Origin of the sequence: Dactylosporangium cerinum (genome assembly GCF_042653625.1) — a bacterium.
In the GTDB taxonomy this organism is placed as follows: domain Bacteria; phylum Actinomycetota; class Actinomycetes; order Mycobacteriales; family Micromonosporaceae; genus Dactylosporangium; species Dactylosporangium cerinum.
In genome coordinates this window covers 1-56,854 of sequence record NZ_JBHSIU010000029.1, presented here as the reverse complement: position 1 = coordinate 56,854, position 56,854 = coordinate 1, and the positions used below count along the sequence as shown (strand labels likewise).

Genomic DNA, 56,854 nt, shown 5'->3' with positions numbered 1-56,854 from the left:
ATCCGGACGTCCATCAGGACCAGGTCCGGGCGCAGTTCGCGGCAGATCCGCACCGCCTCGGCGCCGTCCTGCGCGCTCCCGACGACAGTCAGGTCGGGTTGGGTGGACAGCAGTGCGACGAACCCGGCCCGCACCACGTCTTGGTCGTCGGCGACCAGGATGCGCACGGTCATCGGCCTCCTCCAGCCACGGGTAGCACCGCCTGGACCGCGAAACCGCCGAGTTCGCTTCGAGCCGTGCGCAACGTTCCGCCCGCCATCGCTACCCGCTCCCGCATCCCGAGCAGTCCGAAGCCGTGGGCCTCCGTTCGGCCGGCCGAACGGCCCGCCCCCGGACCGGCATCCCAGATGCTGAGCCGTAGTGCATCGTCGGCGTAGCCGACCTCAACGTCCACCGCAGCGCCCGGTGCGTGTTTGCGGCTGTTGGTCAGCGCCTCCTGCACGATCCGGTACGCGGCGAGTTCGAGGCCCGGATCCAGCGTCCGGATTCGGCCGCGGAAGATCAGCCGGACACGAGACCCGCCCGCGGCGCGGGCGTCGTCCACGAGGGTGATGAGCTGGCCGAGACCCGGCTGCGGAGCGTCGACCGGCTGCGACCGGGCATCGTCGCGGAGCACGCCGAGCAGCCGGCGCATCTCGGTCAGCGCGAGCCGCGCGGTCCCGGCGATGCGGAGCAGCCGGTCCGCGCTCTCCGCCGGCAAGCCTTGTGTGGTGAGGCGGGTGGTGTCGGCCTGCACGGAGATCGACGAGATGTGATGGGCCACGAGGTCGTGCAGTTCCCGGGCGATCCGGGCCCGTTCCGCGCGGGCCGCGTAGGCGTCGGCCATGTCGGCGTGCGCGCCGGCGGCCGCGATGCGCTCGGCCGTCTCCGCTCGGAACCGGCGTGAACTGCCGACGGCCAGTGCACCGGTGGCGGTCACGACGACCAGCCCGGTGCGCCAGCCGGCGGTTCCGACGGCGTACGCGATGGAAGGCACCGCGAAGAGCAGCGCAACGCGGTAGGAACTCCGCACGGCGACGAGGTAGAGCACGGTGGCCTGGGCGAGGAGCGCACCGACAGTGGGTTGCCCGCTGAGCACCAGGGTGAGCACCACAGCGGCCGTGACGACCGCACCGGCCTGCCACAGCAGGCCACGGACGAAGGCCAGCGGAAGCGTCGCGCACCAGGCGAGGACAAGATCGCGCACCAGGTCGGCAGGGTGCAGCACCACCTGCGCCGATCCGAGTGCGCCCAGCAGACCCGCCACCACGGGCGGCGGCGGCAGCGGGAACGTCGGCACGCGCACGCCCTCCATTGTCGCCGTCCCCGCATCCCCCGTGCGGGGGACGCCACGCTACCGAAGATGGCTCGCTGTCGTGACGGCCGACGTCGTGGCGGTGACCTACGGTCGCTGCTGTGCCGCAGATGACGATCGAGGCCCAAGGGCTGCGCAAGTGCTACGGGACGACCGTGGCGGTCGAGGACCTGACGTTCACCGTCCAGCCCGGGAAGGTCACCGGGTTCGTCGGCCCCAACGGCGCGGGCAAGTCGACGACGATGCGCATGATGCTCGCTCTCGACCGACCCGACGCCGGGGTGGTGCTGATCGGTGGCCGGCCCTACCGGGCGCTGCGGGAGCCGGCGCTGACGGTCGGCGCACTGCTGGACGCCGAGGCCACCCATCCCGGCCGGCGCGCCGAGGATCACCTCCGGTGGATGGCGCAGTACAACGGGCTGTCCCGTCGACGCGTCCACGAGGTACTCGACCTCGTCGGGCTGAGGTCGGTCGCGCGGCAGCGGGTCGGCGGGTTCTCATTGGGCATGCGCCAGCGGCTCGGGATCGCCGGCGCGCTGCTGGGAGATCCGCCGGTGCTGATCCTCGACGAGCCGGTGAACGGGCTCGACCCGGACGGCATCCGCTGGATTCGGGGGTTCCTGCGCTCGCTGGCCGCGGACGGCAGGACGGTCCTCGTCTCCAGTCACCTCATGGGCGAGTTGCAGGACACCGCCGACCACCTCATTGTCATCGGCCGCGGCCGCCTGCTCGCCGACACCAGCGTCAAGGCCTTGCTGGACGAGACGTCCGATGGACGGGTCACCGTGCGCACCGGCGAGCGCGCCGCAGCCGTGCAGGTCCTGACCGACGCCGGTGCGACCGTGGCCATCGTCGACCTCGACACCTTGACCGTCGACGGCATGGACGCGGGTGAGGTCGGTGCGCGCCTCACCGCCGCCGGCGTGCCGTGCTCCGAGCTGAGCCGCCACCGCGCCTCGCTGGAAGAGGTCTACATGGAGATGACGCGGACGCACACCATCTTCGGCGACGGGACACGGCCGTGAACCTACGCCGGGCGTTGCGCGCCGAATGGACGAAGTTCTGGTCGGTGCGTAGCACGACGCTCGCGCTGCTGGCCATGGTGCTGCTCACCCTTGGGCTCAGCACGCTCGCGGCGTCGCTGTCGCACAGCGACGCCTACGAGGGTCCGATCACCTACGACCAGCTCCATTTCGTGCACGAGCCGATGACCGGGGACGGGACGCTCACCGCCCGGGTGGCGTCGCAGAAAGCGACCGGCGCCTGGGCCAAAGCGGGGATCATGGTGAAGGCGAGCCCGACAGCCGGCGCGCCGTACGTCGCGCTCATGGTCACCCCGGCGCACGGCGTCCGGCTCATCGCCGACGCCACGACCGAGCTGGCCGGGACCGCGACCACCGCACCGCGCTGGCTCCAGCTGACTCGCTCCGGGCAGACGTTCACCGGCGCGGAGTCCGCCGACGGCAGTTCGTGGCGCACGGTCGGGACGGTCACCGTCGCGGACCTGCCGACCCGAGCGTGGGCCGGCCTCTTCGTCGCCTCGCCGCCGACCGACGTGCCGTTCGCGCTCCAAGGCAGGACGGGCACCGTCAGCCGGTACCTCCAACTGGGCGAGGCGAACTTCGATCACGTGACCGTGGCTGTGGCGAGTGCCGGCGCAGCGCCGCCGGCCGATGCCTGGCGTGACTCCGACGTGACCCCGCCGCCGCACCAGCGCGGAGCGCCGAAACCCGGACCGGAGGCCATCATCAACATAGACCTCCTTCCGGGCGGCAGCACCCGCGACGGCAACGGGACGTTCACCGTCACCGGCAGCGGTGATCTCGGCCGCGCCGGGATCGGCGGGGTCAGCCTGGCCGGCCCCACCGACCTGGTCCGGCAGTCCCTGGTCGGCGCCCAACTCGGCATCATCGGCGCCGTGGTGCTCGGCGTGCTGTTCATCACCTCGGAGTACCGGACGGGAACGATCGGCGCCACGCTCGCGGCGAGCCCGCGGCGAGGCCACGTGCTGGCGGCCAAGACCGCGGTGCTGACAGGTGTCGTCTTCGTTGTGGGGCTGCTCCCCGGCTTCGCCGTGGCCTTGTTCTCCCCGGCGCTGGAGCGCCGCAACGGCTACCGGCCGCCGGTCTTCCCGGACCCGCCGACCGTCACCGATCCGGTCGTGCTGCGCGCAATCATCGGCACCGCGGCGTTCCTCGCCCTGATCGCCGCGTTCAGCCTCGCGGTCGGTGTGATCCTGCGCGGGACGGCCTCGGCCGTCATGCTGCTGCTCGCGCTTCTCGTGGTGGTGCCGATCGTCGCCTCAGGCACCTCCGACGCGGCCAACACCTGGATCCGCAGGGCCACGCCCTTCGCCGGCCTCTCGATCCAACAAACGATGGACGTACCCTCCGAGACCGTGATCGGGCCGTGGGCAGGCTTGGCGGTGCTCTGCGCGTACACAGGGGTCGCTCTCACCGCCGGCTTCTGGCTCCTGCTCCGGCGCGACGCGTGAACCGCGCACTGCTCGCCGAGTGGACCAAGCTGCGCACCGTGCGCTCGACCGTGGCCGTCGCCGCCGGTGTGGCCGTGGCGATGGTCGCGGGGACCGCCCTGATCATCGCGAACACCAACGTACCGCTGTGCACCGGCCGGTCCCCCGACTGCGGAACCGTGGACACCACCGCGCTCACCCTCTCCGGCGTCCACTTCGCGCAACTTGCCGCGATCGCGCTGGCCGCGCTGGTGGTCGGGGCGGAGTTCCAGCCACGGACGATCCGCACAACGCTGGCGATGGACCCCCGCCGCGTCCGGGTGTTCACCGCGAAAAGCAGCGTCATCGCCGGCACCGTACTGGTCGGCGGTGCACTCGGCGTCGCCGGCGCGATGGGCGCCGCCACGGTGCTGTTCGACGACAAGAGCGTCACCGGGCACCCGGCCACCCTGCCGCGTGCCGCCGGTGCAGTGCTGTATCTGGTCCTTGTCGCATTGCTGAGTGCCGGCGTCGCCACTGCGGTCCGCCACGCGGGCGGCAGCATGGGGGCCGTCGTGGCCCTGCTGTACGGCCCGTATCTGCTCACGACCGTGGTCCCGCTACCAGCACACACCCTGCACCTGGTGCAGGACCTCGCACCGATGACCGCAGGGCTGGGGACCGCACCGCTCGGCCCGTGGGCAGGTCTGAGCATCCTCACCGCGTACACCCTCACCGCTCTGGCAATCGGTGGCGCCCTGTTTGTCGTTCGCGACGCATAAGCCCTACGCCGACACTCGGCGGGCTGTCATGATGTAGGTCGCCGTCAATTGGTGCAGACTGTCCCGGTGGATGAGGGACAGTTGCTCGACGACCGGTACCGCCTCTCCGGACGGCTCGGCGAAGGCGGCGTCTCCGAGACGTGGCAGGCGCACGACGAGCTCCTCGACCGCGAGGTCGCGGTGCAGGTGTTCGCCGCCGGCACCGCCATCCGCGACCGGGTCCTGCGTGAGGCCGCGGACGCGGCAGGTCTCTCGCACCCGAGCGTCATGGGCGTCTACGACTACGGCGAGACGCCGGAGCACGGCACGTACGTCGTCACGGAACTGCTCCGCGGACCGGCGCTCGCCGACGGCCCGCTGCCGGCAGGTGCCGCGATCCGGGTCTGCGCCGAGGTAGCGGCCGGCCTGGCCGCGCTGCACGCCGCAGGTCTCGTGCACGGCGACCTCACGCCCGGCAACGTCGTCCTCACGGCGGACGTGGCGAAGGTGGCCGGCTTCGGCGTGCTCGGCTCCCCAGGCGGCGACCCAGGCGACCCAGGCGAGGCGGACGAGGCGGGCGATGTCCACGCCCTCGGCGGACTGCTCCAGAACTGCGTCACCGGCGAGCTCCCGGCGGACGGCACGGCGCCGGACGTCGAGCGGGTCCGGGAGCTGTGCGCGTCCTGCCTCGCCGACGACCCCGCGGACCGCCCGGCCGCAGCCGAGGTCGCGTCCGTCCTCGCGGCGGCCGCCGGCCACCCCCGCCCGATCCGGGCGATCGGCATCTTCGCCGGCCCGCCGGCCGATGACGTGGCCGAGGAGTTCCAGACCCGGCGCCAGCTGCGGCTCGCCCTCGTCATGTCGGTCGCGGCGGCGGTGCTCGTGGCGTCGTTCCTGCTGACCGGCGACGCCCACGCGCCGCAGGGGCTGGCCGGAGGCGTACCCGGCGTGACCGGGCAGCCGGACTGGACGAGCGGGCCCGCGACCGACCCCGGCACCGACACCGCTCCGTCCACGGCCACCGGCGGCGATCCGTCCACGGGCGGCGGCACGGGGCAACGGGTCGAGCTGCTCGGCAACGCCGGACGCCCGGCCAATGCCACCGGCGGTGAACAGGCCGTCTCGGCGCCCGCCGGCACGACCGCCCCGCCCCGCACCACGGCGCCGGCCGCTCCGGCCACGACGCAGGCGGCGGTCGCCGTCCGCCTGTCCACCCTCGGCGGTGTCGTTGTCGCCGGCTGCGCCGACGGCAAGGTGACCGTCCTCGACGTCCTGCCCGCCCCCGGCGCGAAGGTCGTCAGCGTCCAGGGCGGCACCCGCGACACGGCACGCGTGGAGATCGACCTGCTCGCCGTCCGCCTCCGCCTCAACGTCCGCTGCGTCGGCGGCCTCCCCGTCGCCACCCCCATCTGAGCCACGCCCAGCAGCGCCGTCCGCGCCGCCGGTGCGGCGACCGGCGTCGTGGTGGTGGTGGTGGTGTGCGTGAACGCGGTCCAGCAATGGAGCCCGATCATCGCGACCTGGTTTCGGCATCGCGGTCGGACTGCTCGCCGGTGTCTACCCGGCACTGCGCGCGGCGCGCATCTTCCCGGCCGAAGCATTACGGCGATGACACCACCGGAACAGCAAGTAAGGCTGGAACCGTTGACCAGCAACGGTTCCAGCCTCACCGGACCACTATCGCAGCGGTTTGGCCTCTGCCGGTGACTGGGCCGCCGGGACCACCAGGGCGGGGTTCGCCGTGGAGGTGCTCCAGCCGGACGGCGCCGACGGCGGGTACCGGTAGAAGGTGCCCACCACGTCGACGACCACGTCGCAGTAGCCGCCCGCGTTGAAGACGTTGAACTTGCCGCCCGTGCCGATCATGGTCTGGACCGCGTTCGGCACGACCGAGCCGGCCGTGGGGTTGAGGTTGGAGGTGTTCGGCCGCGCGGCGCCGCTCGGCCAGACCGTCAGGTAGGTGGCCGACGTCGGGAGCACGGCGGTCACGTTGGTCGCCAGCGCCCGCGTGTCGGCGTTCACGACCGTGGCCGGCGCCGGGATCGAAGCCGTGACCCCCGGCCCGAGCCGCGACGGCCAGCCCTGCCCGCTGCGGGTGTCCGCGATGCGGGTCGGCACCGTCGACTCGAACCGCAGCCCCTCGGGCAGCGAACCGTCGTCGTAGTACCCGACGATGTCGACGATGATGTGCGCGTTGGTGCTGGTGTACACCCCGATCGACGGCAGCCCGGTGGCGGTGCCACAGCCGTTGCAGGGGGTCGTCGGCACCACGGCGAAGTTCGGCACCGTGGCCCTGGGCGTGAAGTTCAGGGTCGACGTGTCGGGCAGGCTCTCCCGGTACCCGTTCCAGGCGGTCAGGAAGCCGCCGCCGGTCGTGTCGGTGGCCGTGACGTTGACCGCGAACGCGCGGACGTGCGGGTCGATGGCGGTGTTCCAGGAGGCGACGCTGTTGATGAAGTAGCCCGCCGGGACCCGGCCCTTGCCCCAGTCCCGGGTGTCGGTCAGGCGGACCGGCTGGGTGAGGGGGTGGTACTGCCCGCAGCCCGAGCAGCCGCCCGAGTACGCCTCGTGGCCCTTCGAGTAGTAGCCGTACACGTCGGCGATGAGCTGTGTCGGACCGCCGGCGTTGTAGAAGTCCACCTTGCCGCCGGCACCGACCTGCACGGTGACCGAGTTGGCGCCGGTCCAGCCCTTGACGTAGTTGAGCGAGGACGTGGTCGGGCGGGCCACGCCCGTCGGGTAGACCGTGACGAACCCGCCGCCGGCGGCCTCGGTGACGGTCACGTTGAGCACGACCGCCGCGGCGTCCGAGGGCATGGAGAGTTGCAGGCTCACCACGCCGCCGGGGCCGACCGCGCCCCGCGGCGCGCCCACGCCCGAGCGGGTGTCCATGACGCGGTAGGGCGACACCGCGGTGTAGGTGCCGCGGTCGTTGTTGAACCCGTTGACGCCCAGGCTGAGCTGGGTCGCGCCGGCGAAGCTGTCGTCGGGCAGGGAGAGCATCGCCCCGGCGGACCCGTTCGTGGTCGGCCGGGTGACCGCGGTGATCGAACAGGTCTGGTCCTTGGCCAGCGTCTTGAACGAGCAGCCGTCGTCCGTGACCTTGAAGATGCCCGCGTTCGGGCCGGTGATCGACGCCTTGCCGAAGGTGATCGGCAGCGTGCCCGATCCGGTCAGCGTCACCGTCTTCGGCGCCGACGTGTCGTACATCGGGACCGAGCCGAAGTCGAAGTACGGCCAGGAGGCCGTGGTGTCGCGCGGGTCGAAGCCGGTCAGCGACGCCAACCACTTGAGACCGCCCGCGGTCGAGTTCTCGGCCAGGGACACCTGCGCGGTCTGCTCGCCGAGCGCCGTCGCCTTCGGCGTGATGCTCAGCTTGCAGGTCTCACCGTAGGAGAGGGTCTTGCCGGAGCAGGTGTTGTCCGAGATCTGGAACGCGCCCGGGTTCGCCCCGGACAGCGCGGCCGCGCCGAAGGTGGTCGGCTGCGTGCCGTTCACCTCGACGGTGATGTCCTTCGGCGTGCCCACCTGGCCCGCCGGCTGCTGGCCCAGTTGCACCTGGTACTCCCAGCTGTCGGTGGCCTTGTAGCCGATGCCGGACTGGAAGCGGATTTCGCCCTTGGCGACCGCGCCCCCGCAGGGCATCGAGTAGCTCGCCGCGAAGGCGGTGAACTTGCCCGTCGCGTCGTCGTAGTCCGCCTGGGCGACGTTCAGCGTGCCGGGCACTCCGTAGTCCTCGCAGCCCTGCCCGTCGCCGCCGATGTTGAGCACCGTCGTCGACGGCACGGGGCTGAAGAGGGGTCGGGTCGGGTACGACTGCCCGGCGACGAACCGGGTCCCGGTCGGCGGCGAAACGTTCAGGTTGTGCCAGTGGCGGTAACCGCTGGTGGAGCCGCTCATCACCAGCGCGTAGCCGTTCGGGTTCTGCTGGTACACCTCGAGCGTGTTGCGGGACGCCTCGTAGGAGAAGCTTCCGTCGATGTAGCCCCGGCCCTCGAAGTGCACCGTGAAGGCCGTGTAGGGGGCCGTGGGTGCCGTGGCCGCCGCGTGCGCGGCGCCGGGCGACACGGCGGGCGAAAGCAGCAGTGCGATAGCGCAGATCAGTAAGGCACGAATTGAGCGCATCTGTTCCCCGTTGGATGTTGAGCGCGCTGAAATGCCGGGCAACGGCCCGGCCCGCCAGTGAAGATAATGATTCACTCCATCGAGGGCAAGGCACTTGGACGGCCCCTGACGGGCGCAGCGTCACGCCCGTCACCCGGCGCGTGCCGAAGCGTGCGGTGCCCTTCCTCTGCTGAGCGGGAAGGGCACCGCACGGATCACGGAACGATGCGGGGGGTGCCGGCCGCCGGCGTGGTCACGGCCGGGAACACCGTCCCCGGCAGCGGATCGAAGGTCCCCGCCAGGTCCACCACCACGTGCGTCGAGCCGCCGGCGTTGTACACGCTGCACCGGTTGCCGGCGCCGAGCCCGGTGATCGCCGCGTTGGAGCGGATCTCGCCGGGGTTGAGGTTGAGCGTGCTGGACGTCGGGCGGGCCACGCCGGCCGGCCACACGGTCAGGTACGTGCCCGTCGTCGGCTGCACGCCGGTGACGTTGAGCGCCAGGGCGTGCGCGGCGGGGCCGGTGACCGTGACGGAGCTGTTCGGGCCGACCGCCCCGCTCTGGCGGGTGTCGATGAGCCTGGTCGGCAGCGCCGGCCGGAAGTGCAGCCCGCCCGCCGCGAGACCGTCGTCGTAGTAGCCGACCACGTCGACCACGATGTCGACGGCGGCCGACGACCGGTTCGCGATGCTGATCGTCGGCAGACCGGCGGACATGATGGTCGGGACGACCGCCATGTTCGGCACCACGGCGCCGGCGGTGAAGTTGAGCAGCGACGTCCCCTGGTGCAACGCGTCATCGGACGCGCCGTTGACGGTGAGGAAGCCGCCCGCCCGCGCGTTGACCGCGGTCACGTTGACGGCGAGCGCGCGGACGTGCGGGTTCGCCTGCACCCCGTAGCCCACCGGGAGCACCACCTCGCTGTTGCCCGGCACCTGGCCGAGGCCGTTGCGGGTGTCGAGCACGCGGGTGGGCGTGTGCGGGAAGAACTGGCCGCCGGTGGTGTTCGAGTTGTCGGATCCGCTGGCATCGGCGTAGTAGCCGACCAGGTCGACGATCACGTCGACGCGGCCGGCCCGGTTGTAGACGGCGACGCCCCCGCCGGTGCCCGTGGCGACGGTGACCGAGTTGGCCAGCACGGCAGCCTTCGGGAAGTTGATGCTCGACGCCGTGGGCGGGGCCGCGTTGCCCGCGGGGTAGAGCGTCAGGAAGCTGTCGGCCGTGGCGTTCACGACCGTGACGTTGAGGACCAGGGCCGACGCGTGCACGTTCGGCGCCAGGTACAGGTGGCTGTCGGGGCCGAGCGTGGAGTACCCGCCGAGCGCCGAGCGGGTGTCGACGATGCGGACCGGGCCGACCGGGTAGAAGTTGCCCGCCGATGTCACGGTGCCCGTGACGCTGACCGGGATCTCCCGGGAGCGACCGGTCGTGTCGCCGACGTGCAGGCCGAAGGTGTACGTGGTGACGGTCGGCACCGCCTTCGCGGCCAGCTGCACGGTGCAGGTCTGCCCGTATGCGAGCGTGACGCCGACCGCGCAGGTGCCGCCGGTGACGCTGAGGACGCTGGACGCGTCGTCGCCCAACCCGATCGACCCGATCGTGGTCGGCTCGGTGCCGCTGGCGGTCACCGTGACGCTCCCGGTCACGGGCGTCGTGGCGTGCACGTCGATCTTGCCGAGGTCGACCTTGCGCGTGACGTCCCAGGCGGTGTACCCGGTGGGCGAGCGGTACCGCAGCTCGGCGCGCAGGCCGCAGCTCGGGTAGTGCACGCTCACCGCGATCGAGGTGATGGCATCCTGCGCGTCACGGGTCAGGTCATGCACGGTGAAGGTGCCGGTGTCCACTCGGCAGCCCTGTGCCTCGTTGGTGACGATCGCGGTCCAGGCGTTGAGGCCGGCCCCGCTCGCATACGTCGTGCCCGCCGACAGCCGCTGACCGGCCGCCGAGTAGATCTTCGCGGCGTAGAAGGTGGAACCGCCGTACTCGTTGCTCACGCTGGCGGCCCAGACGACTGCCTCACGGTTGCCGACGCCTTCGTCGGGCTGCCTGTAGGTGAACTGGAACGTGCTGTTGGCAGCGTCGGCGACCACGGTGGGCCGGGTCGGCACCTGGACCGCCATGACGCTGTACGGAGTGGTCGGGGCGGCGGCCTGCGCCGCGCCCGGAAGGAGGGCGGCCAGCACAGCGGCCACGCCGCCGATGACACCCCATATGCGCGCGATGCGCATGTCATCCCCATCGGGCAGGAGGAGCGGAAAAGGAACGTCACTGTAGCGGATCTGCGTCGGCGCCGGTGCCCGTCGAGGCCCGCCCGCGGGTCCGCGCTCAGCCGCTTCTGAGCGCATGACGTCGAACGATAACCGGTGGCTAATGCGGCGGCTCGATCTTTCGCGTTGCTTCCGCCGCGGTGGTGGGGCGATGGTTGGCTGGCCGGTGTCCGGCTGCCGACCATCACCAACGAAGGAACACTGACTGTGCTGACGATCCGCCCCGCCCGGCCCGAAGAACTGCCCGCCCTGACGGCGCACCCGAACGACGACGAACGCAACAGCGCGACCGCGGCCTACCTGTCCGGGCTGCTCGACAACGGCTGCACCCAACCGGCCTGGTGCCTGGTGGCCGAGCGGGACAACGAGCTCGTCGGCAACGTCGTGCTGTGGACGATCTCCGGCCGCTCGGTGCCCATGGACATCGTGCTGCTGGAGCCGGGCGACGACCAGACCGCCGCCGCCCTGCTGGCGCACGCCGCCGAGCTGGCCCGCTCGCTCGGTGCGCAGACGCAGGGGCACGTGCTGGACACGCCGAGCCAGGCCCCTCAGTTCCAGCGTGACCCGCAGCGACGCGAACACCTGCTCACGGCGCACGGCTTCGCCGTCACCCGCGACGGATGCCGGTTCCTCTGGACGACCGGCGATCCACTTCCCGCCCAGGATGACCGGCTGCACTGGCGGTCGCTCGCCGAGCTGGGCGAGGAGCCGTTCGTCGACCTGCTCGCCGATACCTTCACCGACACCAAGGATGCGATCTTCCTCGCCGAGATCGCCGAACACGGCCTGCGCGGCGCTGCCGAGCGCAACCTCGCCGACATGCTGGAGCTGCAGCACGAGCCGGACTGGTTCGAGATCGGCTACGACCAGCAGGACCGGCCGGTCGCGGTCAGCCTGCCCGCCCGGACGCCGAGCTCCGCGGTCATCGGCCTGGTCGCCGTCGCCATGGCCGGACGCGGTCACGGCTACGCCACCGGCGTCGTGGCCCGCGGGACGAAGGTCCTTGTCGCCGCCGGGGCGACGGAGATCCGCGGGGACTGCGACGCCGGCAACATCGGCATGTTCAAGGCCTTCCAGCGCGCCGGCTACCACAACTTCGCCAACCGCAAGATGTTCAGCCGTCCGCTGTAGCTCCCCGGCGGGAGACCCGCTCACGCGTGGCACGCGCCGGGCCTGCGCGCGCCGGGCGCTCGACGATCGTCGCGTGATGCCGGGTCAGCGGACCGGCGGCTGGGGCGCCTGACGCGTGTGGTGGTCCAGCAGGCGGGTGAGGAGTTGCACGAACTGGTCGCGTTCGGCGGGCAGCAGCGGGGCGAGCAACTCTTCGTGGAGATCGTCCAGGACCTTGTCGAGGCGGCGCAGATGCCGGCGGCCCTGGGCGGTGATCGTGATGACGTTGCGGCGGCGGTCGATGGGATCCGGTGTCCGCATAAACGTTCGTTCTACGGACGGAATTGGAGATCATCGTGACGACCACGACCCAGGCCTTCGGTACTGCGCTCATCGGCCAGACCGAGAAGGCGCTCAACGCGATCCTGAACCGGCAACTCGCCGGGACCGGCATCACCGAACCCCAGTGGGTGACCCTCACGCTGACCGTGGTCAGTGGCGGGGCCATCGACCGGGCCGAGCTCGTCCGCCGGGTGAGCGGTGCCACCCAGTTCAGCCCGGCGGCGGTGGCCGAACGCATCACCGAGCTGACCGCCGCGGGCTTCCTGCGCGACGGCGGCGACGGCCGCGTCCAGGTCACCGACGAAGGTCAGGCGCGCTGGACGCAGGTCCGCACCGCGATCGGCCCGATCACCCAGGGGCTGTGGGGCGATCTGCCGGCCGAGGATCTGGCCACTGCGGGCCGCGTCCTGGGCATCGTCCTGGACCGGGCCAACGCGGTGCTGGCCGGCCACTGAACCCGGATCGATCGCGGCCTGTTCCGGCCGCGCCTGGGCATACCGGTGGCTGTTCGCCACCCCGAACGCGGGCCGCGCCCCACCTCGGTCGGTTCCGGACCTGGGAAGGCCCGAGCGCCTGATGGACATCGGGAGGTGGTGGCTGAATGCTCGACCGTGTGAGCATGATCGTATTGCCGTTTCGAGGCTGTCGAAGTCACCGGGACGCACCGGCGGTGGGCGCTTGGGGCCGTGGCGATCCCGCCGCCGATACGAGGATGCTGACTCCCCGCATCATCGGCCCGGTAGCGGTGCGAGGTGGTGAGGTTGTCGCCGGGGGGTGAGGTGCGATTCGCGGTGCTGGGGCCGGTGCGGGCGTGGCGTGGCACCGGGGAGGTTGATCTGGGTGGGCCGCAGCAGCGGGCGTTGCTGGCGTTGCTCCTGGTGCGGGCTGGGGAGCCGGTCAGCCTCGGTGAGATCGTGGATGTGCTGTGGGGTGCGGATCCGCCGAACACTGCGGTGAATGTGGTGCACCGCCATGTCGGTGTGCTGCGGCGGCTGCTGGAGCCGGATCTGCCGGTGCGATCGGCGGGCCGGTGGCTGGTGCGTTCGGCGGGCGGGTACCGGCTGGACGCCGACCCTGATGCCCTTGACGTGCTGCGGTTCCGGGTGTTGAGCCGCCAGGCCCGCCAGGCGGCCGGGGCCGATGCGGGGCGTGCTGCCGCGTTGTTTGCCGAAGCGCTGGAGCTGTGGCATGGCGGGTGTGCGGCAGGGATCGACGCCGACGCCCGTGCGCATCCGGTCTTCGCAGCCGTGGAGCGCGAGTTTCTGGCCACGGCGCGGGACGCGGCCGACGCCGGGGTGCGTGCCGGGCAGGTGCAGCGCCTGCTGCCGGCACTGCAGGAGGCGGCGGTGCGTGCCCCGCTCGACGAGCCGCTGCAGGCCGGGCTGGTGCTCGCCCTGGCCGCGGCCGGTCAGCAGGCCGAAGCCCTCGCCGTGTTCCAGCGGGTCCGCGAGCGGCTGGCCGATGAGCTCGGGATCGATCCCGGCGCCGAGCTGGCCGCGGCGCACGCGACGGTCCTGCGGCGCGACACGGCCCGGTCCGGTGCCGCTGCCGGCCCGGCGGAGCCGGTGCAACGGCCTCGTCCGGCCCAGTTGCCGGTGGCCCCGGCCACGTTCGTCGGCCGGCGGGCTGAACTGGCCCGGGCGTTGGGGCTGCACGCCGGCGCCGCGGCGGCAGCGACGGTGGTGATCAGCGCGATCGGTGGCATGGCAGGGGTGGGGAAGACCACCCTCGCCGTGCATTGGGCGCATCAGGTCGCCGACCAGTTCGCTGATGGACAGCTGTACGTGAACCTGCGCGGCTTTTCGCCCGAGGCGGACGTGATGCGCCCCGAGCAGGCGTTGCGCGGATTCCTGGACGCGCTCGGTGTTGCGCCGCAGAGTGTGCCGACCGGGCTGGACGCCCAGGCGGCGCTGTACCGGAGCCTGCTGACCGGACGCCGGATGCTGGTCCTGCTGGACAACGCCCGCGACGTCGAGCAGGTGCGGCCGCTGTTGCCGGGTGCCGGTGGCTGCCTGGCGATCGTCACCAGCCGGAACACCATGCCGGGTCTGGTCGCGGCCGAAGGCGCCCAGGTGATGACGTTGGACGTGTGGTCCGCCGAACAGGCCCGTGACTTCCTCGGCCGCCGGCTCGGTGCCGAACGGGTCGCAGCGGAGCCGGCAGCGGTCGAGCAGATCATCACCCTGTGCGCCGGGCTGCCGCTGGCGCTGGCCATCGTGGCGGCCCGCGCCGCCACGAACCCGACGTTCCCGCTCGCCGCCACCACGAAGGAGCTACGGGAGGCCCACGGCAGCCTCGAGGCGTTCAGCGCCGACGCGGGTATCAATGTGCGGGCGACGTTCTCCTGGTCGTACCGGACGCTCAGCCCTGCCGCCGCGCAGCTGTTCCGGTTGCTGGGTGGGCATCCGGGCCCGGATGTCGGGGTTGCCGCGGCTGCGAGTCTGCTCGGTGTGCCGGTCCGGCAGGTGCGGCCGCTGCTGGCCGAACTGACCGCCGCGCACATGCTCATGCAGCCTTCGCCCGGACGGTACGGGTTCCATGAACTGCTGGGGGCCTATGCCGCGGAGCTGGCCGAGACGGTCGACGTATCGAGCAGAGCGGAACGCCGGATCGTCGAGTACTACCTCCGTGCGGCGTTCCGCGCGGATCGCCTGCTCCGGCCGCAGCGTGGGGCTCCGCAGTTCGACCCGCGGCCGGCCGTCGACGACGTCATCGACGAACCGTTCGAGGATCACGGCGCCGCGCTCGCCTGGTTCACCACCGAACGGGCGGTGCTGATCGCGCTGATCGCGCGGACCGTCCGTGACGGGTGGGACGTCGAGGCCCAGTACCTCGCCTGGAGTCTCGTCACGTTCCTGCATCGCCAGGGTCATTGGCACGACTGGGTCGCCGTCCGCCGCCATGCCCTGACCGCGACCGAACGCCGCACAGATCGGGCAGCACAGGCCCGTGCGCACCGGGACCTCGGACATGCGCTGTGCCAGGTGCTAGATCTTGATGAGGCCCGGGTGCAGTTCACGCTGTCGCTCGCCGGCTTCGAGGGCACGGACAGCCGGACCGAGCAGGGCCACGTGCACCGCGGCCTCGCCCGCACCTACCTGCCGGGCGGCCAGTACGCGGACATGGTGCGCCATTGCGAGCTTGCCGGCGAGCTCTACCGGGCCGACGGCAACGACAACGGATACGCGAAGGCGCTCAACGAGGCCGGGGTCGGGTATGCGTACCTCGGCGACTACTTCACATCACTGCAGAACTGCACGTTGGCTCTGGCCATCTTCGAGCTGCTGGGTGACCGGCACGGTCAAGCGGCCGCCCTGGACAGCATCGGCTCCGCCCACCACGGCCTCGACGACCACCAGACCGCCATCGGCTTCTTCACGCGGGCGTTGCACCTGTGCCGGGAGGTCGGTGACCGGCACGGCGAGGCCGAGACGCTGACCCACCTCGGCGACGCGTGGCATGCCGCCGCCGGCGGCACCGCCGCCAGGGAGCACTGGCAGGCCGCGGAGGTCATCCTCGGCGAACTCGGCCACCCCGGCGTCGACGGTGTCCGAGCCAAGCTCGCCGTAGCCGGATCACCGTCGTGACGGTGGTGTGATCACAGGCTGGTGATCAGGCCACCGTCGATGACGACGTCGGCGCCGGTCACGTTTCCGGCCCGGTCGCTGGCCAGCAGCAGGACGAGGTCGGCGACCTCCTCGGGCCGGGTGAACCGGCCGGTCACCGAGTCGGCGGCGGCCTGTTGCGCCACCGCGCCCGGTTCGAGGCCGGTGGCACGGGCCACGGTTGCCGCGACGCCACCGTCGCCGAGCCACAGCGGTGTGCTGACCGGGCCCGGGCTGACCGTGTTGACCCGGACGCCGCGCGGGCCGACCTCCTTGGACAGGGCCTTGGAGAAGCTCAGCAGGGCCGCCTTGGCGGCGCTGTAGTCGATGACCAGCGGGTCGGGCAGCCACGAGTTCACCGAGGCGACGGTCACGATCGTGCCGGTGCCCCGGTCGAGCAGGAGCGGCAGGGCCGCGCGGGTGGTGCGGACCGCGGCGAGGAAGTTGATCGTCAGGGCCGAGATCCAGTCGTCGTCGGTGACGGACAGGAACCCGCCGGTGCGCGGCCGGACCGCGCCGACGTTGTTCACCAGGATGTCCAGGCCACCGAACACGGACGCCGCTGCCTGGACCAGCGCGGCCGGCCCGTCCGGCGTGGCCAGGTCCACCTCCACCGGATGCACGCGGCCGTCCGCGGCGAGGTGGGCGAGTTCGGCGGTGACGTGGCGGGCGCCCGCCACGACGTTGACGCCCTCGCCGGCCAAGGCCTGTGTGACGGCCAGTCCGATGCCTTTGCTGGCGCCGGTGACGACCGCGGTCTTCCCGGTCAGGTGCAGATCCATTCCGAAATCCTCTCGTGGGCCGGCCGACCCCGGCGCCGGTATCGACATACGCCGGGGTCGGCCGGTGGTGCTCAGGTGCTCAGGCCAGGAAGGTGAGCAGGCGCTGGGTGAGCTCGGCCGGGTGTTCTTCGTAGATCCAGTGGCCGGAATTCGCGATCACGGCGCCGGTGACGTTGTTCGCGTAGCCGTTGACCTGGACCTCCACGGACTCGCGGAGACTGTTGCTGGCGCCGATTGCCAGGACCGGCTTCGTCACCTCGTCCGGATGAGCGGCAACCCGGGATGGCGCGGCTGCAGTCTGCGGGCCTTCACAGCGCCTGCCCCTTGAGCCAGGCCAGGCTGGCGTCGGCGACGTCGCGCCAGCCGCTGTCGATGGTCAGCGAGTGTGCCCGGTCCGGGAACTCGAGAATTTCGGTGACCGCGCTGGAGTGCCGGTACTGCTTGAGGGTGGAACGGGTGACGGCTTCCGGCACGGTGTGGTCCTTGCCGCCCATGATCAGCAGCAGCGGCCCCCGGGACTCGTTGGCGGTGTCCACCTTGGCCGGTGAGTGCGGGTTGAAGTTGGCCGAGGCCGCCTCGAAGAGCGGCTTGCCCGGTGCCGGGATCGTCCACCGCTCGAACAGTTCCTGCGACTCGGCCTCGGCGATGGCGTTGCCGAACGCGAACCGGAACTGCTCGGCGGTCAGCGAGACGGCCCGGTGCAGGTTGCCGGGGTTCTTGAACACCGGAAGCGTGGCGCGCAACGCTGACAGTGGCACCGGCAGCACGCCCTTGATCTGGGCGGCGTCGATTGCGACCGCGGCGGCCGCCCGGTCCTGGCCGAGCAGCTTCTGGGCGATCATGCCGCCGAAGGAGTGCCCGATCAGGATCGGCTTGGTGTCGAGCCGGTCGATGATGCTCGCGTAGTGCTCGACGACGTCGTCGATGCCGTGGTCGGCGATGCCGTCCGGGTTGGCGCGGGTCTCCTCGACCGTGTCCGCGTCGCCGGGCCAGCCCGGCGCGGCCGGGTCGTAGCCCGCTTCGCGGAACAGGTCGATCCACGGCGTCCAGGAAGCGGCGTGCAGCCACAGTCCGTGGATGAAGATGACCGGTGTCGGTGTCCTCATGCTGAGCTCCTCAGGTCTGTTGCGGGTGGCGGGCCGACGACCCGCAGGCTGAACGCCTCGGCGGACGCGATGATCGCGCCGATGTCGAACGACGCCGGCGCGTCGTCCATGTGGGCGACGGGCGTGCCGTTGGCACGGCCGAGGAACCAGAACGGTTGCCCTGCGCCGGGAGCCGGGAACGGCGAACCGGTCATGAGCCGGCCGTCGCGCGGGTGGCGGCCCGGACCAGGTCGACGACCACGTCCGGGTGCGTGACGAAGTAGGCGTGTGAACCGCGGGCCACCTCGACGGTGTGTGCACCGGCCCGCCTGGCCATCGCCCGCTGCGACGCCGGCGGGATCGCCTGATCCGCGCCGAACACCGCGTACCACGACGGGATGCTCCGCCACGCCGGCGGACCGGACGGGGAGCCCAGCGCGGTCAGCGTGACCGGGCGCTGCGTCGCCGCCAGCGCCAGCGCCGTGGCCGGGCCGACCTCGCTGATGAACGCCTTGCGGAACTCCTCCGGCCGGATCGAGAGTTCCACGTCGGTGCCGCCGCCCGGGATCGGCACCGGGATGCTGGCAACCACGTCCTGCAGGGTTCCCCCGGCACTGAGCGCGAAGGCGCTCTCGCCCTCGTCGGGAGCGAACGCGGCGATGTACACCAACGCCTTGACGTTCGGGTTCCCGGTCGCGGCGTTGGTGATCACCGCGCCGCCGTAGGAGTGCCCGACCAGGATGACCGGGCCGGTGATCGAGGCGAGCACGGCCGCCACGTACGCGGCGTCGCCGGCCAGGGCACGCAACGGGTTGGCCACCGCGACGACCGGGTAGCCGTCGTCCTGCAGGCGCTGCACCGCACCGTTCCAGCCGGACGCGTCGGCGAACGCGCCGTGGACCAACACGACGGTCGGCCGGGTGCCGCGGGAGGGTCGGGCAGAGGTTTCGGATGCGGCCTGCGCGGGCGTGGCCGACGTGACGATGCCGAGACCCGCGGCGGCCGACACGGTGGCCAGGCCGGTCAGGACGGTCCGGCGCGAAGTACGGGCAGAGCTCATGGTCAGGATTCCTTTCGACGCAGCGTGCGCGCGGCCGTGAGGATCACGTCCGCGACAGCGGTGGGCTGGGACACCATCACGGCATGGGAACCGGCCGTCTCGGCGATGTGCGATCCGGCGCGCTGCGCCATGGAGCGCTGCGCATCCACGTGGATGGCCTGATCGTCGGCGGCCACGAGGTACCAGGACGGCAGCACCTGCCACGCCGGCTCCCCGGACGCCTCGACGAACCCGGCCAACGCGATCGGCCGCTGGCTGGCCGCCATGACCGCCGCGATCGTCGCGGGCACGTCGGCGGCGAAGACCGCCGGGAACTGGGCCCGATCGATGCTCAGCTCGACCACCTTGTCACCGTGCCCGTCCCGCAGTTCGGTCTGCCGCAGCGCCGGCCCCATGAGCGTGTCCGGGAACCGCTCGACGATCGCGGTCAGACTTTCGCCTGCGTCCGGGGCGAACGCGGTGACAAACACCAGGCCGGCCACATTGGCGAGCTGACCGGCGGCGTTGGTGATCACCGCGCCGCCGTAGCTGTGTCCTACCAGCAGCACCCGGCCCGGCATGTCGGCAGCCAGGTCGGCCACATAGCGGGCGTCCGCGGCCAGCCCACGCAACGGGTTCGCCACCGCCCGCACGTCCAGGCCCGCCGCGAGCAACTGTGCGACGACAGCCGACCAACTCGACGCGTCCGCGAACGCGCCGTGCACCAGGACCACCGTCAGGTCGTCCTCGGCACTCTCAAACTCAGTCATCACTTCCCCACCTCCGGATCGATGTCGCCGACCGTAGATCGACACCGATGCGAGATCAGTGACAAAAGAGTGACGACGCCGTGGGCAGCGTCTGTGGGTGCGATGCGGGTGCGGGGTCAGCAGGTGGTCAGGGCCGTCTCCAGTCGGCCCAGGAGCTACCGCTGCAGCTTCATTCGACCGGCGTCGAGGCGTCTGCTCCGTCGGGCAGGGTGCGGGAAAGCGCGTTGAGAAGATGGTGCAGCACCGGGCCGGGGACCCCGGGCGGCACGGCGAGTGCCGTGGTGATCGTGGGCTCGGCCAGGCGCCGGATCGCCACGCGTGGGCTCGGCGGGAGTCCACTGACGTCGTAGAAGACCGTCCAGGTGGGTGGTCCGGCGGCGATCGCGGTCAGGGTCTCCTGGAGATCGGTGAACGGCGGACCCGGGGGCGGCCGGACCCCGGCTTCGCGCAACGCGGCCGTGATCAGGTCGTGGAAGGCGGGGTTGTCCTCACGCGGCGCCAGCCGTAGTGGCAGGTCGGCGAAGTCCCGCAGGTTGACCACCGGTTCCGGGGGGAGCCGGTGATCGGCGGAGACCGCGACGTAGAGCGGGTCGGTCCACATCGGCAGCAGTTCCAGCTCCGGTGCCGCGGCGACGCCGCGAATCAGTGCGGCGTCCAGTTCGCCCGAGCGGACGGCGGACAGGCGCTCGGCGGGGGTGAGCCGGCGGAGCTGGATCTGCAGCTGCGGGGCGAGGCCGACCAGTTCGTCGAGCAGCCGGTAGATCCGGTCGCCGGGTCCGTGGACGGTGCCCAGCCGCAGCGTGCCGTCGTGTCCTGCCGCGATGCCGGCGGCGACCTGCCGGGCCCGGTCGGCGGCCAGGAGCACCGCGTGCGCCTCGGGCAGCAGCCGCTCCCCGGCGCTGGTCAGGCTGACGTGGCGGGTGGACCGGTCGAACAGCCGCACGCCGAATTCGCGCTCCAGTCGCTGAACCTGCTGGCTGACCGCCGACTGCACGATGTGGAGCCGCTCCGCTGCCCGGCCGAAGCCGCCTTCCTCGGCCACCGTCACGAAGTACCGCAGCTGCCGGAGTTCCAACAGGTCCTCGCTTCGATTGATCGCGTTCGGTGATCACTGTCGACGGTAGCCGCTTCTGGTTCGGGCGATTCCCGGGCAGTCGAATGGGAGCTGTGTCCGAGCAACGAGTTGACCTGCCATATCCGCAGGCCGCGCTGGTAGTACCGGCAGCGACGGCCGAACACGTCGCGCTGCCCGGCGGCGGCTTCCAGCTGTTCGCCGACGGCAGCCACACCGGGGGCGCCTTCAGCGCGAACCGCTTGATCCTGGGCGAGGGCGCGGACGGCGCCCGCCCGCACCAACACCGGCTCTCGGCCGAGCTCTTCTTCGTGCTGGCCGGTGTGGCTGAGTTTCTCCTGGACGACGCGTTGGTGCAGGTCGCCGCGGGCGGCCTCGTCGTCGTCCCGCCCGGGTTGCCACACGCGTTCGGGGCCGCCGCGGGGTCCGGGGCGGACCTGTTCGTCGTGCTGGCGCCGGGCGTCGACCGCTTCGGCTACTTCCGTGCGCTGGGACAGATCCATCGGGGCCTGGCGACCTTCGACGCCCTGCTGCCCGAGCAGGAGCGCTACGACGTGCACTTCCTGCCGGACGACGCCTGGACGGCCGCCCGGGCGCCGGAGGGTTCATGAGCCCCGGCACCAGTGACGAGCCCGCCGGCACCGGCGTGGTCTCCGTCGCGTTGCGGCTCGGCATGTTGGCCGGCCCGACCGTGTTCGGTGTCACCTCCGCCGGTGTCGCGCTGCCCCACGTCGCGGCGGCGCTGCACACATCGCTCGGGACCGTCGTCTGGGTGCTGACCGCGCACGCGTTCGGCCTCGGGGTGGGGACCGCCGTGGCCGGGCGGATCGCGGACGCTCGCGGGGTCCGGACCGCGTTGCTCGCCGGAACCGTCGCGGTGTGCGCGGGGACCGTCGTGTGCCTGCTCGCACCCGGCCTGGCAGCGCTGGTCGGCGGGCGGCTGCTCCTGGCCGCCGGGTCCGGTGCGATGCTCGCGAGCGCGGTCACCTTGCTGGCCGGCGTGCAACCGGCGCAGCGGCCGCGGGTGCTGGCCGGCTACGGGATGGTGCTCGCGACGTTCGCGGCGGTGGCCACACTGGTCGGCGGTCTGGTCACCGCCTGGTTGAGCTGGCGGCTCACGCTGGTGCTGCCCGTGCTGTCGGTGGCGGCGGTGCCGTTCTGCCGGGTGCCGGAGCGCCGGGCCGCGTCCCGTTCGCCGCTGGACGGGCCCGGGGCGGCGGTGCTGACGATCGCGGTCGGCGCGCTGGTGCTGCTCGTCCAGGCGCGGGCACTGCACCTGCGGCTCCCGGCGGTGATCACCCTCGCCGCCGCGCTGGCCGTCGCCACGGCCGTGCTGGTGTGGTGGGCGATCCGTCATCCGCACGGCTTCCTGCCCAGGTCGGTGGTGGCCGACGGCACGTTCTGGACCACGGTGGTGGTCGGCGTCGGTGTCGTCGGCGGCCTCTTCGCCACCATGTACTCGGTGCCGCAGATCCTGGCCCGCGTGCACGGCTGGGGCGCGTTCACGATCGGTGCCGCGCTGTTGCCGGGTGCGGCCGTGGGCGCCGCGCTGTCCCGCGCCGCGGGCATTCTCGCCGAGCGGGCCCGCCGCCGCGTGCTGGTCGCAATCGCGGTCACCTCGGCCGCCGGTCTGTCTGCGGCGGCGGGCGGTGCGGCGTGGGCGGCGGTGATCGCCGCATCACTGGCGCTGGCCACGTTCGCCGTCGCCCAGGTCGTGCTCACCGGCATCATGGCGGCCCGGCTGCCGCTGCCGGTCCGGGGTTCGGGCCTGGGGCTGCTGAATCTGTTCTTCTTCGTCGGAGGGGCTGCCGGGTCGGCGCTGGCGGGTGCGTTGACGGCCGCGTCCGGACTCGCCCGGCCGCTGCTGGCCATAGCCGCCTTTCCGCTTGTCGCGGCCGTCCTGGCCGCGACGCGGTTGCCGCGCTCGGCTGGCTGAGCCCGCGCCGCTCGAACCGGCGCGCCACCCACGCCGACCCGCCAACAGGGGCGTCACCAGCCGAAACGGCAGGTGGCGCCCCTTGTCGTCCGGCACCACCAGGGAGGGTGAGTTTTGCAAACGGGCCGGCCGAAAACTTGAACTGTTCCAGACAAGTGGCCTAGTGTTGATCGGGTGACGTCCGACCTCGAGGCGCGGTTACGGGCGGCCTCGTTGCGTGTGACGCGGCCCCGGCTGGCGGTGCTCGCCGCCCTGTCGGACCACTCGCACGTCGACACGGACACGGTGATCTCGCTGGTTCGGGCCGAACATCCCACGGTCTCCCACCAGGCGGTGTACGACGTACTGAGAGCACTGACCGTCGCGGGTCTGGTGCGCCGGATCGAACCCGCCGGGGCGACCGCCCGCTACGAGGCCCGGGTCGGGGACAACCACCACCATGTCGTGTGCCGCTCCTGCGGCGCCATCGCCGACGTCGACTGCACCCCTGGCCATGCTCCCTGTCTGATCGCCTCGGACGACCACGACTTCGTGATCGATGAGGCGGAAGTTGTGTACTGGGGCGCTTGCCCCGATTGTGCCGCGAAAGCATCACGTCGCTAGGTTTGAAAGGAAGCAGATGAGCGACTCTCAGGACAACGCAGCCGGCTGCCCCGTCGCGCACGGCAGCGAGAGCGAGAACCCGGTGATCGACTCGCCGAAGCCGAAGACCGGCGGCCGCCCCCGCACCAACCGGGACTGGTGGCCCAACCAGCTCGACCTGTCGGTGCTGCACGCCCACTCGCCCAAGGGCAACCCGCTGGGCGCGGACTTCAGCTACGCCAAGGAGTTCGAGAAACTCGACGTCGAGGCGCTCAAGCGCGACATCACCGAGGTCCTCACCACGTCGCAGGACTGGTGGCCGGCCGACTTCGGCCACTACGGCGGCCTGATGATCCGGCTGAGCTGGCACGCCGCGGGCACCTACCGCATCCACGACGGCCGCGGCGGCGCCGGCGACGGCGGGCAGCGGTTCGCCCCGCTCAACAGCTGGCCCGACAACGCCAACCTGGACAAGGCCCGCCGGCTGCTCTGGCCGGTGAAGCAGAAGTACGGCCAGAAGGTCTCGTGGGCCGACCTGCTCGTCCTGGCCGGCAACGTCGCGCTGGAGTCGATGGGTTTCAAGACGTTCGGCTTCGGCTTCGGCCGCGAGGACGTCTGGGAGCCCGAGGAGATCTTCTGGGGTCCGGAGGACACCTGGCTCGGCGACGAGCGCTACACCGGTGAGGCCGAGATGGCCAGCGACGTCGGCGCGGCCGAGATGGGCCTCATCTACGTCAACCCGCAGGGCCCCCGCGGCAACGCCGACCCGCTGTCCGCGGCGTACTTCATCCGGGAGACGTTCGCCCGGATGGCCATGAACGACGAGGAGACCGTCGCCCTCATCGCCGGCGGCCACACCTTCGGCAAGGCGCACGGCGCCGGCGACGCCGACCAGCACGTCGGCCCGGAGCCCGAGGGCGCCTCGCTGGAGTCGCAGGGCCTCGGCTGGCTCAGCACGCACGGCAGCGGCAAGGGCGCCGACGCCATCACCAGCGGCCTCGAGGTGACCTGGACCGACAAGCCCACGCAGTGGAGCAACCGGTTCTTCGAGATCCTCTTCGGCTATGAGTGGGAGCTGACCACCAGCCCCGCCGGCGCCAAGCAGTGGGTGGCCAAGGACGCCGAGGCGATCATCCCGGACGCGCACGACCCGGCGAAGAAGCACAAGCCGACGATGCTCACGACCGACCTGTCGCTGCGCGTCGACCCGGTGTACGAGCAGATCTCGCGCCGGTTCCTGGCGAACCCCGACGAGTTCGCGCTCGCGTTCGCCAAGGCCTGGTACAAGCTGCTGCACCGCGACATGGGTCCGGTCGACCGCTTCCTCGGGCCCTGGGTCGCCGAGCCGCAGCTGTGGCAGGACCCGGTGCCGGCCGTCGACCACGGCCTGGTGGGTGACGCCGACGTCGCCGCCCTGAAGGCGAAGGTGCTGGAGTCCGGGCTCACCGTCGCCCAGCTGGTCTCCACCGCCTGGGCCTCCGCCGCGAGCTTCCGGTCCACCGACAAGCGCGGCGGCGCCAACGGCGCCCGGATCCGGCTCGAGCCCCAGCGCAGCTGGGAGGTCAACCAGCCCGAGCAGCTGGCGACCGTCCTGACCGCGCTGGAGGGCATCCAGGCGGAGTTCAACGCGGCCGGCGGCGCGAAGATCTCGCTCGCCGACCTGATCGTGCTGGCCGGTTCGGCCGCCGTGGAGAAGGCGGCGCGCGACGCCGGCGTCGAGGTGACGGTGCCGTTCCACCCGGGCCGCACCGACGCCACGCAGGAGCAGACCGACGTCGAGTCGTTCCGGGTCCTCGAGCCGCGCGCCGACGGGTTCCGCAACTACCTGCGTCCCGGCGAGAAGACCCAGCCGGAGGTGCTGCTCATCGACCGCGCCTACATGCTCGACCTGACCGCGCCCGAGGCGACCGTCCTCATCGGCGGCCTGCGCTCCCTCGGGGCCAACGTCGGCGGCGCCCAGCACGGCGTGCTCACCGATCGGCCGGGCGTGCTCACCAACGACTTCTTCGCCAACCTGCTGTCCCCCGGCACGCGGTGGAAGGCGTCGGAGTCCGAGGAGCACGTGTACGAGATCCGCGACCTGGCCAGCGACAAGGTGCTGTTCACCGCGACCGCGGTCGACCTCATCTTCGGCTCGAACTCGCAGCTGCGGGCCCTCGCGGAGGTCTACGCCAGCAGCGACGCCCGGGACAAGTTCGTCGCGGACTTCGTCGCGGCCTGGACGAAGGTCATGGACAACGACCGGTTCGACCTGTCCTGATCTGCTCTGATATGCCCGAAGGCCGGTCGATCCGCTGTGGTCGGCCGGCCGTCGCGCGTCAGTACCGCATCGCGATGTCCGTGCGGACGGTCGGGCTGTGCCGGTGGGCGGCCTCGAAGGCGCGCTCCTCCGAGTCGTCGCCGACCTCCATCGTGAACCGCTCGCTGTGCCACGTGCACTCACAGATCGCCTGGTAGTACTCCGGGTCGTCGCCGTTCCTGCCCTCGAGCAGCCAGACCCGGACCCGGTGGCCGACCTCGAGCTGGTAGTTGCCGTGCAACCACAGCGCGAGCACCACCTCGCAGACCAGGAGCCCTCCCGCCAGCAACCCCTCGGCGAACCCGATCGCGTCCGCCGGCCCGTCCTTGCGGACCAGGTTGCCGACGAACTCGACGACGAACCCCGTGGCCACCAGCGACGCGGAGACGCTGGTCCGTATTCGCCGGGCCCAGATCGCGGCGGTCGCGACCCCGATGAGGACGCCACCGCCGATGATGGCCCAGCCGTATTCGTGGTGGGCCAGGTGCTCGGCAGCCCGCCAGACGAGGAGGCCGGCGGCCGGGGGAATGAGCGCGAGCAGCGCGTAATGACCGTTGTTCGGCTGCTGCTGCAGACGTCCGGACATGCCAGTCATCGTGACAGGCATGCGTGACACCCGTCTATGACGCGGCGCACGGCTGCGCGGCGGTACCGGTTCAATCGCAGCGCGTCGTGTTCGTGACGGCACGGATGGTGAGGTGCGGGGTACCGTCGCCGCACCAACCCACCGGGAGCCGCCATGACCGCCATCAGTGCAGCCGACATCGACACCGCCGTCCGTGCGCTGCGGCCACGGCTCGGCGACCGCCTCCTGCTGCCGGACGACGGCGGGTTCGACGGCGCCCGGAAGGTCTGGAACGCGGCCGTGTCGCGCCGGCCGGCCCTGATCGCCCGGTGCCGCGACACGGCCGAGGTCGGCGCCGCCGTCCGGGCGGCCCGCGACGCCGGGCTGCCGCTGTCCGTGCGGGCCGGCGGCCACGACTGGGCCGGTCGGGCGCTACGGGACGGCGGGCTCGTCATCGACCTCACCGGCATGCGGGGCGCGACTGTCGACCCGGCCGGGCGCACCGTCACCGTGCAGGGCGGCGCGACGGCCGACGACCTGCTCGCCGCGACGGCACCGCACGGCCTGGTCACCGCCACCGGCGTGGTGCGTTCCGTCGGCCTGGCCGGGCTCACCACCGCCGGTGGGTACGGGCCGCTGATCGGCCGCTTCGGGCTGGCACTGGACAACCTGCTCGGCGCCGACGTCGTCCTCGCCGACGGCAGCACCGTGACCGCGGGGCCGGACGGCGACCCCGAGCTGTGGTGGGCGCTGCGCGGCGGCGGGGGCAACTTCGGCGTCGTCACCGACCTGCGGTTCCGGCTGCACGACCTGCCCACCGTGCTCGCCGGCATGCTGCTGTTCCCGTTCGCCGAGGCCGGTGCGGTCCTCGCCGGCTACGCCGAGATCGTCGCCGACGCGCCCGACGAGCTGACCGTCATGACCGGGTTCCTGCCCGGCCCGGACGGGCCGATGACGTTCCTGTGCCCGTTCTGGTCCGGCGCCGACCTGGCCGCCGGTGAGCGGGCGATCGCCAGGCTGCGCGCCCTCGGCCACCCGTTCGTCGACCAAGTCGGCGCGATGCCCTACGTCGCCGCGCTCGGCATGTTCGACGCCAACATCGTCGAGGGCAACCACTACCTGCTGCGCAGCCGCTGGCTCCCGTCGGTGTCGCTGGCCGCCGCCGACGCGCTCACCGCCGCGGCCGCGGCGATCTCCTCACCGTTCTCGACGCTGATCGTCAACCGGTTCCACGGCGCCGCGGCGCGGATCGACCCGGCCGCGACCGCGTTCGCGAACCGGGTGCCGCACCAGGTGGTCGAGGTGATCGCGGTGTACCCGCCGACCGACGCCGCCGACCGGCACCGGGCCTGGGCCGACTCGGTGGTGGCCGCGCTGGACCCGGTCTCGCTGCCGGGCGCGTACCCCAACCTGCTCGGCCCCGACGACGACGCCCGGGCCCGCGACTCGTTCGCCGGCAACCTCGACCGGCTCCTGGCCGCCAAGCGCCGATACGACCCGGACAACGCCTTCTCAGCCATCCCGGCGCTGGTCGACTGAACCGATCAGCTCGGCCACGTCGCGGTACCGCTCACCGGGCTCGACCCGCGTCGCCCGGCGGATCACGGACATCAGCCCGTCCGGGACCGCCGGGTGCGCGGGGACGGGTTCGCGGCGCAACTCGATCTCCTCCAGCACGCTCGCCGCGGCGTGTGGTGCGGCTCCGGTGATCAGCCCGTGCAGCACGGCGCCGAGCCCGTACACGTCGGCACGGGCCGAGGGGCGGTGCCCGTGCACGATCTCCGGGGCGAGATACGCGATCGAGAGCTTCCCGTCGATCACGACATGCGGGGGCACGGCGGTCACCGCGCCGACGCCGAACAGGCCCAGCACCGGCGTGCCGTCCCGCTCGACCAGGATCTTGCGCGGCGTGATCCGGCCGTGCACCACGCCGGCCTCGTGCAGAGCGGCCACCGCCCGGCCGACCGTCGCCACGACCTCGCAGGCCACGGTGACCGGCAGCGGCAGGTACCGCTCGATCGAGCCGCCGGCACACACCCGCATCGCGACGTACGCGTGCCCGCCCGGCCCGAAACCCGAGCCCAGCAGCGGCACCAGCCAGCCGGCGGCGGACAGCTCCGTCATGCGCCGGACCTCCGCGCCGAAGCGCTCCCCGGCTCCCGCCGCCGGCCAGCGGCAGACCTTGACGGCGACCGGGCCGGCGCTGCCCGTGCCCCGGAACACCTGCGAAATCCCGTCCTCTGCGAGGAGCTCGACCGGCCCGAACTCCGCACCCAGCACGCCGGCAAGGTCCATGCCCGTCATTGTGACCGGGCTTGGCGAGTCAGCCGTCGGTGGCGCTAGCGGCCGAGGTGCATGCCTTCGTAGGGGGTGGCGGCGAAGGCGGTCAGCATCTTGATCACGCTGTCGAGGTGGACGCGGGTGGCGAGTTCGGCGCGGGCCGGGTCGCGGGCGCAGACTGCCTCGATGATGGCCAGGTGTTCGGGGAGGGAGACCGAGGGGCGGCCGGGGACGAGGGACAGGCGGAACTGGTGCCGGACCATCTGGCCGTGCAGCTGCTCGATGATCTTGATCGCGGTGCCGTGCCGGGCGATGCGGCGCACCGCGCTGTGCAGCTGGGCGTTGAGGTCGGAGTAGCGCAGCATGTCGGTGGCGTCCACGGCGGCGGTCATCGCGGCGCCGAGGGACTGCAGTTCGGTGATTTCGTCGTCGGTGATCCGCTCGGCGGCGCGGGCGGCGACCAGGCCCTCGACGGCGCGCCGGATCTCGGTGATCTCGATCGCCTCGTCGACGGAGATCTCGCGGACCCGGGCGCCGCGGTTGGGCTGCAGTTCGACCAGGCCCTCGGTGGCCAGCCGGGTCAGCGCGTTGCGCAGCACGAACCGGGTCGTGCCGTAGCGCTCGGTCAGCTCGGTCTCGATGAGCCGCTGGCGCGGCGCGTACTCACCGCGCAGGATGGCCGCTCGAAGCTCGTCGAAGACGTCACTCATGCGGCTCTAACTCCCAGGTCGAGATGTCGATGTCGGGTCGGCTTCGCCCCGCAGGGCCATGGTAGGCAGGTCGTGCCCGAAGTGGGCCAGGGCTGGGTCAGTCGCCGGGGCGGTGGCCGCGTTTGGCCAGCTGGACGAGCTCATACACCCGGCCGCGAAGGTCGGCGAACTCCTTCGACGAGCGGGTCTGCAGCTGGTCGCGCTCGTCGGGCAGGTCGATCCGGACGTCCTCGAGCACGACGGTGGGCCGGTTGGACAGGACCAGGACCCGCTGCCCGAGGTAGACGGACTCGTCGATGTCGTGGGTGACGAAGAGGACCGTGATCCCGAGCCGGTGCCAGAGGGCACGGACGAGGTCCTCCAGGTCCGCCCGGGTCTGGGCGTCCACCGCGGCGAAGGGCTCGTCCATCAGCAGGACGCTCGGCTCGTAGGCGATGGCCCGGGCGATCGCGACCCGCTGCTGCATGCCGCCGGAGAGCTGCCATGGGTGGGCGTCGGCGCTCTCGGTCAGGCCGACGGCGGCAAGGGCCGCGTCGACGTTCAAAGTGCGCTGGGCGCGCGGGGTGCGGCGCAGCGGCAGCTCGACGTTCTTGCGGACGGTGAGCCAGGGGAACAGGCTGCGCCCGTACTCCTGGAAGACCACGGCCATGCCGGCCGGCGGTGCAGTCACCGGCGCGCCGTCGAGGGTGATGGTCCCGCCGGAGGTGGGCAGCAGGCCGGCGATGCAGCGCAGCAGGGTGGTCTTGCCGGCGCCGGACGGGCCGACGATGCAGACGAGTTCGCCGCGACCGATCCGGAACGTGAGGTCGCGGACGGCCTCGACGCTGCGGCCGTGGCCGGTGTACGTCTTGGCCAGCCCGGCGACGTCCAGGGAGACAGAAGGATCCACAGTCACACTTCCCGTTCTGCCTGGCGCAGCCCGCGGTACCAGGCCAGGGTGCGGTGTTCGACGAGCCGGAAGAGCGCGGACAGCGCCACCCCGATCAGGCCGAGCAGGATGATGCCGGTCCACATCTGCGGGATGGCGAAACCCCGCTGGAACTGCACGATGGCGGCGCCGAGCCCGCGGTCGGCGCCGAAGAGCTCGCTGATGACCATGAGGATGACCCCGATCGAGAGGGCCTGCCGGGCGCCGGTGGCGATGCGCGGGCTGGCGCCGCGCAGCACCACGTGCTGCAGCGTGGCGCGGCGGCTCAGCCGGTAGGAGCGGGCGGTGTCCCGCAGCACCTCGTCGACGGAGCGGACGCCCTCGACGGTGTTGAGCAGGATCGGCCAGACGCAGCCGAGCGCGATGGTGATGACCTTCGCGGTCCAGCCGGTGTACCCGGCGAACAGCGCGATGACGGGGATGAGCACCGGTGGCGGGATGGCGCGGAAGAACTCCAGCGCCGGCTCGCACAGGGCCCGCAGGGTGCGGAAGGACCCGATCGCGGTGCCCGCGGCGACGCCGGCGACCAGGGCGGTCAGGTACCCGACGGCAAGGCGGGCGAGGCTGGGCAGCACGTCGTGCAGGATCGGGTCGGCGGTCCACGTCTCGGGGAACGCCCGCACGATCGTTTCCAGCGGCGGCCAGAAGAAGCTCGTGCTGCCCGCGGACATGGCCCACCACAGCCCGATGAGCAGGATCGGCAGGCCGAGCGCGGCCGACAACCGTTTCACAGGTCCCTCCGGATCGAGGTGTGCCAGCGCAGGGCGCGCCGTTCGACGGCCCGGGCGGAGGCGTTGACCAGCACGCCGATGATGCCGACCACGATCACCAGGGCGTAGGTCTCGGCGACGGCGCCCGAGCTCTGCGCGACGCCGATGGAGCGGCCCAGCCCGGGCACACCGATGATCAGCTCGGCGGTGATCTCCAGGATGAGGGCGACGGCGGCGGCGAGCCGGAACCCGGTGACGACGTACGGCAGCGCGGTGGGCCAGACGACCGTGCGGACGACGGTCCAGCGGGAGAAGCGGTAGGACCTCGCCGTGTCGCGCACGACCGGGTCGACGTCGGCGACCCCGTACAGCACCTGGACGAGCACCTGCCAGAAGGCGGCGTAGACGACCAGGACGAGCGCCGACTGGAGCTGGCTGCCGTAGATGAGCACGACCAGGGGGATGAGCGCGACGGACGGGATGGGCCGCAGGAACTCGATGGTGGAGGCGGTGACCGCGCGCAGGAACGGCACGCTGCCGATCACCACGCCGAACACCACCCCGGCGAGCATCGCGACGGCCAGGCCGAGCGCCCAGCCGCGCAGCGTCTGGCCGAGCGCGATCCAGAAGTCGCCGAGGGCCAGCTGCCGTCCCAGGGCAACAGCCATCGAGCTGAACGGGGGCAGGAAGCGGCGGTCGACCACGTCCAGCCGGGGCAGCGCCTCCGCGACCCCGACCACGAGCGACAGGCCAGCCAGGCCGAGAAACCTGGCCGGCCCGTCGAGCTTCGAGGTGGCGCTCACGGCAGCAGGGTGTCCAGGGTCAGCGGCTTGGTGATCAGACCGTCCTTCTTGGCCAGGTCGCCGAGCAGCTGCACCGCGTCGCGGTCCACGGCGGTGGGCCACTTCGGCAGGGTCAGGTTCTGCTGCACGGTGGGGTCGATCTTGGTGTACGTGCTGAGGATCGCCCTGACGTCGTCGGGGTGGGCGGCGGCGTACTCCATGGACTTCTTCATCGCGGCGGTGAAGCCCGCCACGACCTTGGGGTTCTGCGACGCGTACTGCTGCGAGGTGAAGTACATCCCGACGGTGAGGTCGGCGTCGGTGCCCGCGTAGTTGGAGACCACCTGGCGGTTGCCCTGACCGGTGCCGATGGTCAGGAACGGCTCGACGACCTGGCCCGCGTCGACGTCGCCCTTGGCGATCGCCGCGCCGATGTCGGGGAACGCCAGCTCGACGTAGGTGATGGTGGACGGGTCGCCGCCGGCCTTCTGCACGACGTTGTTGATCGTCGTGGTGTTGATGTTCTTGAGGGTGTTGACGGCCACGCGCTTGCCGGCGAGATCCTTGGCGGTCTTGATCGGGCTGTCGGCCTTGACGATGACGGCGCCGAAGTCCTTGCCTTCCACACCGGTGGAGGCGACGCCGGCGGCGACGGCCTTCAGCGGCAGCCCCTGCGACGAGGCCAGCAGCAGCGACGTGGTGTTGCTGAACCCGAACTGGTACTGCCCGCTGACGACGCCCGGGACGATCGCGGCACCGCCCTGTGCGGTCTCCAGGGTGACGTCCAGGCCCTCGGCGGAGAAGAAGCCCTGCTTGATGCCCAGGTAGATCGGGGCGACGTCGACGATCGGGATGACGCCGATCTTGAGCTTGGTGGTGCCTGCGGACGACGTCGTATCGGTGCTCGACCCGCCGCCGCAACCGCTGAGGACGAGAGCGGCGGCAAGGGCGAGGACGGCGCGGCGGGGGGTGTGAGGTCGGGGCATGGGTCCTCCAGTGGACGGAAAGCACCCCGGCGGGGCGCTCTCGGAGCCGACGGGACGGACGTTACAGATATTGTCAACAATTGTGAAGCCAATCTTGACCACAAACTCGATCAGGCGTTACATGTGCTGCATGGCATCCCATTACGTCGTCCGGACGGTGCACCGGGCCGCGGCCGAGGTGATCGAGGCGCTACGACAAGCCGGTGTGGCGACGGTGCACGAGGCCGCGGGCCGGGTCGGCCTGCTCGGCCCCGACGTCCGGGCCCGCCAGGCCGGCGCGGCGATCGGCGGCTCCGCGATCACGGTGTCCTGCCACCCGGGGGACAACCTCATGATCCACGCGGCGGTCGAGGTGTGCCGGGCGGGCGACGTGCTCGTCGTGGCGACCACCAGCCCGTCGACGGACGGCATGTTCGGCGACCTGCTCGCCACCTCCCTGGCCGCCCGCGGCGTGCTCGGCCTGGTCATCGACGCGGGGGTGCGGGACATCGCCACCCTGCGTGGGATGGGCTTCCCGGTCTGGTCCCGGGCCGTGCACGCGCAAGGGACCGTGAAGGCGAGCCCCGGCTCCGTGAACGTCCCGGTCGTCGTCGCGGGCCACCTGGTCTCGCCCGGCGACATCGTCGTCGCCGACGACGACGGCGTCCTCGCCATTCCGGCTGCGACCGGCCCGGCCGTGGCCGCCGCGGCGGCACAGCGCCTGGCGGCCGAGACGGCGAAGCGCGAGCAACTGGCCGGCGGGACCCTTGGCGTCGACCTGTACAACCTCCGACCGCTGCTGGAAAGCCTCGGCGTGCGATACGTGGACCAGCTCCCGTGACCGGCATCCCGTGCATGCAGCTGCGCGGCGGCAGCTCCAAGGGCGCCTACTTCCTGGGCGCGGACCTGCCGGCCGACCCGGCCGAACGCGACGACCTGCTGCTGCGCGTCATGGGCTCCCCGGACGAGCGGCAGGTCGACGGCATCGGCGGCGGGCACCCGCTCACCAGCAAAGTCGCCGTCGTGAGCCCGTCCACGGACGACAATGCCGACGTGGACTACCTGTTCCTGCAGGTCGTGCCCGACCGGGCGGTCGTCACCGACGCCCAGACCTGCGGCAACCTCCTCGCCGGTGTCGGCCCGTTCGCGATCGAGCGGGGGCTCGTCGCCGTCTCCGGCGACACCACGACCGTGCGCATCCGCATCCTCAACCCCACGCCGAGCCTCGTCGAAGCGCGGGTGCAGACCCCGGGCGGCCGGGTGCGATACGACGGAGACACCGTCATGGCCGGCACCCCGTTTCCGGCGGCGCCGATCGTGTTGCGGTTCCCCGGGAGGGCCGCGCCGGTGTTCCCGACCGGGCGGCTCGTCGACCGGTTCGCCGGCGTCGAGGTCACCTGCGTCGACGCCGGCATGCCGGTGGTGCTCGTCCGCGCCGCCGACCTCGGCCTCGCCGGCACCGAGTCGCCGGGCGACCTGGAGCGCGACGCGGCGCTGCGCCGGGCCGTGGAGGCGATCCGGCTCGCGGCCGGCCCGGCGATGGGGCTCGGCGACGTGCGGGACAGCACCGTACCCAAGATCACCATCGTGTCGGCGCCGCGGCACGGCGGCACGGTCACCACGCGGACCTTCATCCCGCACCGGGTGCACGCCGCGATCGGCGTGCTGGGCGCCGTCTCCGTCGCCGCCGGAGTTCGCACGCCCGGCACCGTGGCGACCGCGGCGGCCGACGGGGAAGTCCGGATCGAGCACCCGACCGGCACGTTCGAGGTGACGATCGACCTCGACGCGGATGGCCGGAACACCCGCCTGCGCCGCAGCAGCGTGGTGCGCACCGCCCGAAAACTGGCCGACGGCCTCGTGTGGCCGCGGAACGGAAAGGCAACCGGATGACGCATGACCCCGACGGACGCCGGGACATCGCCCACGTCGGCCCGATCGAGCTGTTCACCCCCGTCCTCGACGACTCCGCCGACTTCTTCGTCACGGTGATGGGGCTGCGCGAGGTGCACCGCGACGGCACCTCGGTCTATCTGCACACCTGGGACGACTACCAGTCGTGGACGGTCCGGCTGATCCAGCGGGACACGGCCGGCATCGGCCGCACCTACCTGCGGGCCGCCAGCCCGCAGGCCGTCGACCGGCTCAAGGCCGCGATCGACGCAGCGGGCCTGGGCAAGGGCCTGGTCACCGACGTGCACGGGCTCGGCGAGGTGCACCTGTTCACCGACCCCGACGGGCACGAACTGGGCCTGTACTGGGACGTCGAGTGGTATCACGCCGACGACACCGACCGCCCGGCGCTCAAGAACCAGGCGGCGGCCTACCCCGGACGGGGCGCGAACCTGCGCCGCCTCGATCACGTCAACTACCTCACCGCCGACGTCCCGGCCACCTCGGCGTTCCTGCGTGACGTGCTCGGCGCCCGCTGCACCGAGCAGATCGTCAAGGACGACGGCAGCCCGCAGGCCATCTGGTACTCGCTCGGCAACAAGACCTACGACCTGGTCTACACGGAGGACTGGACCGGCTCCCGCGGCCGCCTGCACCACGTCGCCTTCGCCACCGACACCCGCGAGGAGATCCTCCGGGCCGCGGATGTCTGCCTCGACGCGGGCGTGCACATCGAGACCGGCCCGCACAAGCACGCCATCCAGCAGACGTTCTTCCTGTACGTGTGGGAGCCCGGCGGCAACCGGATCGAGATCTGCAACGCCGGCGCCCGCCTGATCCTGGCGCCGGACTGGAAGACGATCAGCTGGACCCGCGAGGAGCGGGCGAAGGGCCAGGCGTGGGGGCTCAAGACGATCGACACCTTCCACACGCACGGCACCCCGATCGTCTAGGAGTCGCTATGTCCAACCTCCGTGTCGCTGTCCTCGGGCTCGGGGAAGCCGGCGGCGAGATCGCCCGCGACCTGGTCGCCGCCGGCGCCGACGTCCGCGGTTTCGACCCTCTTGTGCCGCCTCCGGCGGGCGTGGCACCGCGAACGAGCGACGCCGACGCCGTCCGCGACGCCGACCTGGTGCTCAGCGTCAACAGCGCGCACGACGCCGTCCCCGCGCTGGAGAGCTCGCTGGACTGCCTGAGGGCCGGGACGATCTGGGCGGATCTCAACACCGCCGCACCCTCGGTGAAGCGGGAGCTCGCCCGGCGGGCGACCCACGTCGTGGACGTCGCGCTCATGGCACCGGTGCCGGGCAAGGGCCTGCGCACGCCGATGCTGATCTCCGGGGAGGACGACGCCGTCGCCCGGTATGCCGAGGCCCTCACCGCGCTCGGCGCCGACGTGACCGTGCAGCCGGGACCGGCCGGCGAGGCGATCTCCCGCAAACTGCTGCGCAGCGTGTTCTACAAGGGGCTCGCCGCCGCGGTCGTGGAGGCCCTGGCGGCCGCCGAGGCGGCCGGTTGCGAGGACTGGCTCCGCGACAACATCGGCGCCGAGCTGGCCGGCTTCGACGAACGCACCATCGACCGGCTCGTCACCGGCACCCGCCGGCATGCCCGCCGCCGCGCCGACGAGATGGCCGCGGCGGCTGAGCAGCTGCGCGCGCTCGGCGTGCCGCTTAGGATCTCCACCGCCGCCCACGAGCTGCTGGTCTCCCTGACGGACGCACCATGATCATCGACTGTCACGGGCACTACACGACCGCTCCGGCGGCGCACACCCCGGCGGGTCCGCTGCCGTACCCCCGCATCTCCGACGACGAGATCCGCGAGTCGATCGAGGGCAGCCAGCTGCGGCTCATGCGGGAACGCGGCGTCGACCTCACCGTCTTCTCGCCCCGCGCCTCCGCGATGGGTCACCACCTCGGCGAGGCCGTCAGCGCCGGCTGGGCCCGGGCCTGCAACGACCTCATCGCCCGCGTCGTGGGCCTCTACCCGGAGCACTTCATCGGGGTCTGCCAGCTGCCGCAGTCGCCCGGCGCACCGATCGCGAACTCCGTCGCCGAGTTGCGGCGCTGTGTCGAGCAGCTCGGGTTCGTCGGCTGCAACCTGAATCCGGACCCCAGCGGCGGGCACTGGACGTCGCCGCCGTTGACCGATCCGTCGTGGTTTCCCCTGTACGAGGTGCTGGTCGAGCTGGACGTGCCGGCCATGGTGCACGTCTCGGCGGTGACGAACCCCAACTTCCACGCCACCGGGTCGCACTACCTCAACGCCGACACGACCGCGTTCATGCAGTTCCTGCAGGGGGACCTGTTCGCCACGTTCCCCGGCCTGCGGTTCGTCATCCCGCACGGCGGCGGGGCGGTGCCCTACCACTGGGGCCGCTTCCGCGGGCTCGCCGACATGCTCGGCCGGCCCCCGCTGGAGGAGACGGTCCTGCGCAACGTCTTCTTCGACACCTGCGTGTATCACCAGAGCGGCATCAACCTGCTCTTCGACGTCATCGACATCGACAACATTCTCTTCGGCTCCGAGATGGTCGGCGCCGTGCGCGGCATCGACCCGCGGACCGGCCACCACTTCGACGACACCCGCCGCTACGTCGAGGCGCTCCCGCTCAGCGCCGGTGACCTGCGGAAGGTGTACGAGCTCAACGCCCGCCGCGTCTATCCGCGCCTGTCCCTTCCGCTCGGCACGTCCTGACCTTTTTCATAGAGGAGACGACCCGTGCCCCACCCCCCAACCCTGGCGCGCGCCGGTCTCGTGGCGCTGCTCGCCACGACGCTGATCGCGCCGTCCTCCACCGCGTCCGCGCACCGGCCCGCCACCACCCCCGAAGGGCTCGCCGTCCTGCCGGCCGTCCAACCCGTCATGACCTGCGCCGACGTGACCGGGCTGCAGCTCGGCAAGGTCACCGACGCCACCGTCACCATCGCGTCGGCGACCGTCGTCACCGCCGGCACGCCGGCACCCTACTGCGAGGTCCGCGGCACCATCGCCCCCGCCGACACGTTCGTGGTGCGGCTGCCCGTCAACGGCTGGACCCAGCGCTACGTCCAGACCGGCTGCGGCGGCCTCTGCGGCAACGCCAACATCAACTACGGGCAGGCGGGCACCTGCCCGGTCGTCACCGACGGCACCGTCGCCAGCGCCACCACCGACATGGGCCACCAGGGCCGCAACGACGGCTCCTGGGCGGCCGGCAACCCGCAGGCGCAGATCGACTTCGCCTACCGCGGCGTGCACGCGACCGCGCAGGTGGCCAAGGCCCTCATCAAGGCCTTCTACCACCGGGCGCCGGCGTACTCGTACTTCACCGGCTGCTCCGACGGCGGCCGCGAGGCGCTCATGGAGGCGCAGCGCTACCCGGACGACTTCGACGGCATCGCCGCCGGCGCGCCGGCCAGCAACATGGCCGTCCAGAACACCTTCCACCACGCCTGGAACGTCCTCACCAACCGGGCCGCCAACGGCGACTCCATCCTGCTCGCCGACCGGCTGCCACTCATCCACACCGCGGTGCTCGCCGCGTGCGACGGCCTCGACGGCCTCACCGACGGCGTGCTCGACGACCCCCGGCTGTGCCGCTTCGACCCGGCGACCCTTGTCTGCACCACCTCATCGCAGACCTGCCTGTCACCGGCGGAGGCCGGCGTCGTGCGGCGCCTGCACGACGGCGCGACGGACGCCCAGGGCCGCCGCCTGGAGCCGTTCATCTCCCACGAGTGGGGCTCCGAGCTGGAGTGGACGCTGTTCATCCCCACCGCCCAGGGGCAGACCGTCGCCAGCGAGATGTTCGCCCTGTCCTACCTGCGCTACCTCGCCGACCCGAACCAGCCGAGGCCCGACTACCAGCTCAGCGACCTGCGGTTCACCGTCGAGTCGTTCTGGAAGACGGTCATGCCGTCGTCGTCCTACCAGGCGGCGCTCGACCCGGATCTGGGCGCCTTCCAGCGCTCCGGCGGGAAACTGCTGCTCTGGCACGGGTGGAACGACCAGCACATCTCACCCCAGTCCACGCTGATCTACTACGACACGATGCGCCGGACCATGGGCGACGTCGACCGCTTCGCCAAGCTCTACCTCTTCCCCGGCATGGCCCACTGCGGGGGCGGCGCCGGGCCCAACACCGTGGACGTGCTCACCCCGGTCATGGCCTGGGTCGAGAGTGGCCGCCGGCCCGGCCGGATCACCGCGGCCTCCGCCACCCGGACCCGGCCGGTGTATCCGTATCCGACCGTCGCCCGCTACGACGGCACCGGCAGCACCGACGACGCCGCGAACTTCGTCGCCTACACCCCGCGCAACCAGGTCCGCAACGACGACGACTGGGTCGGGCGGCGGCTCTACTCGCCCGGGTATCAGACCTGGCCGCGCGCGGTGGACGGCAGGCTCGTCCTCTAGATCTTCTGCCGGGCCGCCCGGGCGAGCTGTTCGTCGTGCGGGCGGCCCAGCTCACGCGCCAGCGCGACGATCCGGTCGAGGAGCGCGAGGGCCTCGTCGGGGCGGCCCGCCACCCGGCACGTCTCGGCGTATTCGTGCAGGCAGTCGATCTCCAGCTGGACCTCGGCGAGGGGCTCCAGCAGCGCGAACGCCCGCCGGTGGTGCTCGAGCGCCGGGTCGAGCGAGCCCATGCCGCGCAGCGCGACGCCGAGCGCGTTGTGGCACCACGCCTGGTTGTGCTGCAGGTTGTGCTCCTCGGACAGCCGCAGCGCCTCGCGCAGCGTCCGCAACGACTCCGCCGGATCCTCCACCGCGAGGCCGAGCGTGACCAGCCCGGTGACCTGGCCCGGCCCGGCCGCCAGGGCGACGGATGCCCGGGCCAGGTCGACGGCCTCGGCCCGCCGCCCCAGGCGCAGCGTCACCCAGCCTTCGAAGGCGAGGGCCTGCGACTGCCCGGCGGGGCGGCCGAGCTTCTCGAACAGCTCACGGGCCCGCCGCAGTTGTTCCTGGGCCGCCTCGAGGTCACCGAGGTCCCGGCGCGCCAGCCCGGTCCGCAGCGCCAGGCCGGCCGCGAGCTCGTCGTCCGGTCCTTCGCGCTCGGCAACCTCATATGCGGCGAGGGCCTCGGTCAGGCGCCCGGCGGCGGCGAGCGCGAACCCGAGGTCGGACAGCAGCGCCGCCCGCTCCTGGTGGCGGCCGAGCCGGCCGGCAGCGTCGGCGGCGGCCTGGAGCAGCCGGGTCTGATCGTCGGTGCCGCGGTGCCGGAAGAACCAGACCCGCATGGCCTGCGGCAGCTCCGCGACCACCTCGTCGACGCCGAGCCGCACCGCGGCGTCGAAGCCGGCGACCAGGTTGACGTATTCGAGGTCGAACCAGGCCAGCGCCTCCGCCGGGTTGCCCGCCGCCGGCTGCGGGCGCTGCGGCGACGGCAGCATCCGATCGCGGGTGACGGCCTGCGCCAGGTAGTGCTGCAGGACCCGGCGAAGGGCGGCGTCGGCCTGCGGTTCCTCGTCGGCGGCGAGGTCAGCCGCGTACTGCCGGATCAGGTCATGCATCCGGAACCGCCCGGGCGACAGCTCCTGCAGCAGGTGGGCGTCGACCAGCTCGTCGAGGACCGCGCCGAGCCGGTCGGCGGGCACGTCCGCCAGCGCGCCCGCCACCGCCGCGTCGAAGTCGGCGCCGGGCAGGACGCCGAGCAGCCGGAACAGGCGGCGCTGCGCCGGGTCGAGCTGGTGCAGGGACATGCCGAACACCGCGTCGAAGCGGCCGGCGGTGTCGCGCAGCCGCTCCGCGAGGACCGCCACGGTCCAGCCGGGCCGATGGCGCAGGCGGGCGCCGGCCATCCGCAGCGCCAGGGGGAGCCCGCCGCACTGCTGGAGCACCTGACCGACCGCCTGATCGTCGGTGGCCCCGAGGCCCGCCGCCCGGCCGAACAGGTCGGCCGCGTCGCCGGCCGTGAACGGCGCCACCGACACCGGCGGCACGCCGTCCAGGCTGACCAGGCGGTTCCGGCTGGTGACCAGGACCGCGGACTTTCCCGCGCCGGGCAGCAGCGGGCGCACCTGCTCCGCGTCGACGGCGTTGTCGAGCACGACGAGGGCCCGCCGGCGGGACAGCTCCGAGCGCCACAGCGCCGCCCGTTCGACGGCGCCGGCCGGTGGATGCGTGATCTCCAGCGCGGCCAGCAGCCGGCCCAGCGCCGCGAGCGGTTCGAGCGGCTCCTGGCCCGGAGTGAAGCCGTGCAGGTCCAGGTAGAGCCCGCCGTCCGGGTACGCGGCCGCGAGCCGGTGTGCGACGTGCACGGCGAGGCTGGTCTTGCCCACGCCCGCCATCCCGTCGATCGCGACCGCACCGGCGGTGCGGAGCAGCTCCTCGACCTGCGCGGACTCCGCTTCCCGGCCGGTGAAGTCGAACAGGTCGGCCGGCAGGTCGTTGCGCCGTGGCGGCGGCGCCGCGCCGGCCTTGGTCGCCTCGGCCCACACCGGGCGCAGTGGCCGGGGGTCGCGGCCGACGGCCTTGCACAGGGCCACGACGGCCTCCCACGGCGGCACCAGCCTGCCGGTCAGATACCGGGACAGCGACGAGCTGCTCAGGCCCGCCTGGGTGGCGAGCGCCCGGAGGCTGAGTCCGCTCAGGTCCTTGATCCTGGCGAGCTGGGCCACGAGCTGTTCTTGCGGGCCGGACACGTGCAACACCGTACCCGTCCCGCCCCACGGGGTTGTTCCGGCGCCGTGTTTTCACTGGTCAGGGGCGTTTCCGCTGTCCCACGGTGTCCCACGGCCCACGCGGTGCGGGGCGCCCCGGTGGTCCGATGAGTCCTGTCAGCGAGCGCCACCGCACAACTGAGGAGCACGAGATGCCGACCGAACGGATGCCGAACCCGGCGATGCTGATCCCCGAGGCGATGGAGGCCCTGATGGCCGTCAACCGGGCCGTCGCCGGCGCCGGGCTGGACAGCAAGCTGCTGGCGCTGAGCCACCTGCGGGCCAGCCAGATCAACGGCTGCGGACCGTGCGTGGCCGGCGGCGCCGGTCAGGCCCGCCGCAACGGCGCGACCACGGAACAGGTGGACGCCGTCGCCGCGTGGCGGGAGACGCCCTGGTTCAGCGACGAGGAGCGCGCCGCGCTCGCCCTGACCGAGGCCGTGACCAGGCTCGCCGACCGGGCCGACCCGGTGCCCGACCAGGTGTGGGACCAGGCGGCCAAGCACTTCGACCAGAAGGAACTGGCCGCGCTGCTGCTCAACATCGCGGTCACGAACACGTTCAACCGGCTCAACGCGCCGACCCGCCAGCAGGCTGGTGCCTGGTAGTCCCGGCCGCGCCAACCGTCCTGACTCGAACCTCCCTTCCCGATTCGAACCCCCCTTCCTGACTCGAAAGGACCGTCATCATGGCGACCACGAAGAACACCACCACCACCACCACGAAGCACGAGGGTTTCACCGAGGACGAGCGCGGCGCCATGAAGGAGCGCGCCAAGGAGCTCAAGTCGACCGCCCGCCGCGGCGCCAAGGCCGACACCGAGCCGGAGGTCCTCGCCAAGATCGCCGAGATGTCCGACGCCGACCGCGTGACCGCCGAGCGCATCCACGCCATCGTCAAGGCGAACGCGCCCGTCCTCACCCCGAAGCTCTGGTACGGCATGCCCGCCTACGCCCGTGACGGCAAGGTCGTCCTGTTCTTCCAGAGCGCGGCGAAGTTCAAGACCCGCTACGCGACGCTCGGCTTCAGCGACGAGGCCAACCTGGACGAGGGCAGCATGTGGGCCGCGTACTTCGCCCTGACCACGCTGACCGAAGCCGACGAGACCCGCATCGCCGCGCTCGTGAAGCAGGCAGTGAGCTGAAGATTGCCGGCAACGGGCGGCCGGGCACAGACGCAGCCGGTTCACAGCAGACAAACAAATGGGCCCGTCGCGATGATCGCGACGGGCCCACCGTTGGTGGTGCTGCGGTGCGTTACGCGGCCGGGTAGTCCGCGATGTAGACCGGCACGCCGATCTTGGTGGTGTCGGCCGGGTCGCCCACGCCGTTGACGACGTGGTCGATGATGCCGGCGCTGAGGTTGACGGTCATGATGTGGTGCAGCTTGACGCCGGGCGTCGAGGGGACCTCGAAGCCGTTCTCGGTGTGGATCGTCGGGTTGTTCTGGTTGAAGACGTAGACACCGGCGCCGTACAGGTTGTGGTACTTCACCTTGTTGTTGACCTTGTAGCCGGCGTAGCCCTCGACGGTGCCGTTCATCCAGTCGGCCTGCGTCGGCGGGTCGTACGGCAGCTCGTTCTGGTACAGGACCGTGGTGCCGCGCTCGCCGTTCCAGACGGTGTTGTACTTCTGGAAGTGCTCGACGAAGAGGCCGGTCGCGGTCACGTTGTCGCCGTTGATGACGGCGCCGTAGCGGCCGGTATTGGTGACCCAGCGCTGGTTGTCGCCGTTGACGCCGCCGGTGAAGCCCTCGACGCCGTGGTCGCCGCGCCACACCCAGGTGTGGTCGATGAGCACGTTGTCGCTGTTGACCTCGAGCGCGGTGTCGGTCTTGCCGATGTGCGGGCCGCCGACGCGGAAGTACACGTCAGACAGCGTGGTCGGGTTCTTCGGGTCGCTGAAGCGCAACCAGTTGTGCTCCTTGCCGACGCGCAGCAGGACGTCGGACTCCGTGGTGCCCGCGTCGATCGTGACGCCGGCGACGATGATGCCGGGGACGTCCGCGATCTCGAGCGGGGTGGAGCCGTTGACGGCGGTCAGCGTGGCGTGACCGATGCCGAGGACCACCTGGTTGGGCCAGCGGACCTCGATGCTGCGGGCGATGTCGTACGTGCCGGGGGTGAGCAGCAGGTTCTTGCCGGCGAGCAGCGCCAGGTTGATCTTGCTGACCGAGTCGCCCGGCTTGGCGACGTAGAAGTCCGACAGCGGGATGGTGCGGCCCGCGGTCTGACCGGCCGACCAGGTGGTGCCGCTGGTGTTCTTCGCGGCCGACGGCACGCGGACGTTGTACTTGCCCTTGGCGTCGACGAAGAGGTACGGCTTCTCGCGGCTGATCGGGGTCGTCGCGAGCGTGGTGTACGGCGGGTTCGGGAAGGCCGAGTCGTCAGGGGCGCCGACGACGCCCGCGAAGACCTGGTTCCACACGCCGTTGGACCAGCTGCCGACCTCGCTGTTGCGGGTCAGCCACTGCTGCTGCGAGCCGTTGACGATCGTGCCGGCCTTGGAGTCGGCGATGAAGCCGCCGCTGGCGTACTGCGGGCCGGCGGTGCAGTAGTCCATCAGCGACAGGTTGCCGCCGGTGACGTTGATGCGCCGCAGCGAGACGGCCTGCGACACGGCCCAGAAGTTGGCCGAGCCGCGGCAGCCGTCCTGGCCCTTGCCGTTGACGTTGATCGACAGGTTGGACAGCGTGCGCCAGAAGTTGACCAGCGCGAGGCAGTTGCTGGTGCCGCCGTTCTCGAGGCAGCGGTTGTACACCTCGACCTTGCCGTTGATGACGACGTCGCCGGGGTTCGCACCCAGGCCGGCGATCTCGGTGTAGTAGCCGACCTTGAACTGCAGCGGCTGGTCAGCGGTGCCGTACGTGCCGGGCTTGAAGTAGTAGGCGTACCGCGCGGTGCCCATCTCGTTGTCGACCTGCTTGGCGTAGGTCGCGTCGAGCTTCGCCTGGATCTCGCTGACCGGCGTGCTCGGGTCGAAGACGGTGACGTTCGGGCCCAGGTCCTGCGACCCGCCGTGCGCCGACGGGGCCGCGACGGCCGCCGTCCCCATCGTGGCGGTGGCGGTCGTCGCGGCCAGGCTGAGTGCGAACACTCGGCCGATGGTGCGACGGCTGACCCACCGCCTCACGGAATGCTCGGACTGGATCGTCATACGGGTGCGTCCTCTCGATCGTGCGGGCGGGTGTGAGGTACACGGATATGAAGGGGTGTAGGAGATGCATCGCGGAATGCGTCGGCGCGGGTGTGAGAGCGCTCTCTCCAGAGTGTTGTTTCTACCGTGTAAATCGGCCGTGCGCTACGTCCGGGCACCCCCGATTTTCTGCGGACCGATCGATCTTCCAGTGGAAATACGGACGTTCCGTGCGTTCCATCCGCGGTGCCGCGCAAGGGTTTCGAGAATGGGCGCCGGACTGATCTTCCGGAACGCCCGTGAAAGCGCTCCAACGACAGGGTGAGGCGCAGGGTGATTCTGCGGGTTCACCCGGTCCGGACCGCATCGGTCCGCACTGATGGCCGATAGCGTCGCGGCATGCCTCCCGTCCTGGTCCGCCCGTACGTAAGAGTCATCGCAAACCACGAGATCCCGCCGGCCGCGCACCCCAACAGCGCGCCCGCCGCGAACCGGCCCGTGCCGCCGCTGTACCAGCCGCGGCACTCCTCCTGGACGACCCTGCTGCCGCCCGTGGCAGAGCCGCACACCCACCGCATCCAGGGCGTCCACCCGGTGCACCCCGCCCGGGTGCCGGGGCACTACCCGACGCTGGCCTGGACCGTGCTGGTCCTGACCCTCGCCACGACCGGCCTCGCCCTGACGGCCGGCGACCGGGCCGCCACCTCCTCGCCGGGCACCGAGCCGGTCGCGGCGGAAGTCACCGCGGCGCAGGCCGGGCAGCTGCAGATCGCCGTCGTTCCCGCGCCGGGCGTCGCGGCGTTGGGGCTTGCGCCCGCGCCGGCGCCCATCGCAGCCGGACCGCTGATCGGCCCGGCCGGCCTCTGCCTGGAGGCGCACACCGGCGCGGTCCAGTTGCGCCGCTGCACCGGGGCCACCGCCCAGACCTGGACCGCCCCCGCCGACGGCACGCTGCGCACGGCCGGCCAGTGCCTGCAGCCGACCGCGCTGCGCCTCGGCCTGGCCGGCTGCACCGGCGGCGCGGCGCAGCAGTGGGACACCACCCGGGGCATGCTGGTCGCCCGCTCGTCCCGGCAGTGCCTGACCGGCAAGGGCGGCACGCAGCCGGTCCTCGCCCGCTGCACCGGCGGCACGAGCCAGCGCTGGCAACTGCCGTGACCGGGGACTTACGCGACGGTGCAGCCCTCCGCCGGCGCCGGATCGTCCACCGGGCGCGGACCGGCCGCCGTCCGGGATTTCCGATCCTGATGGGCAGGCCAGCGCCGCGTCTGCAGGAACTGCTCGCTGTGGGGGTCGGCGAGCCGGCCAAGCCCGCCAAGCCCGCCAAGCCCGCCAAGCCCGCCAAGCCCGCCGAGCCCGCCGAGCCCGCCAAGCCCGCCAAGCCCGCCAAGCCCGCCAAGCCCGCCAAGCCCGCCAAGCCCGGCGAGCCCGGCGAGCCCGGCGAGCCTGTCGAAGGTCGCCGCGACGCCGACCACGACGGCCGCGAGTAACTGACCGCCGAGCGGGACGGGGTTGCCGGGGCCGAAGACGGCATCGGGAATCAGCCCGCCACCCAGCGCGAACCGTGACACGGCCGCCCGCAACGGCGCGGGCGGTGCGTCGCCGGATGCGGCCGGCGGTTCGGCGCCGGTCGCCGCGAACGCCCGGCGGGTCGCCGGGACGCCGAGGCTGACCGCCGCCGTGACCAGCGCGATCAGGGCCGGCCGGGCGCGGGACGTCCGCGCAGGACACAACCCGCGAAGATGGACGTCATGCGGTGGAGCTGGCGGCGTGGCGCGGTGCCGGCGGGACTGGCCGGGCTCGCCGCCTTCCTGCTCGCCGCGCCGGGCGCGGTGCCCGGCGGCGGTGGTCACCTGGGCAGCCTGCTCGAGACGTTCCTGCCCTGGCTCTGCCTGGTGATCCCGGTGGTGCTGGAGGCGGCACTGCTGCGCCGGTCGTTCGTCGCGCTGCTCGCCGTGCTGCTGCCGGTCGTGGCGTGGCTCGGCCTCTTCGGCGGTGCCCTGCCCGGACCCGGCGCCGCCTACGACCTCACCGTTGTGCAGCACAACGCGAGCGACGAGAACCCCGATCCGGCCGGCACCGCGCGGGCCCTGGCGGAGGTCGGGCCGGACCTCATCGCCCTGGAGGAGCTCCTTCCGGAGGCGGTCGACACCTACGCCGCGACGCTCGCGCCGCAGTTTCCGCATCACGTGGTGCACGGCACCGTCGGCCTCTGGTCGAAGCATCCGATCCCGGCCGCACAGGCGATCGACATCAGGCCCACCGGCGTCGGCGAGGACTGGAACCGGGGCCTGCGCGCCGTGGTCCGCCTGCCGGGGCGCGACGTCGCCGTCTACGTGGCGCACCTGCCGTCGGTGCGCCTCGGCCTGCGCGCGGGGTTCAACGTCACCAGGCGCGACGAGAGCGCCGTGCTGCTCGGCCGGGCGCTCGGCGCCGAACCCCTCGGCACGGTCGTCCTGCTCGGCGACCTCAACAGCACCGTGGACGACCGCGGACTGCGCCCGGTCACGGCGGTGCTGACCCCGGCCCGATCGGACCTCGCGTTCAGCTGGCCGGCGGCGCTGCCCGTGGCCCGCATCGATCAGGTCATGACCCGCTCGGCGACGGTCACGAAGCTGTGGCCGCTGCCCGCGACGGGCAGCGACCACCTCCCGCTCGCCGCCCGGATCCGGCTGGGCTGACCGCGCGCGGGCTGGATCCGTTGCTGGGGGCCGGATGCGCGCCGTCGCGGGGGTCGCGCGGATTGCCGCCCAACCGCGCCAACTAGGTGTCTCACACCGGGTCTGGCCTGCCCGGGGCCGATCGTCACTAGCACGGCGGGAGTCCTCGCCACCTGTCAAAAAGCCTTATTACCCAATTTGCTCCGAAAAGTACAGCATCGCCATACATTGCTAGGAGATGGCGCGTCGGCACCGGTGCTGGCGCCTCGCAACGGGGGGTTGGACGCAATGATTCAAGTGAGCAAACCGCGCGACCGCCGGGCAGGGCCCAGACGCGGCCTGCTCGGCTCGGCGGCGGTTCTGACAGTGACGGCTGGCTCCCTGTTGGTGGCCCAGCAGCCCGCGTCAGCGGCGGCGCTTTCCACACTTACCGCGGTCTCTGCGGCGGGCCCCAACAGTCTGGTCGTCACGGTCACGCCGAACCCCGATCCGCCGGACACCGTCACCAGTTACCTGGTCAGCGCGGACGGTCCGGACGCCGGCTCCACGGCGGACGCGACCTGCAGCGTCTCCGGTGCGGCGGCAGGATCGTGCACCATCCTCGGCCTGGTCTCCGGCACGACTTACACCGTCACCGCCGACCCGGTGGGCATCGTGTTCACCGATGCGATCGCGACCGGTGTGACAGTGCCGGTGTTGACCCCGCCCACGGGCGTGACGCCGACCGCCACGGGCGTGAGCGGTGAGATCAACGTGGCCTGGACCGGTGCGGCGACCGTGCTGTCCGAGATCGCCAACTTCACCGCGACCGCCTACCTCGGCGGTGTCTCGACCGGCAAGACGTGCACCAGCACGACCAACGCCCTGAGCAACAGCTGCAAGATCACCGGGCTGACCAACGGCACGGAGTACACGTTCAAGGTCGTGGCGAACGGCGCCAACTCGATCCCGAACTCCGCGGCCAGCACCGCCAGCGCCGGTGCGACGCCCGGGGTCGGCCCCGACGCGCCGACCGACGTGATCGCGAGCACCACCGCGGCGGGCGTGCCCACCGTGTCGTGGTCCGCTTCGCCCACGGCCGGCGTCACCTACACGGTCGCCGCCTACAAGGAAGGCGTCGCCATCCCCGGCATCACCTGCCCGGTGGTCGCCGGATCGATGTCGGTGGTCTGTGGCGGCACGGCGGTGGCGCCCGGCTTCCAGTACGACTTCAAGGTCACCGCCGCCAAGGACGGGTACAGCTCCACCCCCGCGGACTCCGGGAACATCTACATCCTCGGCACGGTGAACCCGCCCACCGACGTCGTGGTGACCGGTGGCGACACCGAGGCCACGCTGACCTGGGCCGCTCCCGCGTCCGGCACCGTCACCAAGTACCGGGCGACCGCGACCACCGGCGGCGGCGTCATCAGGCAGTGCATCACCACCGAGCTGACCTGCAAGGTGACCGGCCTGACCAACGCGACCCTCTACACCCTGGGTGTCGCGTCCCTCAACGCCAACGGCACGCAGTCGACCGTTGCCGCCTCCGCTCCCACGACGGTCACGCCCGCCGTGATCCCGAAGCCGGCGCCGCCGGTCGTCACTCCGCCGGCTGCGGATGACGTCACCTCCACCTCGGCGACGATCGCCTGGACCGCTGCCGCTCCCGTCGGTGGTGCCGCCGTCGTGTACTACGTCGCGACCGCGACTCCCACCGCGCCCGCCGCGGCCAGCGCCGGAACCCTGAGCTGCACCGCCGTCGCGCCGGCTGTCACCTGCGCGATCAACGGCCTGGCGCCCGGCACGGCATACGACGTCACCGTCGTCGCCTACGCCAGCCCGACCGCGTACAGCACCGCCGCGGCGACCTCCATCACCACCGATGGCGCGGCTCCCGGCACCGCCGGTGCGCTGCACGGGCCGATCGTCACCAACCACGACGGTCTGGCGCAGATGTTCGCCCGTGGCGGCGACAACAACCTCTACACGAGCGTCCAGGCCGCCAACGGCACCTGGGGCGCGTGGACCAACCTGAGCGGCCTCATCTTCAGCGACCCGACCGCCGTGCTCAACGCCAACGGCCGGATCACGGTCTTCGCCATCGGCGGCGACCACTCGATCTGGTACCGGCTGCAGAACGGCGACGGCTCCTTCGCCTGGTGGACCCGCCTCGGCGCGGAGAAGTACGCCATGGACATCGAGGTCGCGCAGAACGCCGACGGCACCGTCGCGGTCTTCATCCGCGGTCAGGACAGCAACCTGTACTCGCAGGTCCAGACCGACCCCGCCGACCCGTCGCAGTGGTCCGGCTGGACCAACCTCAGCGGCCTCATCTACAGCAACCCGACGGCGTTCACCCGCGCCGATGGTGTGATGGAGGTCTTCGCGGTCGGCGGTGACGGAGCGGTCTGGCACCGCGTCCAGTCCGCGCCGAACTCCGGCACCTGGGGCTGGTGGGCGCACGTCGCCTGATCGCACGACCGAACACACGTAGCGGCGAACGCCCCGGGGCCCTCCCCCGGGGCGTTCGTCTGTCCGGACCCGGCATGATCGGACCTATGCGCGTCACGACGCTGGGGGAGCTGACCGTCGACGGGCGGCCGGTGAAGGGCGCGCGGCTGGCGGCGATGGTCCGGGCGCTCATCGACGCGCGCGGGCGGGCGGTGTCCGTCGGCGCGCTCGTCGACGCCGTCTGGGACGCCGATCCGCCCGACGACGCACCCGGCGCGGTGCAGGCGCTGGTGTCGCGGGCCCGCCGGCTCGGACTGGCGGTGACCGCCGCTCCCGGTGGCTACCTGGTGCCGGTCGAGGCCGTCGAGGTCGACGTGGTCGTGGGCCGGGCGCTGCTGGACCACGGGCGGCGCGCCCTGGACCGCGGTGACCCCGACGCGGCGGCGGCCGCGGCACGGGAGGCCCGGGCGCTCTTCCCGGAGGCGCCCGACCTCGACGACCCCGCCGGCCCGGCCCAGCTGTTCGCCGAGACCGCAGGGCTCGCCGCGCAGGCCGCGCTCGCCGCCGGTCGCCCCGCCGACGACGCCGACCTGCGCCGGCTCGTCGCGCACCGGCCGCCGCACGAACCGTCGGCGGTCCTGCTGGTGCGGATCCTCGCCGCGCAGGGGCGCGACGCCGAGGCCCTGGAAATGGTCGAACGCCTGCGGGCCGACCTCGCCGACGGCTACGGCGCCGACCCGTCGCCGGCGGTCGCGGCCGCCCACGTGGCGCTGCTGCGGGGCGAGCTCACGCCGCGGCCCGCGCCGAAGACGGCGCTGCCGGCCGGGTGGCGGCGGGCGATGACGCCGCTCGTCGGGCGGGAGCAGGACGTGGCCGCGGTCCTCGCGGCCCTGGAAACGGCGCCGCTGGTGACGGTCGTGGCCGCCGGCGGGGCCGGGAAGACCCGGCTCGCCGCCGAGGTCGCCCGGCGGGTCGTGGCCGGTGGCCGGGCCGTGCACGTGGTGGAGCTGGCCGGCGTGCGAACCTCGGCCGAGGTGCTGCCGGCGGTGCTCGCCGCGGTCAGCGGGCCGGACTCCGGGGTGGGCCGGGCCGAGTGGCGGTCGGCAGGCTCCGGCGAGCGGCTGGCGCTGGTCGTACCGGAGCTGCATGGGCTCTTGGTTCTTGACAATTGCGAACACGTCCTGGAGGCGGCGGCCGGAGCGGCCGCCGAGCTGCTCGCCGCGCCGGACCTCGCGGTGCTCGCGACCAGCCGGGCCCCGCTGAGCCTGCCCGGCGAGGTGGTGCACCGGCTCGGGACGCTGCCCGACGCCGCTGCGCTGGACCTCCTCGCCGCGCGGGTCCGGGCCGGTGGGGCGACGCCCGGCGACCCGGACGCCGCCCTGGAGTTGTGCCACCGGCTCGACAACCTGCCGCTCGCGCTCGAGCTCGCCGCGGCCCGGCTCCGGCACATGCCGATCGACGACGTCCTGGCCGGGCTCGCCGACCGGTTCGGGCTGCTCGACGACGCGCTGCGCGGGCTGCCCGACCGGCACGCGAGCCTGTGGGCGATGGTCGACTGGAGCCGCGAACTACTCGGCGCCGATGACCGGGAGCTGCTGGAGCGGCTCGCGGTGATCCCGGCGCCGTTCACCGCATCGCTTGCCGGCGCGGTCGCCGGGGGCCGGGACGTCCGGCGCGGGCTGGCGGTGCTGGTCGAGCAGTCGCTGCTGTCGCTGGAGGCGGGCGAGGACGGGGTGCCGCGGTACCGGATGCTGGAGACCGTCCGCGAATACGGCGAGGTCCGCCTCGACGCGGCCGGCACCCGCGACGCCGCGGTGGGCGGCCTGGTGCGGTGGGCGGCGCGGCTGGCCGCCCGGCTGGCCGCGGCCTTCCTCACGCCGGACCAGCTGCCGGCGTTCCGGGAGTGTGGCCTCGAACAGGACAACCTGATCGCCGCGCTGCGGTGGGCCCTGGCCCGCGAGGACGACGCGGCGGCGGTCGACGTGATGACGGCGCTCGCGCACCTGTGGACGGTGCGCGGCCTGCATCCGGAGGTCATCACGTGGACGCTGCGGGTGTTCCGGGTCGACGACCCGGCGGCCCAGCAACGCTCGGCGCTGCTGCGCGGGGATCCGGCCGTCAACGCCGAACGGGCCACCTGGCTGTGCCTGTTCACCGGGCTCAACGCGTTCGTCGTGGACACGCCGCGGCTGTTCGCGCTCGTGCTGAAGGTCCTGCGGGCGTTCGGCCCGCGCAGCCACGAGGTGTCGACGCGGGCCTGGACCCTCGCGTCGTCGCTGCGCGCGCTGAGCTCGTCGGACCTCGACGCGGCCGTGCTCGCCGCCGGCGATCTGGTCGGCAACCCCGACCGCTACGTGCAGGGCTTCGGGCTCTACTTCCGGGCCCTCATGCACGAGAACCGGGGCGACCTCGCCCGGTCCGTCGCCGACGCGACCCTGGCCTACCAGCGCTTCGAGGAGGTCGGCGACCACTGGGGGATGGGCACGACCGCGCAGACCATCGGCGGGCGCGGCGGGCCGGACGCGCAGGAGTGGCTGCGGCGCAGCGAGCGGCACATGGACCTGCTCGGCGCCGCCCAGGACCTCGGCTCGATCCGGGTCCAGCTCGACGCGCGGTTGGCGTTCGCCGGCGACACCGCCGCGGCCGACCGGCTCCGGGTGGTGGCCCAGGCGCCCGGAACGCAGGAGATGGACGCCGGGCTGGCGGATCTGGTGCTCGGCCAGCTCGCCCTGGTGCACGGCGATCATGCCGAGGCCGAGGCGCGGGCCGACCGGGTCCTTGCCGTCCTTGAAGGCATCGAGATCAACGTGCCGCAGGTGCGGGTGCTGTACCGCAGCTGCGTCGCCGTGCTGTTGCTGCGCCTGTCGGTGTCGTCCCAGCGGGCCGATGGGCTGCTTCGGCAGGCCTTGGATGAGGCGCTGAGCACATACGACATCCCGGTGTTCGGGGTGTTGACGCTGGCCGGGTCGACCTTCGCGGCGCACCGCGGCGCACCCTCGGCGGCGGAGTTGTGGGCGCTCGGGCTGCGCCTCGGCGGCAACGTCGAGCTGCTGTTCCCCGACGGTGCCGGGACGCCGCCGGCCGGCGAGGACGTCTGGAACTGGCACGAGCGGCCGGTGACCGAGGCCACCGACCGCGTCCGTGCCCTCATGTCAGACCTTCTTGCGGTAGGCCGCCAGGGCTAGCGGCATGAACACGATCACGAAGGCCGCGCACCAGCCGAGGGTCCACCACACGTGGTTGCCGACGGGCGTGCCGAGGAACAGTCCGCGCATCGACTGGACCAGGTGCGTCAGCGGGTTGACCTTCACGAACCCCTGCATCCAGCCGGGCAGCGTGAACGTGCCGACGAACACGTTGGACGCGAACGTCAGCGGCATGATCACCAGGAATCCGATGCCCTGCACCGCGCCGGACGTCCGCACCAGCATCCCGACGAACACCAGCGCCCAGCTCAGGCAGACCCCGAACAGGACCGCGAGCAGGCAGCCGGCGATCGCGTGCAGCGGGCTGGCGTGGATGCGGAAGCCCATCAGGTAGGCGAACGCGAACGTCGAGATGGTGACGATGACGTAGCGGACGACGTCGCCGAGGACCGCGCCGATGAGCGGGGCCGAGCGGGCGATCGGCAGCGACCGGAACCGGTCGAAGATGCCCTTCTCCAGGTCGTTGTTGAGGTTGACGCCGATGGAGATGGCGCCCATCGCGACCGTCTGGGCGAGGATGCCGGGCATCAGGAACTGCAGGTACTCGTGCGTGCCGCCGGCGATCGCGCCGCCGAAGATGTAGACGAAGATGACCAGGAACAGCGCCGGCTGCACCGTGACGTCGATCAACGCCTCCGGGGTCCGCCAGGTCTTGATCAGGCTGCGTTTTGTGAGTTCCAGCGAATGGCGTACCAGTCGCAGGGGTTTGAACTGGCTCTTCAGTTGGGGTTGTACGGCGATGGCGGTCACTTGAGGTTCCCTTCGGTGTCTTGACGGCCGGTCAGGGTGAAGAAGACCTCGTCGAGGCTGGGCAGGTGCATGGAGAGCTCGGTGACGGCGATCCCGGCCGTGGCGAGCCGGGCGACGGCCTCGGTGAGCGCCTCGTCGCCGCTGACCGGGACGGCCAGGACGCCCTTGCGGGTCGTTTCCGCCGGCTTCTGGTTGGTCGCGACCGCGGCCAGGATCAGCCCGGTCTTCTCCAGGTCGTCCGGGTCGGAGGGCCGCACCTCGAGGGTCTGCCCGCCGACGATCCGCTTCAGCTGCTCCGGGGTGTCGTTGGCGATGACCCGGCCGTGGTCGATGACGGTGATCTCGTCGGCGAGAGCCTCCGCCTCCTCCAGGTACTGCGTGGTCAGCAGCACCGTCGAACCGTCGCGGACCAGCGTGCGCACCACCTGCCACATGTCCTCGCGCTTGGACGGGTCCAGGCCGGTCGTCGGCTCGTCCAGGAAGATCACGTCCGGGCGGCCGACCAGGCTCGCGGCCAGATCGAGCCGGCGGCGCATGCCACCGGAGTAGGTCTTGGCCGGCCGGTCCGCGGCCTCGGTCAGGTCGAACCACTCGAGAAGCTCTTTGGCACGGTGCTTGGCGGCGCTCTTGCGCAGGTCGAGCAGGGTGCCGAAGAGCACCAGGTTCTGCCGGCCGGTCAGGTCCTCGTCGACACTCGCGTACTGACCGGTCAGCCCGATGCGGGCCCGGACCTTCTCGGCGTCGCGGACCACGTCGAAACCGGCGATGCGGGCCCGCCCGGCGTCCGGCCGCAGCAGCGTGGACAGGATGCGCACGGCGGTGGTCTTGCCGGCACCGTTGGGCCCGAGCACACCGTGCACGGTGCCGCGGGGGACGGCGAGGTCGACGCCCTGCAGCGCCCTCGTCTCCCCGAATCGCTTGACGAGGCCCTCGGCCTCGACCATCACGTCTGTCATGGACCTACCGTGCGCGGGGCCGCTGACACGGGGCCGACACGGCACCGACACGGGTTTTGAACCCCGTGTCGGGTGCCGTGCATCGTCTTGGTGTTTCCGTTTCCGTCTCCTTGGGGGTTTCGTGCGTGCCGAGCAGGAGCACGATTACGTCGAGTACGTGCGGTCCCGGATACCGAGGCTGCACCACGTCGCCTACCTGGTGCTCGGCGATCGTGACCGGGCCGACGACGCGGTGCAGAACGCGCTGACCGTGCTGTACCGGCGCTGGCCCCGGATGGGGGAGGTGGACAACCTTGACGCGTACGTCCACACCATGGTCGTGCGGGCCTGCCTCGCCGACCGGCGCCGGCCGTGGTCGAAGGTCCTGCTCGGCAGCGCCCCGCCCGAGGCCGCGGTCGCCGACGGCGGCGGGCGGGTCGACGAGCGGCTGCTGATCCGGCAGGCCCTCGACCGGCTGCCGGAGCGCCAGCGGATCGTCGTCGTCCTGCGCTTCCTGTGTGACCTTCCGGTCGCGGAGGTCGCCCGGCTGATCGGCCGGTCCGAGGGGACGGTCAAGAGCCGCACCTCCTACGCCCTGGCGGCGCTGCGCCGCGCGCTGCCCGCCAACACCACCTGGAGTGCGCCGTGATCGACGACCAGTTGCGGAACTACGCCTCGGCTCCGGATTCCGCCTCGGCGTTCGGCTCCGCCTCGGCTTCCGGTTCCTCTCGGTTGCGTGCTGAGGAGGTGCTGGCGCACGCCCGCCGCTCGCACCGTCGCCGCCGGGCCGCACTGGTGGCGGCCACGGGTGGGCTGACCGCCGCCGTGATCGTGCTGGCGGCCCTGGTGCTCCGGGTGCCCGCCCCGGCGCCCGTGCCGTCGGTGACGGTGGCGGTGCCCGGCGGCTGCCAGGTCACGACGCTGCCGCTGCCGCCCGGGGTCACCGGCGCCACGGTCACCGGCGCGGACCCGACCGGCCGGTTCGTGGTCGGCGCGCCGTTCCCCTCCGACGACACCGCCCCCGCCGTGACGGTGCTGTGGACCGACGGCACGCCGAGGCTGCTGCCGGCCGGCTTCCTGGCCGCTGCGGTCAGCTCGTCGGGGCTGGTCGTCGGCACCCGCGGCCGGCTGGAGGACCGTCGGGCCGCCATCCTCCGCGACGGTGCCGTGACCGACCTTCCCCTGCCGGACGGGGCGGTCATCAGCGACGCGGTCGCGGTCAACGGCCGGGGCGAGATCGCCGGGATCGTCTACTACCCGGACTACAGCGCCAGGGCCGTCGTGTGGCCGCCCGCCCACGACCGGGCGCGGCTGCTCCAGGCGGGTTCGGCGGGTAAGCAGGACACGATGGCGGCCGGGATCGGCGAGGACGGCACGGTCGTCGGCACCGTCGGCGAGCGGGAGCGGGCGTACCGCTGGGCGTCCGACGGCACCGGTGTCGCGTTGAGGCTGCCGGAGGGGTACCGCAGCAGCGAGGGCCAGGCGATCACCGGCGACTGGGCGATCGGGGTCGCGTCCACCAGCCGGGGCGGTGAGGACGGCAAGGAGGAACTGGTCGCCCGCAGCACGCCGGTCCGCTGGAACCTGGCCACCGGGGCCATCGACCACGGGTTTCCCGTCGTGCCGGTCGCGGTGGACGGCACCGGCGCGATCGCCGGGCGGGGCACCGGGGAGCAGGCGACGGTCTGGCGCGACGGCACCGTCTTCACGCTGCCGTCACCGGAGGGGCGGCGGGCCATCGTCAGCGGCTTCGCCGGCGACAGCCACACGCTGGTCGGGCACAGCGACCGGCCCGGCGGGCTCGCGCCGGTGGTCTGGCACGGCTGCTGACACCGTTTACGCTTGGTCTTCATGTATGTGCCCAAGCACTTCGCCGCGCCGTCCGACGCCGCCGTCCACGAGTTGCTGTCCCGGGCGGCGGCCTGCGACCTGGTCACCTGGGACGGTCAGGGCATGGTCGCGACCACGCTGCCGCTGCTGTTCGACCCGGCGGCTGGGGTGCTGGCCGGGCACGTCGCCCGGAACAACACCCAGTGGCGGCACACCGGCACCGAGGCGCTGACGATCGTGCGGGGTCCCGACGCGTACGTGTCACCGTCGGCGTACGCGTCCAAACGCGAGCACGGCCGGGTCGTGCCGACCTGGAACTACATCACCGCACACGTCTACGGCACGCTCGTCGCCCACGACGACCCCGCCTGGACCGAGGACCTGGTGCGCCGGCTCACCGAGCGGCACGAGGCCGACCGGCCGTCGCCCTGGTCCGTGGCCGACGCACCACGCGCCTTCATCGAAGGACAGCTGCGCGCGATCGTCGGCATCGAACTCGTGATCACCCGGGTCGAGGCGAAGTGGAAACTGAGCCAGAACCGCAGCGCCGAGGACATCGCCGGGGTCCGCGACGACCTGCGCTCGGCCCACCGTGGCAGTGAGACCGAGCGGCAGGTGGCCGCGGCGATGGATGCCTTTTAGCTGTTGTCCTCGGCGGGCTTGTCCGCGACCAGGACCTCGGTGGTGAGGAAGAGCGCCGCGATGGAGGCGGCGTTCTGCAGGGCCGAGCGGGTGACCTTGGCCGGGTCGATGATGCCCTCGGCCAGGAGGTTCACGTAGTCGCCGGTGGCGGCGTTGAGGCCCCAGCCCGCTTCGAGGTTGCGGACCTTCTCCACCACGACGCCGCCTTCGAGGCCGGCGTTGACAGCGATCTGGCGCAGCGGCGCGTCAAGGGCGACCTTGACGATGTTCGCGCCGGTGGCCTCGTC

52 protein-coding genes (1 of these 52 cut by a window edge) are annotated in these 56,854 nt (G+C 72.2%); 27 read left to right on the top strand and 25 right to left on the bottom strand.

Going from position 1 to position 56,854, the window contains the following annotated elements; all coding sequences use genetic code 11:
- Both ACFPIJ_RS24945 and ACFPIJ_RS24940 read right to left on the bottom strand, forming a co-directional pair.
- Positions 1–173: the start of a response regulator transcription factor gene (locus ACFPIJ_RS24945; RefSeq protein WP_360387624.1), read on the bottom strand. It extends 499 nt beyond the left edge of the window; the window shows 173 of its 672 coding nt (coding positions 1–173); its start codon is at positions 171–173; its stop codon lies off the left edge, out of view.
- Positions 170–1,285: a sensor histidine kinase gene (locus tag ACFPIJ_RS24940; RefSeq protein WP_380117725.1), complete on the bottom strand. Its 1,116-nt coding sequence runs from the start codon at positions 1,283–1,285 to the stop codon at positions 170–172. Before ACFPIJ_RS24940 ends, ACFPIJ_RS24945 begins: the two co-directional genes overlap by 4 nt.
- A gap of 119 nt (positions 1,286–1,404) precedes the next feature.
- Between ACFPIJ_RS24940 and ACFPIJ_RS24935 the strand changes: the two genes are divergently transcribed.
- The 4 genes from ACFPIJ_RS24935 (at position 1,405) to ACFPIJ_RS24920 (ending at position 5,920) form a co-directional block, all read left to right on the top strand.
- The gene (locus ACFPIJ_RS24935) at positions 1,405–2,319 is read left to right on the top strand and encodes an ABC transporter ATP-binding protein (protein ID WP_380117774.1); all 915 of its coding nucleotides are present in this window, start codon (positions 1,405–1,407) and stop codon (positions 2,317–2,319) included.
- The gene (locus ACFPIJ_RS24930; protein WP_380117723.1) at positions 2,316–3,788 is read left to right on the top strand and encodes a DUF1349 domain-containing protein; all 1,473 of its coding nucleotides are present in this window, start codon (positions 2,316–2,318) and stop codon (positions 3,786–3,788) included. The genes ACFPIJ_RS24935 and ACFPIJ_RS24930 overlap by 4 nt, the downstream gene beginning before the upstream one ends.
- Entirely contained in the window at positions 3,785–4,528 is a 744-nt protein-coding gene (locus ACFPIJ_RS24925; RefSeq protein WP_380117721.1) for a hypothetical protein, read from the top strand. The genes ACFPIJ_RS24930 and ACFPIJ_RS24925 overlap by 4 nt, the downstream gene beginning before the upstream one ends.
- Before the next feature lie 66 nt (positions 4,529–4,594).
- Entirely contained in the window at positions 4,595–5,920 is a 1,326-nt protein-coding gene (locus ACFPIJ_RS24920) for a serine/threonine-protein kinase (protein WP_380117719.1), read from the top strand.
- A 264-nt stretch (positions 5,921–6,184) separates the two neighbouring features.
- Here the strand turns inward: ACFPIJ_RS24920 and ACFPIJ_RS24915 are convergent, their stop codons facing one another.
- Together ACFPIJ_RS24915 and ACFPIJ_RS24910 are read right to left on the bottom strand one after the other, a co-directional pair.
- Entirely contained in the window at positions 6,185–8,632 is a 2,448-nt protein-coding gene (locus tag ACFPIJ_RS24915) for a choice-of-anchor D domain-containing protein (protein WP_380117717.1), read from the bottom strand.
- A 194-nt stretch (positions 8,633–8,826) separates the two neighbouring features.
- The gene (locus ACFPIJ_RS24910) at positions 8,827–10,839 is read right to left on the bottom strand and encodes a hypothetical protein (protein WP_380117715.1); all 2,013 of its coding nucleotides are present in this window, start codon (positions 10,837–10,839) and stop codon (positions 8,827–8,829) included.
- A gap of 246 nt (positions 10,840–11,085) precedes the next feature.
- On the opposite strand from ACFPIJ_RS24910, the gene ACFPIJ_RS24905 reads away from it, so the two are divergent.
- Positions 11,086–12,009: a mycothiol acetyltransferase gene (locus tag ACFPIJ_RS24905; RefSeq protein ID WP_380117713.1), complete on the top strand. Its 924-nt coding sequence runs from the start codon at positions 11,086–11,088 to the stop codon at positions 12,007–12,009.
- Between the two features lie 84 nt (positions 12,010–12,093).
- Here the strand turns inward: ACFPIJ_RS24905 and ACFPIJ_RS24900 are convergent, their stop codons facing one another.
- Complete coding sequence (locus tag ACFPIJ_RS24900) at positions 12,094–12,309, bottom strand: MarR family winged helix-turn-helix transcriptional regulator (protein ID WP_380117711.1); 216 nt, start codon at positions 12,307–12,309, stop codon at positions 12,094–12,096.
- A 35-nt stretch (positions 12,310–12,344) separates the two neighbouring features.
- Here ACFPIJ_RS24900 and ACFPIJ_RS24895 point away from each other — a divergent pair, with 35 nt between their 5' ends.
- Together ACFPIJ_RS24895 and ACFPIJ_RS24890 are read left to right on the top strand one after the other, a co-directional pair.
- Entirely contained in the window at positions 12,345–12,785 is a 441-nt protein-coding gene (locus ACFPIJ_RS24895; protein WP_380117709.1) for a MarR family winged helix-turn-helix transcriptional regulator, read from the top strand.
- Positions 12,786–13,109: 324 nt separating this feature from the next.
- Entirely contained in the window at positions 13,110–15,917 is a 2,808-nt protein-coding gene (locus ACFPIJ_RS24890; RefSeq protein WP_380117705.1) for an AfsR/SARP family transcriptional regulator, read from the top strand.
- 11 nt (positions 15,918–15,928) lie between these two features.
- On the opposite strand, the gene ACFPIJ_RS24885 is transcribed toward ACFPIJ_RS24890, so the two are convergent.
- The 7 genes from ACFPIJ_RS24885 to ACFPIJ_RS24855 form a co-directional block, all read right to left on the bottom strand.
- Entirely contained in the window at positions 15,929–16,717 is a 789-nt protein-coding gene (locus tag ACFPIJ_RS24885) for an oxidoreductase (RefSeq protein WP_380117703.1), read from the bottom strand.
- Positions 16,718–16,796: 79 nt separating this feature from the next.
- Positions 16,797–16,973, bottom strand: a complete 177-nt coding sequence (locus ACFPIJ_RS24880; RefSeq protein WP_380117701.1) for an alpha/beta fold hydrolase — start codon at positions 16,971–16,973, stop codon at positions 16,797–16,799.
- 52 nt (positions 16,974–17,025) lie between these two features.
- Positions 17,026–17,823 carry an alpha/beta hydrolase gene (locus ACFPIJ_RS24875; protein WP_380117699.1) on the bottom strand — a complete coding sequence of 266 codons (798 nt, stop codon included), beginning with the start codon at positions 17,821–17,823 and terminating at the stop codon, positions 17,026–17,028.
- Positions 17,820–18,017: a hypothetical protein gene (locus ACFPIJ_RS24870; protein WP_380117697.1), complete on the bottom strand. Its 198-nt coding sequence runs from the start codon at positions 18,015–18,017 to the stop codon at positions 17,820–17,822. The genes ACFPIJ_RS24875 and ACFPIJ_RS24870 overlap by 4 nt, the downstream gene beginning before the upstream one ends.
- The gene (locus ACFPIJ_RS24865) at positions 18,014–18,862 is read right to left on the bottom strand and encodes an alpha/beta fold hydrolase (protein ID WP_380117695.1); all 849 of its coding nucleotides are present in this window, start codon (positions 18,860–18,862) and stop codon (positions 18,014–18,016) included. Before ACFPIJ_RS24865 ends, ACFPIJ_RS24870 begins: the two co-directional genes overlap by 4 nt.
- Before the next feature lie 2 nt (positions 18,863–18,864).
- Positions 18,865–19,611 carry an alpha/beta fold hydrolase gene (locus ACFPIJ_RS24860; RefSeq protein WP_380117693.1) on the bottom strand — a complete coding sequence of 249 codons (747 nt, stop codon included), beginning with the start codon at positions 19,609–19,611 and terminating at the stop codon, positions 18,865–18,867.
- A 169-nt stretch (positions 19,612–19,780) separates the two neighbouring features.
- The gene (locus tag ACFPIJ_RS24855) at positions 19,781–20,686 is read right to left on the bottom strand and encodes a LysR family transcriptional regulator (RefSeq protein WP_380117691.1); all 906 of its coding nucleotides are present in this window, start codon (positions 20,684–20,686) and stop codon (positions 19,781–19,783) included.
- A gap of 92 nt (positions 20,687–20,778) precedes the next feature.
- On the opposite strand from ACFPIJ_RS24855, the gene ACFPIJ_RS24850 reads away from it, so the two are divergent.
- The 4 genes from ACFPIJ_RS24850 (at position 20,779) to katG (ending at position 25,461) form a co-directional block, all read left to right on the top strand.
- Positions 20,779–21,294, top strand: coding sequence for a cupin domain-containing protein (locus ACFPIJ_RS24850; protein WP_380117689.1), 516 nt, complete (start codon positions 20,779–20,781; stop codon positions 21,292–21,294).
- The gene (locus tag ACFPIJ_RS24845; protein ID WP_380117687.1) at positions 21,291–22,619 is read left to right on the top strand and encodes an MFS transporter; all 1,329 of its coding nucleotides are present in this window, start codon (positions 21,291–21,293) and stop codon (positions 22,617–22,619) included. The genes ACFPIJ_RS24850 and ACFPIJ_RS24845 overlap by 4 nt, the downstream gene beginning before the upstream one ends.
- Before the next feature lie 174 nt (positions 22,620–22,793).
- Positions 22,794–23,222, top strand: coding sequence for a Fur family transcriptional regulator (locus ACFPIJ_RS24840; protein ID WP_380117685.1), 429 nt, complete (start codon positions 22,794–22,796; stop codon positions 23,220–23,222).
- A gap of 16 nt (positions 23,223–23,238) precedes the next feature.
- Positions 23,239–25,461, top strand: coding sequence for a catalase/peroxidase HPI (katG, locus tag ACFPIJ_RS24835; RefSeq protein WP_380117683.1), 2,223 nt, complete (start codon positions 23,239–23,241; stop codon positions 25,459–25,461).
- A gap of 58 nt (positions 25,462–25,519) precedes the next feature.
- Here katG and ACFPIJ_RS24830 read toward each other — a convergent pair whose 3' ends face one another.
- Complete coding sequence (locus tag ACFPIJ_RS24830; RefSeq protein ID WP_380117681.1) at positions 25,520–26,086, bottom strand: hypothetical protein; 567 nt, start codon at positions 26,084–26,086, stop codon at positions 25,520–25,522.
- Positions 26,087–26,239: 153 nt separating this feature from the next.
- Between ACFPIJ_RS24830 and ACFPIJ_RS24825 the strand changes: the two genes are divergently transcribed.
- Positions 26,240–27,604 carry an FAD-binding oxidoreductase gene (locus ACFPIJ_RS24825; protein ID WP_380117679.1) on the top strand — a complete coding sequence of 455 codons (1,365 nt, stop codon included), beginning with the start codon at positions 26,240–26,242 and terminating at the stop codon, positions 27,602–27,604.
- Here the strand turns inward: ACFPIJ_RS24825 and ACFPIJ_RS24820 are convergent.
- The 6 genes from ACFPIJ_RS24820 to ACFPIJ_RS24795 all read right to left on the bottom strand — a co-directional run bounded on the left by ACFPIJ_RS24820 (position 27,578) and on the right by ACFPIJ_RS24795 (position 32,461).
- Positions 27,578–28,360 carry a protein kinase gene (locus tag ACFPIJ_RS24820; RefSeq protein ID WP_380117677.1) on the bottom strand — a complete coding sequence of 261 codons (783 nt, stop codon included), beginning with the start codon at positions 28,358–28,360 and terminating at the stop codon, positions 27,578–27,580. The genes ACFPIJ_RS24825 and ACFPIJ_RS24820 overlap by 27 nt on opposite strands.
- 44 nt (positions 28,361–28,404) lie before the next feature.
- On the bottom strand, positions 28,405–29,055 hold the full coding sequence (locus ACFPIJ_RS24815) for a GntR family transcriptional regulator (RefSeq protein WP_380117675.1): 651 nt from the start codon (positions 29,053–29,055) through the stop codon (positions 28,405–28,407).
- A 97-nt stretch (positions 29,056–29,152) separates the two neighbouring features.
- The gene (locus ACFPIJ_RS24810; protein WP_380117673.1) at positions 29,153–29,944 is read right to left on the bottom strand and encodes an ABC transporter ATP-binding protein; all 792 of its coding nucleotides are present in this window, start codon (positions 29,942–29,944) and stop codon (positions 29,153–29,155) included.
- Positions 29,945–29,946: 2 nt separating this feature from the next.
- A complete protein-coding gene (locus tag ACFPIJ_RS24805; RefSeq protein WP_380117671.1) occupies positions 29,947–30,714 on the bottom strand; it encodes an ABC transporter permease in 768 nt (255 codons plus the stop codon).
- Positions 30,711–31,496: an ABC transporter permease gene (locus ACFPIJ_RS24800; protein WP_380117669.1), complete on the bottom strand. Its 786-nt coding sequence runs from the start codon at positions 31,494–31,496 to the stop codon at positions 30,711–30,713. Before ACFPIJ_RS24800 ends, ACFPIJ_RS24805 begins: the two co-directional genes overlap by 4 nt.
- Positions 31,493–32,461 carry an ABC transporter substrate-binding protein gene (locus ACFPIJ_RS24795; protein WP_380117667.1) on the bottom strand — a complete coding sequence of 323 codons (969 nt, stop codon included), beginning with the start codon at positions 32,459–32,461 and terminating at the stop codon, positions 31,493–31,495. The genes ACFPIJ_RS24800 and ACFPIJ_RS24795 overlap by 4 nt, the downstream gene beginning before the upstream one ends.
- A gap of 130 nt (positions 32,462–32,591) precedes the next feature.
- On the opposite strand from ACFPIJ_RS24795, the gene ACFPIJ_RS24790 reads away from it, so the two are divergent.
- From ACFPIJ_RS24790 to ACFPIJ_RS24765, 6 genes are read left to right on the top strand one after another with little or no spacing between them, the layout of a single operon-like run.
- Positions 32,592–33,281, top strand: a complete 690-nt coding sequence (locus ACFPIJ_RS24790) for a 4-carboxy-4-hydroxy-2-oxoadipate aldolase/oxaloacetate decarboxylase (RefSeq protein WP_380117665.1) — start codon at positions 32,592–32,594, stop codon at positions 33,279–33,281.
- Positions 33,278–34,333, top strand: coding sequence for a 4-oxalomesaconate tautomerase (locus ACFPIJ_RS24785; protein WP_380117663.1), 1,056 nt, complete (start codon positions 33,278–33,280; stop codon positions 34,331–34,333). The genes ACFPIJ_RS24790 and ACFPIJ_RS24785 overlap by 4 nt, the downstream gene beginning before the upstream one ends.
- Positions 34,330–35,286 carry a VOC family protein gene (locus ACFPIJ_RS24780; RefSeq protein WP_380117661.1) on the top strand — a complete coding sequence of 319 codons (957 nt, stop codon included), beginning with the start codon at positions 34,330–34,332 and terminating at the stop codon, positions 35,284–35,286. Before ACFPIJ_RS24785 ends, ACFPIJ_RS24780 begins: the two co-directional genes overlap by 4 nt.
- Before the next feature lie 8 nt (positions 35,287–35,294).
- Positions 35,295–36,062, top strand: coding sequence for an NAD(P)-dependent oxidoreductase (locus ACFPIJ_RS24775; RefSeq protein WP_380117659.1), 768 nt, complete (start codon positions 35,295–35,297; stop codon positions 36,060–36,062).
- Positions 36,059–37,033, top strand: a complete 975-nt coding sequence (locus ACFPIJ_RS24770) for an amidohydrolase family protein (RefSeq protein ID WP_380117657.1) — start codon at positions 36,059–36,061, stop codon at positions 37,031–37,033. The genes ACFPIJ_RS24775 and ACFPIJ_RS24770 overlap by 4 nt, the downstream gene beginning before the upstream one ends.
- A gap of 24 nt (positions 37,034–37,057) precedes the next feature.
- Complete coding sequence (locus ACFPIJ_RS24765) at positions 37,058–38,734, top strand: tannase/feruloyl esterase family alpha/beta hydrolase (protein ID WP_380117655.1); 1,677 nt, start codon at positions 37,058–37,060, stop codon at positions 38,732–38,734.
- Here the strand turns inward: ACFPIJ_RS24765 and ACFPIJ_RS24760 are convergent.
- Positions 38,731–40,959 (bottom strand): ATP-binding protein, encoded by a 2,229-nt coding sequence (locus ACFPIJ_RS24760; RefSeq protein ID WP_380117653.1) that lies wholly within the window; start codon positions 40,957–40,959, stop codon positions 38,731–38,733. The two genes, ACFPIJ_RS24765 and ACFPIJ_RS24760, sit on opposite strands and share 4 nt — an antisense overlap.
- A 170-nt stretch (positions 40,960–41,129) precedes the next feature.
- Between ACFPIJ_RS24760 and ACFPIJ_RS24755 the strand changes: the two genes are divergently transcribed.
- Complete coding sequence (locus ACFPIJ_RS24755) at positions 41,130–41,585, top strand: carboxymuconolactone decarboxylase family protein (RefSeq protein WP_380117651.1); 456 nt, start codon at positions 41,130–41,132, stop codon at positions 41,583–41,585.
- Between the two features lie 80 nt (positions 41,586–41,665).
- Positions 41,666–42,121 (top strand): iron chaperone, encoded by a 456-nt coding sequence (locus ACFPIJ_RS24750; RefSeq protein WP_380117649.1) that lies wholly within the window; start codon positions 41,666–41,668, stop codon positions 42,119–42,121.
- 112 nt (positions 42,122–42,233) lie between these two features.
- Here the strand turns inward: ACFPIJ_RS24750 and ACFPIJ_RS24745 are convergent, their stop codons facing one another.
- The gene (locus ACFPIJ_RS24745) at positions 42,234–44,132 is read right to left on the bottom strand and encodes an adenylyl cyclase (RefSeq protein ID WP_380117647.1); all 1,899 of its coding nucleotides are present in this window, start codon (positions 44,130–44,132) and stop codon (positions 42,234–42,236) included.
- 378 nt (positions 44,133–44,510) lie between these two features.
- Here ACFPIJ_RS24745 and ACFPIJ_RS24740 point away from each other — a divergent pair, with 378 nt between their 5' ends.
- The gene (locus ACFPIJ_RS24740; protein ID WP_380117645.1) at positions 44,511–45,269 is read left to right on the top strand and encodes a ricin-type beta-trefoil lectin domain protein; all 759 of its coding nucleotides are present in this window, start codon (positions 44,511–44,513) and stop codon (positions 45,267–45,269) included.
- An 8-nt stretch (positions 45,270–45,277) separates the two neighbouring features.
- On the opposite strand, the gene ACFPIJ_RS24735 is transcribed toward ACFPIJ_RS24740, so the two are convergent.
- The gene (locus tag ACFPIJ_RS24735) at positions 45,278–45,844 is read right to left on the bottom strand and encodes a hypothetical protein (RefSeq protein WP_380117643.1); all 567 of its coding nucleotides are present in this window, start codon (positions 45,842–45,844) and stop codon (positions 45,278–45,280) included.
- A gap of 18 nt (positions 45,845–45,862) precedes the next feature.
- Here ACFPIJ_RS24735 and ACFPIJ_RS24730 point away from each other — a divergent pair, with 18 nt between their 5' ends.
- From ACFPIJ_RS24730 to ACFPIJ_RS24720, 3 genes are all read left to right on the top strand, one after another.
- Positions 45,863–46,792: an endonuclease/exonuclease/phosphatase family protein gene (locus ACFPIJ_RS24730; protein ID WP_380117641.1), complete on the top strand. Its 930-nt coding sequence runs from the start codon at positions 45,863–45,865 to the stop codon at positions 46,790–46,792.
- 345 nt (positions 46,793–47,137) lie between these two features.
- The gene (locus ACFPIJ_RS24725; RefSeq protein ID WP_380117639.1) at positions 47,138–49,225 is read left to right on the top strand and encodes a DUF8189 domain-containing protein; all 2,088 of its coding nucleotides are present in this window, start codon (positions 47,138–47,140) and stop codon (positions 49,223–49,225) included.
- A gap of 86 nt (positions 49,226–49,311) precedes the next feature.
- The gene (locus tag ACFPIJ_RS24720; protein WP_380117637.1) at positions 49,312–52,389 is read left to right on the top strand and encodes a BTAD domain-containing putative transcriptional regulator; all 3,078 of its coding nucleotides are present in this window, start codon (positions 49,312–49,314) and stop codon (positions 52,387–52,389) included.
- Here ACFPIJ_RS24720 and ACFPIJ_RS24715 read toward each other — a convergent pair.
- Both ACFPIJ_RS24715 and ACFPIJ_RS24710 read right to left on the bottom strand, forming a co-directional pair.
- Positions 52,357–53,160 (bottom strand): ABC transporter permease, encoded by an 804-nt coding sequence (locus tag ACFPIJ_RS24715; protein WP_380117635.1) that lies wholly within the window; start codon positions 53,158–53,160, stop codon positions 52,357–52,359. The genes ACFPIJ_RS24720 and ACFPIJ_RS24715 overlap by 33 nt on opposite strands.
- Positions 53,157–54,116, bottom strand: coding sequence for an ATP-binding cassette domain-containing protein (locus ACFPIJ_RS24710; RefSeq protein WP_380117633.1), 960 nt, complete (start codon positions 54,114–54,116; stop codon positions 53,157–53,159). The genes ACFPIJ_RS24715 and ACFPIJ_RS24710 overlap by 4 nt, the downstream gene beginning before the upstream one ends.
- 121 nt (positions 54,117–54,237) lie before the next feature.
- Between ACFPIJ_RS24710 and ACFPIJ_RS24705 the strand changes: the two genes are divergently transcribed.
- The 3 genes from ACFPIJ_RS24705 to ACFPIJ_RS24695 are packed head-to-tail and all read left to right on the top strand — an operon-like array spanning position 54,238 to position 56,567.
- Complete coding sequence (locus ACFPIJ_RS24705; protein WP_380117631.1) at positions 54,238–54,744, top strand: SigE family RNA polymerase sigma factor; 507 nt, start codon at positions 54,238–54,240, stop codon at positions 54,742–54,744.
- Positions 54,741–55,925 carry a hypothetical protein gene (locus ACFPIJ_RS24700; protein ID WP_380117629.1) on the top strand — a complete coding sequence of 395 codons (1,185 nt, stop codon included), beginning with the start codon at positions 54,741–54,743 and terminating at the stop codon, positions 55,923–55,925. Before ACFPIJ_RS24705 ends, ACFPIJ_RS24700 begins: the two co-directional genes overlap by 4 nt.
- Before the next feature lie 21 nt (positions 55,926–55,946).
- Entirely contained in the window at positions 55,947–56,567 is a 621-nt protein-coding gene (locus tag ACFPIJ_RS24695) for an FMN-binding negative transcriptional regulator (protein WP_380117627.1), read from the top strand.
- Here the strand turns inward: ACFPIJ_RS24695 and ACFPIJ_RS24690 are convergent.
- Positions 56,564–56,854, bottom strand: a 291-nt coding sequence (locus ACFPIJ_RS24690; RefSeq protein ID WP_380117625.1) for a TCP-1/cpn60 chaperonin family protein, incomplete at its 5' end; no start/stop codon positions are given. The genes ACFPIJ_RS24695 and ACFPIJ_RS24690 overlap by 4 nt on opposite strands.

Coding starts and splice junctions, on each gene's coding strand:
- ACFPIJ_RS24935 (WP_380117774.1), top strand. CDS start 1,405: ATGACGATCGAGGCCCAAGGGCTGCGCAAGTGCTACGGGACGACCGTG.
- ACFPIJ_RS24915 (WP_380117717.1), bottom strand. CDS start 8,632: ATGCGCTCAATTCGTGCCTTACTGATCTGCGCTATCGCACTGCTGCTT.
- ACFPIJ_RS24910 (WP_380117715.1), bottom strand. CDS start 10,839: ATGCGCATCGCGCGCATATGGGGTGTCATCGGCGGCGTGGCCGCTGTG.
- ACFPIJ_RS24900 (WP_380117711.1), bottom strand. CDS start 12,309: ATGCGGACACCGGATCCCATCGACCGCCGCCGCAACGTCATCACGATC.
- ACFPIJ_RS24885 (WP_380117703.1), bottom strand. CDS start 16,717: ATGGATCTGCACCTGACCGGGAAGACCGCGGTCGTCACCGGCGCCAGC.
- ACFPIJ_RS24875 (WP_380117699.1), bottom strand. CDS start 17,823: ATGAGGACACCGACACCGGTCATCTTCATCCACGGACTGTGGCTGCAC.
- ACFPIJ_RS24870 (WP_380117697.1), bottom strand. CDS start 18,017: ATGACCGGTTCGCCGTTCCCGGCTCCCGGCGCAGGGCAACCGTTCTGG.
- ACFPIJ_RS24865 (WP_380117695.1), bottom strand. CDS start 18,862: ATGAGCTCTGCCCGTACTTCGCGCCGGACCGTCCTGACCGGCCTGGCC.
- ACFPIJ_RS24860 (WP_380117693.1), bottom strand. CDS start 19,611: ATGACTGAGTTTGAGAGTGCCGAGGACGACCTGACGGTGGTCCTGGTG.
- ACFPIJ_RS24845 (WP_380117687.1), top strand. CDS start 21,291: ATGAGCCCCGGCACCAGTGACGAGCCCGCCGGCACCGGCGTGGTCTCC.
- katG (WP_380117683.1), top strand. CDS start 23,239: ATGAGCGACTCTCAGGACAACGCAGCCGGCTGCCCCGTCGCGCACGGC.
- ACFPIJ_RS24830 (WP_380117681.1), bottom strand. CDS start 26,086: ATGTCCGGACGTCTGCAGCAGCAGCCGAACAACGGTCATTACGCGCTG.
- ACFPIJ_RS24825 (WP_380117679.1), top strand. CDS start 26,240: ATGACCGCCATCAGTGCAGCCGACATCGACACCGCCGTCCGTGCGCTG.
- ACFPIJ_RS24820 (WP_380117677.1), bottom strand. CDS start 28,360: ATGGACCTTGCCGGCGTGCTGGGTGCGGAGTTCGGGCCGGTCGAGCTC.
- ACFPIJ_RS24815 (WP_380117675.1), bottom strand. CDS start 29,055: ATGAGTGACGTCTTCGACGAGCTTCGAGCGGCCATCCTGCGCGGTGAG.
- ACFPIJ_RS24795 (WP_380117667.1), bottom strand. CDS start 32,461: ATGCCCCGACCTCACACCCCCCGCCGCGCCGTCCTCGCCCTTGCCGCC.
- ACFPIJ_RS24790 (WP_380117665.1), top strand. CDS start 32,592: ATGGCATCCCATTACGTCGTCCGGACGGTGCACCGGGCCGCGGCCGAG.
- ACFPIJ_RS24780 (WP_380117661.1), top strand. CDS start 34,330: ATGACGCATGACCCCGACGGACGCCGGGACATCGCCCACGTCGGCCCG.
- ACFPIJ_RS24775 (WP_380117659.1), top strand. CDS start 35,295: ATGTCCAACCTCCGTGTCGCTGTCCTCGGGCTCGGGGAAGCCGGCGGC.
- ACFPIJ_RS24770 (WP_380117657.1), top strand. CDS start 36,059: ATGATCATCGACTGTCACGGGCACTACACGACCGCTCCGGCGGCGCAC.
- ACFPIJ_RS24755 (WP_380117651.1), top strand. CDS start 41,130: ATGCCGACCGAACGGATGCCGAACCCGGCGATGCTGATCCCCGAGGCG.
- ACFPIJ_RS24750 (WP_380117649.1), top strand. CDS start 41,666: ATGGCGACCACGAAGAACACCACCACCACCACCACGAAGCACGAGGGT.
- ACFPIJ_RS24745 (WP_380117647.1), bottom strand. CDS start 44,132: ATGACGATCCAGTCCGAGCATTCCGTGAGGCGGTGGGTCAGCCGTCGC.
- ACFPIJ_RS24740 (WP_380117645.1), top strand. CDS start 44,511: ATGCCTCCCGTCCTGGTCCGCCCGTACGTAAGAGTCATCGCAAACCAC.
- ACFPIJ_RS24730 (WP_380117641.1), top strand. CDS start 45,863: ATGCGGTGGAGCTGGCGGCGTGGCGCGGTGCCGGCGGGACTGGCCGGG.
- ACFPIJ_RS24720 (WP_380117637.1), top strand. CDS start 49,312: ATGCGCGTCACGACGCTGGGGGAGCTGACCGTCGACGGGCGGCCGGTG.
- ACFPIJ_RS24710 (WP_380117633.1), bottom strand. CDS start 54,116: ATGACAGACGTGATGGTCGAGGCCGAGGGCCTCGTCAAGCGATTCGGG.
- ACFPIJ_RS24695 (WP_380117627.1), top strand. CDS start 55,947: ATGTATGTGCCCAAGCACTTCGCCGCGCCGTCCGACGCCGCCGTCCAC.